Annotated in this window: 50 protein-coding genes and 1 pseudogene (1 of these 51 running past the window's edge); 25 read left to right on the top strand and 26 right to left on the bottom strand. The window is 70.9% G+C overall.

Translation table 11 applies throughout. The features are described from left to right. Positions 1-193, bottom strand: the 5' end (the start) of a protein-coding gene (locus VHD82_RS36360; protein WP_325714104.1) for a pyridoxamine 5'-phosphate oxidase family protein. It extends 206 nt beyond the left edge of the window; only the first 193 of its 399 coding nucleotides appear in the window; it begins with the start codon at positions 191-193; its stop codon lies beyond the left edge, outside the window. Positions 194-406: 213 nt separating this feature from the next. Between VHD82_RS36360 and VHD82_RS36355 the strand changes: the two genes are divergently transcribed. The 4 genes from VHD82_RS36355 (at position 407) to VHD82_RS36340 (ending at position 4236) form a co-directional block, all read left to right on the top strand. Beyond that, positions 407-1081, top strand: a complete 675-nt coding sequence (locus VHD82_RS36355; protein WP_325714102.1) for a hypothetical protein — start codon at positions 407-409, stop codon at positions 1079-1081. A gap of 208 nt (positions 1082-1289) precedes the next feature. Continuing rightward, positions 1290-1907 (top strand): DUF47 domain-containing protein, encoded by a 618-nt coding sequence (locus VHD82_RS36350; RefSeq protein ID WP_325714100.1) that lies wholly within the window; start codon positions 1290-1292, stop codon positions 1905-1907. Beyond that, positions 1907-2905: an inorganic phosphate transporter gene (locus tag VHD82_RS36345; RefSeq protein ID WP_325714098.1), complete on the top strand. Its 999-nt coding sequence runs from the start codon at positions 1907-1909 to the stop codon at positions 2903-2905. Before VHD82_RS36350 ends, VHD82_RS36345 begins: the two co-directional genes overlap by 1 nt. A gap of 17 nt (positions 2906-2922) precedes the next feature. Then, the gene (locus VHD82_RS36340; RefSeq protein WP_325714096.1) at positions 2923-4236 is read left to right on the top strand and encodes a M20/M25/M40 family metallo-hydrolase; all 1314 of its coding nucleotides are present in this window, start codon (positions 2923-2925) and stop codon (positions 4234-4236) included. 215 nt (positions 4237-4451) lie between these two features. Here VHD82_RS36340 and VHD82_RS36335 read toward each other — a convergent pair whose 3' ends face one another. The 3 genes from VHD82_RS36335 to VHD82_RS36325 form a co-directional block, all read right to left on the bottom strand. Further along, positions 4452-4670 (bottom strand): DUF5703 family protein, encoded by a 219-nt coding sequence (locus tag VHD82_RS36335; protein ID WP_325714094.1) that lies wholly within the window; start codon positions 4668-4670, stop codon positions 4452-4454. Beyond that, positions 4667-5671, bottom strand: coding sequence for a hypothetical protein (locus tag VHD82_RS36330; protein WP_325714092.1), 1005 nt, complete (start codon positions 5669-5671; stop codon positions 4667-4669). The genes VHD82_RS36335 and VHD82_RS36330 overlap by 4 nt, the downstream gene beginning before the upstream one ends. Positions 5672-5749: 78 nt before the next feature. Further along, positions 5750-6706 carry an aldo/keto reductase gene (locus tag VHD82_RS36325; RefSeq protein WP_325714090.1) on the bottom strand — a complete coding sequence of 319 codons (957 nt, stop codon included), beginning with the start codon at positions 6704-6706 and terminating at the stop codon, positions 5750-5752. A 124-nt stretch (positions 6707-6830) separates the two neighbouring features. Between VHD82_RS36325 and VHD82_RS36320 the strand changes: the two genes are divergently transcribed. From VHD82_RS36320 to VHD82_RS36310, 3 genes are read left to right on the top strand one after another with little or no spacing between them, the layout of a single operon-like run. Next, positions 6831-7667, top strand: a complete 837-nt coding sequence (locus VHD82_RS36320; RefSeq protein WP_325714088.1) for an undecaprenyl-diphosphate phosphatase — start codon at positions 6831-6833, stop codon at positions 7665-7667. A 22-nt stretch (positions 7668-7689) separates the two neighbouring features. Beyond that, the gene (locus tag VHD82_RS36315) at positions 7690-8400 is read left to right on the top strand and encodes a histidine phosphatase family protein (RefSeq protein ID WP_325714086.1); all 711 of its coding nucleotides are present in this window, start codon (positions 7690-7692) and stop codon (positions 8398-8400) included. After that, complete coding sequence (locus tag VHD82_RS36310) at positions 8397-10457, top strand: M3 family metallopeptidase (protein ID WP_325714083.1); 2061 nt, start codon at positions 8397-8399, stop codon at positions 10455-10457. The genes VHD82_RS36315 and VHD82_RS36310 overlap by 4 nt, the downstream gene beginning before the upstream one ends. A gap of 548 nt (positions 10458-11005) precedes the next feature. Here VHD82_RS36310 and VHD82_RS36305 read toward each other — a convergent pair. The 4 genes and pseudogenes from VHD82_RS36305 to VHD82_RS36290 all read right to left on the bottom strand — a co-directional run bounded on the left by VHD82_RS36305 (position 11006) and on the right by VHD82_RS36290 (position 20928). Then, entirely contained in the window at positions 11006-11995 is a 990-nt protein-coding gene (locus VHD82_RS36305; RefSeq protein ID WP_325714081.1) for a malate dehydrogenase, read from the bottom strand. Beyond that, positions 11992-14151: an FUSC family protein gene (locus VHD82_RS36300; protein ID WP_325714079.1), complete on the bottom strand. Its 2160-nt coding sequence runs from the start codon at positions 14149-14151 to the stop codon at positions 11992-11994. Before VHD82_RS36300 ends, VHD82_RS36305 begins: the two co-directional genes overlap by 4 nt. Further along, positions 14151-17117: a GH92 family glycosyl hydrolase gene (locus VHD82_RS36295; RefSeq protein WP_414637641.1), complete on the bottom strand. Its 2967-nt coding sequence runs from the start codon at positions 17115-17117 to the stop codon at positions 14151-14153. Before VHD82_RS36295 ends, VHD82_RS36300 begins: the two co-directional genes overlap by 1 nt. A 38-nt stretch (positions 17118-17155) precedes the next feature. Then, positions 17156-20928: pseudogene (locus VHD82_RS36290) on the bottom strand (GH92 family glycosyl hydrolase). Between the two features lie 106 nt (positions 20929-21034). On the opposite strand from VHD82_RS36290, the gene VHD82_RS36285 reads away from it, so the two are divergent. Beyond that, positions 21035-21301, top strand: a complete 267-nt coding sequence (locus VHD82_RS36285) for a hypothetical protein (RefSeq protein ID WP_325714077.1) — start codon at positions 21035-21037, stop codon at positions 21299-21301. Positions 21302-21343: 42 nt separating this feature from the next. Beyond that, a complete protein-coding gene (locus tag VHD82_RS36280; protein ID WP_325714075.1) occupies positions 21344-22087 on the top strand; it encodes an SDR family oxidoreductase in 744 nt (247 codons plus the stop codon). Here VHD82_RS36280 and VHD82_RS36275 read toward each other — a convergent pair. From VHD82_RS36275 to VHD82_RS36260, 4 genes are read right to left on the bottom strand one after another with little or no spacing between them, the layout of a single operon-like run. Continuing rightward, complete coding sequence (locus VHD82_RS36275) at positions 22084-23373, bottom strand: M20/M25/M40 family metallo-hydrolase (protein WP_325714074.1); 1290 nt, start codon at positions 23371-23373, stop codon at positions 22084-22086. The two genes, VHD82_RS36280 and VHD82_RS36275, sit on opposite strands and share 4 nt — an antisense overlap. Further along, a complete protein-coding gene (locus VHD82_RS36270; protein WP_325714073.1) occupies positions 23366-24193 on the bottom strand; it encodes a M55 family metallopeptidase in 828 nt (275 codons plus the stop codon). Before VHD82_RS36270 ends, VHD82_RS36275 begins: the two co-directional genes overlap by 8 nt. An 11-nt stretch (positions 24194-24204) precedes the next feature. After that, positions 24205-25725, bottom strand: coding sequence for an FAD-dependent monooxygenase (locus tag VHD82_RS36265; RefSeq protein ID WP_325714071.1), 1521 nt, complete (start codon positions 25723-25725; stop codon positions 24205-24207). Continuing rightward, the gene (locus VHD82_RS36260; protein WP_325714069.1) at positions 25722-26549 is read right to left on the bottom strand and encodes a dioxygenase; all 828 of its coding nucleotides are present in this window, start codon (positions 26547-26549) and stop codon (positions 25722-25724) included. Before VHD82_RS36260 ends, VHD82_RS36265 begins: the two co-directional genes overlap by 4 nt. A 74-nt stretch (positions 26550-26623) precedes the next feature. Between VHD82_RS36260 and VHD82_RS36255 the strand changes: the two genes are divergently transcribed. The 8 genes from VHD82_RS36255 to VHD82_RS36220 all read left to right on the top strand — a co-directional run bounded on the left by VHD82_RS36255 (position 26624) and on the right by VHD82_RS36220 (position 36206). Next, entirely contained in the window at positions 26624-27370 is a 747-nt protein-coding gene (locus VHD82_RS36255) for an IclR family transcriptional regulator (protein ID WP_325714067.1), read from the top strand. Between the two features lie 210 nt (positions 27371-27580). Beyond that, positions 27581-29317, top strand: a complete 1737-nt coding sequence (locus tag VHD82_RS36250) for a BTAD domain-containing putative transcriptional regulator (protein ID WP_325714065.1) — start codon at positions 27581-27583, stop codon at positions 29315-29317. Positions 29318-29538: 221 nt separating this feature from the next. Next, positions 29539-30090, top strand: coding sequence for a hypothetical protein (locus tag VHD82_RS36245; RefSeq protein ID WP_325714064.1), 552 nt, complete (start codon positions 29539-29541; stop codon positions 30088-30090). A gap of 10 nt (positions 30091-30100) precedes the next feature. Next, positions 30101-30391, top strand: a complete 291-nt coding sequence (locus VHD82_RS36240) for a hypothetical protein (protein WP_325714063.1) — start codon at positions 30101-30103, stop codon at positions 30389-30391. Positions 30392-30413: 22 nt separating this feature from the next. Then, the gene (locus VHD82_RS36235) at positions 30414-31421 is read left to right on the top strand and encodes a winged helix-turn-helix domain-containing protein (RefSeq protein ID WP_325714061.1); all 1008 of its coding nucleotides are present in this window, start codon (positions 30414-30416) and stop codon (positions 31419-31421) included. An 81-nt stretch (positions 31422-31502) separates the two neighbouring features. Further along, complete coding sequence (locus VHD82_RS36230; protein WP_325714059.1) at positions 31503-34598, top strand: AfsR/SARP family transcriptional regulator; 3096 nt, start codon at positions 31503-31505, stop codon at positions 34596-34598. Positions 34599-34663: 65 nt separating this feature from the next. After that, positions 34664-35635, top strand: coding sequence for a magnesium/cobalt transporter CorA (gene corA / locus VHD82_RS36225; protein ID WP_325714057.1), 972 nt, complete (start codon positions 34664-34666; stop codon positions 35633-35635). A gap of 100 nt (positions 35636-35735) precedes the next feature. Next, positions 35736-36206 (top strand): hypothetical protein, encoded by a 471-nt coding sequence (locus VHD82_RS36220; RefSeq protein ID WP_325714055.1) that lies wholly within the window; start codon positions 35736-35738, stop codon positions 36204-36206. Here VHD82_RS36220 and VHD82_RS36215 read toward each other — a convergent pair. Beyond that, the gene (locus VHD82_RS36215) at positions 36106-36861 is read right to left on the bottom strand and encodes an enoyl-CoA hydratase-related protein (RefSeq protein ID WP_325714053.1); all 756 of its coding nucleotides are present in this window, start codon (positions 36859-36861) and stop codon (positions 36106-36108) included. The two genes, VHD82_RS36220 and VHD82_RS36215, sit on opposite strands and share 101 nt — an antisense overlap. Before the next feature lie 35 nt (positions 36862-36896). On the opposite strand from VHD82_RS36215, the gene VHD82_RS36210 reads away from it, so the two are divergent. Both VHD82_RS36210 and VHD82_RS36205 read left to right on the top strand, forming a co-directional pair. Next, a complete protein-coding gene (locus tag VHD82_RS36210) occupies positions 36897-37607 on the top strand; it encodes a 3'(2'),5'-bisphosphate nucleotidase CysQ (RefSeq protein WP_325714051.1) in 711 nt (236 codons plus the stop codon). A 99-nt stretch (positions 37608-37706) separates the two neighbouring features. Further along, positions 37707-38573: an aldo/keto reductase family oxidoreductase gene (locus VHD82_RS36205; protein WP_325714049.1), complete on the top strand. Its 867-nt coding sequence runs from the start codon at positions 37707-37709 to the stop codon at positions 38571-38573. Between the two features lie 6 nt (positions 38574-38579). On the opposite strand, the gene VHD82_RS36200 is transcribed toward VHD82_RS36205, so the two are convergent. The 4 genes from VHD82_RS36200 to VHD82_RS36185 all read right to left on the bottom strand — a co-directional run bounded on the left by VHD82_RS36200 (position 38580) and on the right by VHD82_RS36185 (position 41671). Next, positions 38580-39377: a hypothetical protein gene (locus VHD82_RS36200; protein WP_325714047.1), complete on the bottom strand. Its 798-nt coding sequence runs from the start codon at positions 39375-39377 to the stop codon at positions 38580-38582. A 54-nt stretch (positions 39378-39431) separates the two neighbouring features. Next, complete coding sequence (locus VHD82_RS36195; protein WP_325714045.1) at positions 39432-40352, bottom strand: acetamidase/formamidase family protein; 921 nt, start codon at positions 40350-40352, stop codon at positions 39432-39434. Between the two features lie 69 nt (positions 40353-40421). Beyond that, positions 40422-40796 (bottom strand): hypothetical protein, encoded by a 375-nt coding sequence (locus VHD82_RS36190; protein ID WP_325714043.1) that lies wholly within the window; start codon positions 40794-40796, stop codon positions 40422-40424. A 161-nt stretch (positions 40797-40957) separates the two neighbouring features. Continuing rightward, entirely contained in the window at positions 40958-41671 is a 714-nt protein-coding gene (locus tag VHD82_RS36185) for a FadR/GntR family transcriptional regulator (protein ID WP_325714041.1), read from the bottom strand. Between the two features lie 90 nt (positions 41672-41761). On the opposite strand from VHD82_RS36185, the gene VHD82_RS36180 reads away from it, so the two are divergent. From VHD82_RS36180 to VHD82_RS36170, 3 genes are all read left to right on the top strand, one after another. Next, positions 41762-43078, top strand: a complete 1317-nt coding sequence (locus tag VHD82_RS36180; protein WP_325714039.1) for an MFS transporter — start codon at positions 41762-41764, stop codon at positions 43076-43078. A 181-nt stretch (positions 43079-43259) separates the two neighbouring features. Then, the gene (locus VHD82_RS36175) at positions 43260-44237 is read left to right on the top strand and encodes a low temperature requirement protein A (RefSeq protein ID WP_414637638.1); all 978 of its coding nucleotides are present in this window, start codon (positions 43260-43262) and stop codon (positions 44235-44237) included. Positions 44238-44247: 10 nt separating this feature from the next. Next, complete coding sequence (locus VHD82_RS36170) at positions 44248-45012, top strand: adenylate/guanylate cyclase domain-containing protein (RefSeq protein WP_325714035.1); 765 nt, start codon at positions 44248-44250, stop codon at positions 45010-45012. Here the strand turns inward: VHD82_RS36170 and VHD82_RS36165 are convergent. From VHD82_RS36165 to VHD82_RS36140, 6 genes are read right to left on the bottom strand one after another with little or no spacing between them, the layout of a single operon-like run. Further along, positions 45000-46184, bottom strand: coding sequence for an RNA polymerase sigma factor (locus VHD82_RS36165; RefSeq protein WP_325714033.1), 1185 nt, complete (start codon positions 46182-46184; stop codon positions 45000-45002). The two genes, VHD82_RS36170 and VHD82_RS36165, sit on opposite strands and share 13 nt — an antisense overlap. Beyond that, positions 46181-46522 (bottom strand): YciI family protein, encoded by a 342-nt coding sequence (locus VHD82_RS36160; RefSeq protein ID WP_325714031.1) that lies wholly within the window; start codon positions 46520-46522, stop codon positions 46181-46183. The genes VHD82_RS36165 and VHD82_RS36160 overlap by 4 nt, the downstream gene beginning before the upstream one ends. Positions 46523-46546: 24 nt before the next feature. Further along, on the bottom strand, positions 46547-47473 hold the full coding sequence (locus VHD82_RS36155; RefSeq protein ID WP_325714029.1) for a sugar kinase: 927 nt from the start codon (positions 47471-47473) through the stop codon (positions 46547-46549). After that, positions 47470-48186: an SDR family NAD(P)-dependent oxidoreductase gene (locus VHD82_RS36150; RefSeq protein ID WP_325714027.1), complete on the bottom strand. Its 717-nt coding sequence runs from the start codon at positions 48184-48186 to the stop codon at positions 47470-47472. The genes VHD82_RS36155 and VHD82_RS36150 overlap by 4 nt, the downstream gene beginning before the upstream one ends. Next, a complete protein-coding gene (locus tag VHD82_RS36145; RefSeq protein ID WP_325714025.1) occupies positions 48183-49073 on the bottom strand; it encodes a dihydrodipicolinate synthase family protein in 891 nt (296 codons plus the stop codon). Before VHD82_RS36145 ends, VHD82_RS36150 begins: the two co-directional genes overlap by 4 nt. A 4-nt stretch (positions 49074-49077) precedes the next feature. Beyond that, complete coding sequence (locus tag VHD82_RS36140; RefSeq protein WP_325714023.1) at positions 49078-50244, bottom strand: mandelate racemase/muconate lactonizing enzyme family protein; 1167 nt, start codon at positions 50242-50244, stop codon at positions 49078-49080. 58 nt (positions 50245-50302) lie between these two features. Between VHD82_RS36140 and VHD82_RS36135 the strand changes: the two genes are divergently transcribed. The 3 genes from VHD82_RS36135 to VHD82_RS36125 are packed head-to-tail and all read left to right on the top strand — an operon-like array spanning position 50303 to position 53416. Next, positions 50303-51106, top strand: a complete 804-nt coding sequence (locus tag VHD82_RS36135; protein WP_325714021.1) for an IclR family transcriptional regulator — start codon at positions 50303-50305, stop codon at positions 51104-51106. Further along, positions 51103-52047 carry an NAD(P)-dependent oxidoreductase gene (locus VHD82_RS36130; protein WP_325714019.1) on the top strand — a complete coding sequence of 315 codons (945 nt, stop codon included), beginning with the start codon at positions 51103-51105 and terminating at the stop codon, positions 52045-52047. The genes VHD82_RS36135 and VHD82_RS36130 overlap by 4 nt, the downstream gene beginning before the upstream one ends. 40 nt (positions 52048-52087) lie before the next feature. Continuing rightward, positions 52088-53416 (top strand): MFS transporter, encoded by a 1329-nt coding sequence (locus tag VHD82_RS36125; protein ID WP_325714018.1) that lies wholly within the window; start codon positions 52088-52090, stop codon positions 53414-53416. Here VHD82_RS36125 and glcF read toward each other — a convergent pair. The 3 genes from glcF to VHD82_RS36110 form a co-directional block, all read right to left on the bottom strand. Further along, positions 53340-54680: a glycolate oxidase subunit GlcF gene (gene glcF / locus VHD82_RS36120; RefSeq protein WP_325714016.1), complete on the bottom strand. Its 1341-nt coding sequence runs from the start codon at positions 54678-54680 to the stop codon at positions 53340-53342. The two genes, VHD82_RS36125 and glcF, sit on opposite strands and share 77 nt — an antisense overlap. After that, the gene (locus tag VHD82_RS36115; protein ID WP_325714014.1) at positions 54677-55765 is read right to left on the bottom strand and encodes an FAD-binding oxidoreductase; all 1089 of its coding nucleotides are present in this window, start codon (positions 55763-55765) and stop codon (positions 54677-54679) included. Before VHD82_RS36115 ends, glcF begins: the two co-directional genes overlap by 4 nt. Further along, a partial coding sequence (locus tag VHD82_RS36110) for an FAD-linked oxidase C-terminal domain-containing protein (RefSeq protein WP_325714012.1) occupies positions 55762-56708 on the bottom strand: 947 nt, incomplete at its 5' end. The genes VHD82_RS36115 and VHD82_RS36110, both read right to left, overlap by 4 nt.

Below are 56708 nucleotides of genomic sequence, written 5' to 3'. Positions count from 1 at the left end.
CGTCCTGCGCGGGGCCGAACAGGTCACTGCCCGCGTGCACCAGAAACCACACCGACTCCTGCCACAGCGCGAACCGCACCGGCTGCACCGCGGGCAGCCCCCGGATGGTGAACACCACGCGGCCCACGTCCACCCCGGCCAGCAGCCGCAGGCACTCCGTACGGCCGAGCGCCTCGAGGCCGGACAGATCCATCTTGCCTCCTCGCGCGCGGCAACCCCCGCGTCACGATGGCCTTCGCCACAGGCCGCCGGTAGGGCCGTTGGACCCGGTGCATTTCCCACCGGTTGTCCGGCTCGTCCCACCGGTGTTGATCGTTTTTCCTTGCCCGGCGGCGGAATCGGCAACACCTCACACACTCCGGCGGGCGCATGATGGAGGGACAGACCGGTGTTTGAGGAGGCGCACATGCCGCCGCTTGCGGATCTCGGGCCACTGCTGTGGCCGTTCATCGTGCTGATCTGGGTCATCACGTCCATGTACTCGCGCACGGTGGTCCGCCGGCGCTGGCGGGCACACGCGCAACCCGGGCACCGGCGCGTCCCGCCGGCCACGCGGAAGGTGCCGCCCGGGAAATCCTTGCGTGCGCGCTGGGACGAAGCGCGCACCCGCTACGGCCGGGTCGCGGGGGAGTACGGCGAATACGAGTCCGATCCGCTTCGGGTGCTGCGGCTGCCGGCCCTCGCGGACCCGGCCGTGCCCTCGACGGGCCGCTTCATCGACGCCTTCCACGAGGCGATGGCGCTGGACACCGAGGAGTTCCCGCCCGAGGCCATGGCGAAGCAGTTCATCACCGCCACGGACAACGCCGCCAAGGCCTGGGACGCGGCCAAGGAAGCCGCCGAAAAGCTGCGCGCGTCGCGGTTCACGGCCGAGGAACGGACGCTGATCGCCCAGGGCATCAAACTGCTCGAACTCGCCCAAGGCGGCGCGACCCCGGCCGAACAGGAGGCGGCGTTCGCGGCCGCCCGTCAGGTGCTGGCGAAACTTGAGCGCAGCGCCGGGACGCGGCTGGACTGGCGGGTGCCGCGGATGGCGCGCCAGTGGATCGAGCGCAGCGGAAAGCCCCGCCTGGAGTCGTGAAAGGACGGCCCGGAACCGGGTGGCCGGGCGAGGTGAGAGCCCCGCTCTGAAGTGGACTGGACCCAAGTTGCCGGTCCGACCGAAAGCAGGCGGATGTCGTCCGCAGCCGATCTGCTTATAGGCAACCGTTTCCGCCGTGGCTGCCGTCGGACCGGCAACTGATGGCACAGTAGGGTGGCGTCGGAAGGCTGTCGACGAAGGGACCTCCGTGCGCCTGACGCCCCGGGACAACCGGTTCTTCGAACTGCTCACCCAGGCCGCGGCCAACCTCGTCACGGGCGCCCGGCTGCTCAGCGAGCTCGTCGCCGCGCCGCCGGGGGAGCGGGCTGCGATCTCCGCGCGGATGCGTGAGATCGAGCACCAGGGCGACGACGTGACGCACGAGATCATGCTGGCGCTCAACACCTCCTTCATCACCCCGTTCGACCGCCAGGACATCCAGTTCCTCGCCGCCCGGATCGACGACGTGCTCGACGACATGGACGAAGCGGCCGACCTGGCCGTGCTGTACCGGATCGAGGATTTCCCGCCGGGCGTGGAAAAACTCGTCGAACTGCTGGGCCGGGCCGCGGAGCTGACCGCGGAGGCGATGCCGGGCCTGCGCAAGGTCACCGAGCTGGCGCCGTTCTGGAAGGAGGTCAACACCATCGAGGACGACGCCGACGGGGTGTACCGGCGGCTGCTGGCGCACCTGTTCAACGGCGGCGGCGCGGATCCGCTGACGGTGCTCAAGACGAAGGAGGTCATCGACCGGCTGGAGTCGGCCGCGGACTCGTTCGAACATGTCGCGGATGTGGTCCAGACCATCGCGGTCAAGGAATCCTGATGGCCGGTACGGTCGCGCTGGTGGTGGTCATCCTGCTGACCGTCTTCTTCGACTACACCAACGGTTTCCACGACGCGTCGAACGCGATCGCCAGCGCCGTGTCCACCCGCGCGCTCTCGCTGCGGGCGGCGCTGATCCTGGCCGGGGTGATGAACCTGCTCGGCGCGCTGCTGAGCACCGGGGTCGCGGTGACCGTCGCGAAAGGACTGATCGAACCGCCGTCGGGTTCGGCCGCGCTGAGTGTGGTCTTCGCCGCGCTCATCGGCGCCATCGCGTGGAACCTGATCACCTGGTACTTCGGGCTGCCCTCGTCCTCGTCGCACGCGCTGGTCGGCGGGCTCGTCGGGGCGGCGCTGGCCTCGGCGGGATCGGTGCACTGGGGCGGGGTGATCGAGAAGGTGCTCATCCCGATGGTGCTGTCGCCGCTTGTCGGGCTGGTGCTGGGATATCTGGCGATGGTGGCCGTGCTGTGGCTGTTCCGCAACCGCAACCAGCACCGCGTCGGGCATGCGTTCCGGCGGCTGCAGATCGTGTCCGCCGGCAGCCTCGCGCTCGGGCACGGGCTGCAGGACGCGCAGAAGGGCATGGGGATCATCGTGCTGGCGCTGGTCGCCAGCGGGCATCAGCAGCTGTACACCGTCCCGCTGTGGGTCACGTTGCTGTGCGCGGTTTCGCTCGGCCTCGGCACGTATTCCGGCGGGCTGCGGATCATGCGGACACTGGGGCGCCGCGTGTTCCCGCTCGACCCGCCGCACGGGTTCGTCGCCGAAGCGGTCGGCTCTTCGGTGCTGTATCTCACCGCTTTCGCCTTCAAGGCGCCGGTGTCCACCACGCACGTGATCACGTCGGCGGTGATGGGCGTCGGCGCGACGCGGCGCCTGTCGGCCGTGCGCTGGGGCGTGGCCAGGGACATCGTGCTGGGCTGGGTGCTGACGTTCCCGGCCGCCGCCGCGGTGGCCGCGCTGGCCTATGGGATCACGCGGCTGTTCACCGGCTGAGGTGATAGGAATGCGGGGTGAGCGAGATCGAGACCGCGGCCGCCGAGGCCGTCACCCTGACCAGCGAACTGCTGCGCATCGACACCACCAACACCGGCGATCCCGAGACGCTGGTGGGCGAGCGGGCGGCGGCGGAGTACGTCGCGGAGAAGCTCACCGAAGCCGGGTACGAGATCGAGTACGTGGAGTCCGGCGGCAAGAACCGGCACAACGTGATCACCCGGCTCCCCGGCGCCGACCCGTCCCGGGGCGCGCTGCTGGTGCACGGGCACCTCGACGTGGTGCCCGCCGACCCGTCGGAATGGTCGGTGCACCCGTTCTCCGGCGCCATCCAGGACGGCTACGTGTGGGGCCGGGGCGCGGTCGACATGAAGGACATGGTCGGCATGACGCTGGCGCTGGCGCGGCACTACAAGCGCGAGGGCATCGTCCCGCCGCGTGACCTCGTCTTCGCCTTCCTCGCCGACGAGGAGGCGGGCGGGAAGTTCGGCGCGCAGTGGCTCGTGGAGCATCGCCCGGATCTCTTCGAGGGCGTCACCGAGGCGATCAGCGAGGTCGGCGGATTTTCCGTGACCTTCAAGGACAATGTGCGCACGTACCTCATCGAGACGGCCGAGAAGGGCATCCGCTGGATGAAGCTGCGCGTGCGCGGCACCGCGGGGCACGGCTCGATGATCCACCGCGACAACGCGGTCACGAAACTGTCCGAAGCCGTGGCGAAACTGGGCAACCACCGGTTCCCGCTCGTGCTCACCGATTCGGTGCGCGAGTTCCTCGCCGGGGTCACCGAGATCACCGGCTGGGACTTCCCCGAGAACGACATCGACGGCGCGGTCGCCAAGCTGGGCAACATCTCCCGGATGATCGGGGCGACCCTGCGCGACACCGCGAACCCGACGATGCTGACCGCGGGCTACAAGTCCAACGTCATCCCGTCCGTCGCCGAGGCGGCCGTGGACTGCCGCATCCTGCCCGGCAGGCTGGAGGCCTTCGACCGCGAGCTGGACGAGCTGCTCGGGCCGGACATCGAGAAGGAGTGGATGGAGCTCCCGCCGGTGGAGACCACCTTCGACGGCGCGCTCGTGGACGCCATGACCGCCGCCGTGATCGCCGAGGACCCGGGCGCGAAGACCCTGCCGTACATGCTCTCCGGCGGCACCGACGCGAAGTCCTTCCAGTCGCTGGGCATCCGCAACTTCGGCTTCGCGCCGTTGCAACTGCCCGCGGAACTGGATTTCTCGGCGCTGTTCCACGGGGTCGACGAGCGCGTGCCGGTGGACGCGCTCAAGTTCGGGACCCGCGTGCTGGACCGGTTCTTCCGGAACAGCTAGGGGATTCGGGCTTGCTTGGGCGGGGGCCCGTCGCCGCAGCAACGGACGCGCGTGGCCGCGCTTTGTGGCCCCGGCGTGTGGTGCCGTCGCGCTGCCCGCCGGCGTGCCGGTGGACGCGCTCAAGTTCGGGACCCGCGTGCTGGACCGCTTCTTCCGGAACAGCCAGGCGGGGCACGACGCCCGCCCGTGCCTACGGGTGGGTGCCGCGGGCGGCTTTACGAGGCCAGGTACCCGACGTCGGCGGGGCGGCGTTTGCGGCGGAGCCATACGCGCCGGGTGCCGTCGGAGTACAGGCGGACGGTCGAGAGCTCCCAGCCGGCGAACTCGGCGTGGATGGACAACTGGGTCGCGGCCGCACGCCGGGACACGCCCGGTGGTAGCTGCAGCCGGCGGTACTCCCAGTCTTCGTCGACCACCGCCTCCTGCTGTTTCATGGCTGGATCACCTGGATCCCTTCTCCCGTTGCGGAGCCGACGACGACCCTGGAGGTCTTCTCGTCGACGCTCACCGAGTTCGGCTGGCGCACGGTGGCGAAGCGGTACTTCTCGACCGGCTCGCCGCCCTTCACGTCGAAGCCCACCACCTCGTTGCGTTCGGTCAGCGTGACCCACGCGAGGTTCCGCCCGCTGTCGTAGGCGATCGCGTAGGCGCCGCCCGGCACCGGGTACATCTGCCGCAGTAGCAAGGGACCCGTGGAGAACGCCAGGAGCGCCCCCGCGCGGGTGTCGGTGACCAGGACCCGGCCGAAGGAGTCCGCCACCGCGTTGGTCGCTCCCTGGCCCGCGCGCAGGCCCTCGCCGATCGAGCCGCCGGCGGGGTCGACGGAGAACACGGCCGTGCGCAGCCTGTCCAGCACCACCGTCTGGTCACCGGCCCGCACGATCTCGTCGGCGCTGTACAGGCTGCCGGAGATGGTCTTGGCGACCGTGCCGTTCTGGTAGACCTCCACGGCCTTGCGGTCCCGCACCGCGACGAGCGTCTGATCGCCCGAGGCGACCGCGTCCGCCGGCTGCCCGGCCACCGCCAGCTCGCTCACCTGACCGCCCGGCAGCGCGATGCGGGCGACGGTGCCGCGGGTCGGGATGCTCGCCAGCGCCTGCCCGTTCGCCGCGCTGAGCCGCTCGACCCCGCCGCTCACCGGGACCCGCGTCGGTGCCGCGGCGAGGTCGTCCAGCCGGTACAGCAGGACCGCGCCGTCCACGGCCACGGCCAGCGTTCGGGTGCTCGCGTCGGTGGCCACGGCGCTCACGGCGGGGGCGCCGAGCACCGTGCCGGCCGGGGACGCCGAGGGCTGGGGAGAGGCGGGGGCCGTCGCGGCCACCGGGTTCGCCACGATCTGGAGCGCGTCGTCACCCTGGCCGGCGTCGCTGGAGCAGCCCGAGGCGAGCAGCGCACACGTCAGCGGTAGCGCAACCACCACGGCGGACCTCCGCACGCGACCTCCGGGACTCCCGACACTCGACCTCAGCATCCTCCACAATGCCCGCCACGTCACGTCTGTGTCACCTGCTTGTCACTTGGGCCACCGCTCCGGGTAACCGAACTGGATCGCGCTCACGTCGTCGAGCGCGGCCTTGATGGCACGCGGCAGGGTGATCTCCTCCGCCGCGAGAGAACCGGTGAGCTGGCCGGTGTCGCGCGCCCCGACCACCGGCGCCACCACGCCCGGCCGGTCCCGTACCCAGGCCAGGGCGACCGCCAGCGGCGACGTGCCCAGCCCGTCCGCCGCCGTGGACACCGCCTCGACGATGCGCGCGGCACGTTCCGTGCGGTGCTGCTCGACATACCCGGCGTAGGAGGCCGACGCGCCGCGCGAGTCGGCCGGGGTGCCGGTGCGGTACTTGCCGGTCAGCACACCCCGGCCCAGCGGCGCCCACGGCAGCAGCCCGATCCCGTGGTGCACGGCCGCCGGCACCACCTCGCGCTCGACCCCTCGTTCGACGAGCGAGTATTCGACCTGGGTGGAAACCAGCGAAGTCCCGCACGCGGCGGTGGCCAGCTGCCAGCCCGCGTAGTTCGACACGCCCACGTAGCGCGCTTTCCCGGTGGCGACGGCGAACTCCAGCGCCGACAGCGTCTCCGCCAGCGGCACGTTCTCGTCCCATGCGTGCAGCTGCCACAGGTCGATGTGATCCACACCGAGGCGGCGCAGCGAGCCGTCGAGCGCGCTCAGCAAAGCGCCGCGCGACGCCCCGCCGCCGAAGGGGCCGTCGGTGCGGCGTGCGACCGCTTTCGTGGCGAGCACGATGTCGTCCCGCGGCACCAGATCGCCCAGCAGCGACCCCAGGATCCGCTCGCCCTCGCCCTCGGCGTAGATGTCCGCGGTGTCGACCAGGGTGCCCCCCGCGTCGACGAAGGCGACGAGCTGGCTCGCCGCCTCCTCCGCGTCGGTCTCGCCGCCCCAGCTCATGGTGCCCAGCGCCATCCTGGAGACGCGAAGTCCCGATCGGCCGAGCTGTCGCTTCTCCATGAATCATGAGAATAACGTTCGGTGATCGGGAGCTTGACCAAGGCGGCCGGTCGGCGCGGCGCGACCGGCCGATACCCTTCGGCATCGTGCAAATCAGACACAATGCGGCAAAGGCAGGGTGACCATGGGCTGGCTCGAAGCCATCGTGCTGGGCCTGGTGCAGGGCCTGACCGAGTTCCTGCCGATCTCCTCCAGCGCGCACCTGCGGATCACCGCCGCGCTGGCGGGCTGGGCGGATCCCGGCGCGGCGTTCACCGCCGTCACCCAGATCGGCACCGAACTGGCGGTGATCCTGTACTTCGCGCCGAAGATCGGCCGGATACTGGTCGCCTGGTTCTTCTCGCTGTACAAACGGGACTGGCGCGGGCATCCCGACGCCCGGCTCGGCTGGCTGATCATCGTCGGGTCGATCCCGATCGTCGTGCTGGGGCTGTTCTTCCAGGACGCGATCGACCACGCCTTCCGTGATCTGCGGGTCACCGCGACCATGCTCATCGTGTTCGGCATGATCCTGCTCGTCGCCGACCGGGTCGGGCGCCAGTACCGGGATCTGGACCACCTGACGGTGCCGCACGGCCTGGCCTACGGGCTGGCGCAGGCGCTGGCGATCGTGCCGGGGGTCTCGCGTTCCGGCGGCACGGTCAGCGCCGGGCTGCTGCTGGGGTACACGCGTTCGGAGGCGACCGAGTACGCGTTCCTGCTGGCCGTGCCCGCGGTGTTCGGTTCGGGGCTGTACAAGCTCACCGACATCGGCGGCGCGGAAAGCCCGCAGTGGGGGCCGACGATCCTGGCCACCCTGGTCGCCTTCGGCGTGGGCTACCTGGTGATCGCGTGGCTGATGAAGTTCATCAAGACCAGGAGTTACGTGCCGTTCGTGATCTACCGGGTGCTGCTCGGGGTGGCGCTGTTCGCGCTCGTCTACACCGGGGTGCTCGAACCGAACGCCGGTCCCGCGATGTGAGCGACCACGTATTGTGGCGGCCGTGGCCACAGTCATCCTGCTCAGACACGGCCGGTCCACGGCCAACGGTTCCGGCGTGCTGGCCGGGCGCACCCCCAAGGTGGGGCTGGACGAAACCGGCAGGCTGCAGGCGAAAGCGCTGATCGACCGATTGAGCGGGGTGCCACTGGCCGAGGCGGTCGTCTCGCCGTTGCTGCGCTGCAAGCAGACCGTCGCGCCGCTGCTGGACGAGCGCGGGCTGGCCCGCACGGTCGAACCGCGGCTGTCCGAAGTGGACTATGGCGAGTGGACCGGGCGCGAACTCAAGACGCTGGTGAAGGAACCGCTGTGGCGAGTGGTGCAGGCGCACCCGTCCGCGGCGGTGTTCCCCGGCGGGGAAGGGCTCGCGGCGATGCAGGCCAGGGCGGTGACGGCGGTGCGCGAGCACGACGCGCGGATCACCGCCGAGCACGGCGAGCACGCGGTGTGGCTGCTGTGCAGCCACGGGGACGTGCTCAAGTCGATCCTGGCCGACGCGCTCGGCCAGCACCTGGATTCGTTCCAGCGGATCGTGGTGGACCCGGCGGCGGTGTCGGTGGTCCGCTACACCGAGACCCGGCCGTTCGTGTTGCGGGTCAACGATCACAGCTCGGATTTCGCCGGGGTGGTGCCTGCCAGGCCGAAGCGCGGTAGGAAGAAAGTGTCCTCCGATGCCGAGGTCGGGGGTTCTACGGGACGAAAGGGCAGCCTGTGAGCGAATCGCTGAGTCCGGACAACCCCTTCGCGGCCGCGAGCGAACTGCCCTACGGGCTGCCGCCGTTCGACCGGATCGCGGACGAGGACTTCGCGCCCGCCTTCGAAGCCGGCCTCGCCGGGCACCGGGCGGAGATCGAGCGGATCGCGAACGACCCCGCACCGGCGTCGTTCGACAACACGCTCGTCGCGCTGGAGCGCTCCGGCAGGCTGCTCAACCGGGTGTCGTCGGTGTTCTTCAACCTGACTTCGTCGGACACCAATCCCGAGCTGCAGCGGCTGCAGGCCGAGATCGCCCCGAAACTGGCGGCGCACCACGACGCCATCCACCTCGACCCGCGGCTCTCCGCGCGGGTCCGCGAACTCTACGAGCGGCGGGATTCACTGGGCCTGGACGAGGAATCGGCGTGGCTGCTGGAGCGCACGCACACCGACTTCCAGCGCGCCGGCGCAGGGCTGCCCGCCCACGACCAGCAGCGGTTGCGTGCACTCAACGAGGAACTGTCGACGCTGAGCACCACGTTCCAGGAGAACCTGCTGCGGGACACCAACGATCTCGCGGTCGTGGTGGACGACGAAGCCGAACTGGCCGGGCTTTCGGCGGAGACGATCGCGTCCGCGCGGGAAGCCGCCGCGTCACGGGGCGTCGAGGGCGGGTACCTGCTCAGCTTGAGCCTGCCGACTTCGCAGCCGCTGCTGGCGTCGCTGGAGAACAGGGCGCTTCGCGAGCGGCTGTTCCGGGCCTCGGCGTCGCGCGGCAATCGTGGCAACGAGAACGACAACAAGGGCGTGCTGACCAGGATCGCCGCGCTGCGTGCGGAGCGCGCGCGGCTGCTGGGTTACCCGCACCACGCCGGGTACGTGATCTCCGACCAGACGGCGCACACCGCGGACGCCGCGATCGGCTTGCTGGAGCGCCTCGCCCCGGCCGCGGTGGCCAACGCGAAGCGCGATGCCGAAGAGCTGCAACGGTTTCTGGACGAGGACCTGCCCGGCGAGAAGCTCGAAGCGTGGGACTGGGCGTTCTACGGCGAGCGCGTCCGCAAGGCGCGGTACGACATCGACGAAGCCACCCTGCGCCCGTATTTCGAGCTCGATCACGTGCTGCGGGACGGCGTCTTCTTCGCGGCGAGCAAGCTTTACGGGCTCACCTTCACCGAGCGGCACGACCTGCCCGCGTATCACCCCGAGGTGCGGGTGTTCGAGGTCGCCGATGCGGACGGCACTCCGCGCGGGCTGTTCCTTGGCGACTACTACACGCGCGATTCCAAGCGCGGTGGCGCGTGGATGAACACCTTCGTCGACCAGTCCCGGCTGCTGGGCGACAAGACGGTGGTGGTGAACAACCTCAACATCTCGCGCCCGCCCGACGGCGAGCCGACCCTGCTCACCTTCGACGAGGTGGTCACCGCTTTTCACGAGTTCGGGCACGCGCTGCACGCCCTGCTGTCGGACGTGCGGTTCCCGTCCTTCTCCGGCACCAGCGTGCCGCGTGACTTCGTCGAGTACCCGTCGCAGGTCAACGAGATGTGGATGCTGTGGCCGGAGGTGCTGGCCAACTACGCCAAGCACCACCGGACCGGGGAGCCCTTGCCACAGCGGCTCGTGGACAGGCTGCAGGAGTCCGCGCAGTACGGGCAGGGCTACGCGACGACGGAGTACCTGGCGGCGTCGCTGCTGGACCAGGCCTGGCACACGATCAGCCCGGACGACGACCTTTCCGATGCGATCGCCTTCGAAACGGCCGCACTGGAAAAGGCCGGTGTCGCGCTCGCGGTCGTGCCGCCCCGGTACCGCAGCACCTACTTCGCGCACGTGTTCAGCGGCGGCTATTCGGCCGGGTACTACTCGTACATCTGGAGCGAGGTACTCGATGCCGACACCGTGGAGTGGTTCAAGGAGAACGGCGGGTTGAAGCGGGAGAACGGTGATCACTTCCGGGCCACGCTGCTGAGCCGTGGGGGAAGCCTGGACTCGATGGTGGCGTTCCGGGATTTCCGTGGCAGGGACCCGGAAATCGCACCCCTGCTGGCACGACGGGGCCTGACCGGCGCTTAGGTCTTGGGCCGCAGGCAAGGCCCTTGGACCTCCCCGGCCCTTCGTCCCAAGCCCGCTTTGCGTGCGGTCGGGGCCGGGTCAAGGGTGGGCTTGCCCATCGCGAAGCGACGCCGAAGGCGCCCTTGACGCGACCCCCTCCGCTCGTAAGACACTGAAAAGCGAAGGGCCCCAATGCAACCACGTCGGCCTCCGGTGGTGCGGGTTGCGGCGCGACGGGCGCGCGTAGCGCGCTGAGCGGGCCCACCCCGCCCCGATCTTCGAGTGTGCGCGGTCACGGGCCCGCGTCAAGGCGGGAAAGATGCCTTGACCCGAACCCGTGACCGCGAGGGCGGCTTGGGATCGGGGCGGGGGTGGGCTTGGGCGTGGGCCGCGTCGGTTTCGTTGCCGGGCGGCGGTTTCGGGGTTGCCGGAAAAAGCGAAGAACCCAGCGCAACCACGTCATCCTCGCGCGTGGGGCCACCCCGATTCCGTTGCCGGGCGGCGGTTTGTGGTGTGAGCAAGCAGAAGGCCCGGCCCCCAAGGGGGAACCGGGCCTTCGCCGGGAAAACTCAGACCAGGCCGAGCTTGCGCACGGCGTCGCGCTCCTCGACCAGTTCGGCCACGGAGGCGTCGATCTTGCCGCGGGAGAACTCGTCGATCTCCAGGCCCTGCACGATCTCGTACTTGCCGTCCTTGGTGGTGACCGGGAAGGACGAGATGATGCCCTCGGGCACACCGTAGGAACCGTCCGACGGGATGGCCATCGAGGTCCAGTCGCCCGCGGCGGTGCCGTTGACCCAGGTGTGGACGTGGTCGATCGCGGCCGAAGCGGCGGAGGCGGCCGACGACGCGCCCCGGGCCTCGATGATCGCGGCACCACGCTTGGCGACCGTCGGGATGAACTCGTCCTCGAGCCACTTCTGGTCGTTGACGGCCTCGGCCGCGTTCTTGCCGGCGACCTCGGCGTGGAACAGGTCCGGGTACTGGGTCGCGGAGTGGTTGCCCCAGATGGTCAGCTTCTTGATGTCGCCGACGGACACGCCGAGCTTCTTGGCCAGCTGCGCGGCGGCGCGGTTGTGGTCGAGGCGGGTCATCGCGGTGAAGCGCTCGGCCGGCACGTCGGGCGCGTTGGACTGGGCGATCAGCGCGTTGGTGTTGGCCGGGTTGCCGACCACGAGCACCTTGATGTCCTCGGCGGCACCGGCGTTGATGGCCTCGCCCTGCGGCTTGAAGATGCCGCCGTTGGCCTCGAGCAGGTCACCGCGCTCCATGCCCTTGGTGCGCGGGCGGGCGCCGACCAGCAGCGCGACGTTCGCCCCGGCGAACGCCTGCTTCGGGTCGTCGAAGATGTCGGTGCCGGCCAGCAGCGGGAAAGCCCCGTCTTCGAGTTCCATCGCGGTGCCCTCGGCCGCCTTGACCGCCTGCGGGATCTCCAGCAACCGCAGCTTCACCGGGGTGTCCGCGCCGAGCAGCTGACCGGACGCGATGCGGAACAGCAGCGCGTAGCCGATCTGGCCGGCGGCGCCGGTGACGGTGACGTTGACGGGGGCTTGGGTCATTGCGTACTCCTGCGGACGGGTTTTTCGCTGATGTTCGTGACTCTATCGGCCGCTGCCTGCGACGACTCGGTGCGTCGCCTCACGTTCGACTGAACCGATTCGGTGGTCGGCACCTCGAACACCCGGCCCAGTGCGATAATCCCCTCGTCAAGACGGCCCAGGCTGGTCAGCACGGAGCGTTGCCGGGCGTCGTCGGAGTCGCGGGTGAGCGGAGTCTCAGTGTCGCGGTCCAGTTTGTGCTGCGTCCCGCCGTCGGTGATCGCCTCCCGCAGCACCTCCACGTTGTGGATGACGCGGTCGGTGAGCGACTCCAGCCGCTCGTCCCCGGCGAACAAGCCGGGCTCGGCGCGTGCGGCGACATGCCTGGCGCGGAAGGAGATCCGGTCCAGCGCGGTGAGCACGTAGGAGCCGTAGTCGCGGCGGCTGGACAGGCTGATCGGGTGCGTGAGCGGTTCGATCGTGGCGCGCGCCTTCTCCACCGAGCGGTCCAGCTCCCGCGAGAGTTCGATCACGCTGACGTTCTCCCGCCCGGACAGCAGCACCTCCGCCTGCTCCAGGAACTCGGTCACGTCGTCGAGCACTGCCGCCAGGTCCGAGCGCAGCACGGTGCGGGTGCGCACGGGCAGCACCGCGACGGCGGCGAGGATGCCCGCGGTCGCGCCCACCGCTGTCTCGGCCACGCGCAGCCACAGCACCTCGAAGGTGAAGGTGCCGAGCAGGCTGTAGAGCAGGCCGAGCATGCAGGTGATGAAGAACGACATCACCACCTGCGAAACCCGCGCGGTGTAGACGAGGCAGAACACGCACAGCAGCAACAGGACCAGCGTGGCGGTGGTGTCGCCGGTGACCAGCAGTGCCAGCAGCATCCCGCCGAAGATCCCGACCATGGTGCCGGTGACGCGCCGGAAGCCCTTGACGAACGTGGCGCCCGCGGTATTGGTGTTCAGGAAGACCACGAACACCGTCAGCACCGCCCAGTACCACCGCTGGTGCGAGACGAGTTCGCCGCCGAGCACCGCGAGTCCGCCGGCGATGGTGGCCTGGATCGCGCTGCGGGTGCGGTTGTCGAAGGCGAAGACCTTCTTGTGTTCCGGTTCCGCGGGTTCGGGCAGTTCCGTCTCGGCGGAGTAGTCGTGTTCCGCGATCCGCTGCGCGTTCACGTCCGCGAGCGCGAGTTCGGCGATGGCGCGGCGCAGATCGTCGCCGGGGGACTGCTTGTCGAGGCGGCTGCCGGCCACCAGCATCCGGCTGAACTCTTCGGTGTCGTTGATCACCGGCAGCGCGCGCGGGTCGTTCTCGATCAGCGACTCGAACCGCAGCAGGCTGCCGACCAGCTCGTCGCGGGTTTCCTCGGGCAGCTTCTCGGTGTTGGTGCGCCGCGCGGTGAGGGAGAGCCACTGCGCGGCCAGTTCGACCTCGATCGCCCGGCGCCGCAACAGTTCCGACGACGGCGGTTCGAGCACGTCCTCGATGGCGTCCTCGATCATCAGCACCGCTTCATGGAGACGGGAGTCCGCGCGCAGCAGCTGAGCACGACGGCGGTCCGAGCCCGCACTGGCCAGGTACGCCGCCGCGCTGCGGGCGACAGCGGCCAGCCGCGCCCGGAAGGCCCGGCGGATCCGGACCAGCTCGCGTTCGGGCCTGCGGCGCAGGACGACGAACCGCATCAGCGCGTTGGCCGCGAGCCCGAGCGCCAGTGATTCGATGAAGGTGGGCAGCTGCGCCGGCTTGAGCTGCAGGAACATCGCGAAGAAGAACATGAAGAACGCCAGCGCGCCCAGGGCGTTGCCGCGGGGCGCGAAGCGCTGCCCGTACACCACGAAGAAGATCAGCGCCACGAACAGGATGCTGTCCAGCGGCGGGACGGTGGCGCCGAACGCGGCGACGGTCATGGCGAGCGCACCCGAGCAGAACGCCAGCACCAGGGTGACCCCCTGGGCGCGCGGGGTGCGGTCGTTGACGTTGAACGCCGCCTGCATGGCCGCGATCCCGGCGACCATGATCGTCGGGATCGGGCGCCCCACCGCTGCCAGCACGGCGATCGAGATGGCGATGCCGCCGACGGCGAGCCCGGCCAGCCGCAGCCGGATCAGCCCCGGGTCGGCCGCCACCAGCCGGTCGCGGATCCGGTCCCACGTCGTCGTGAGCCTGTCCATCACCGCTCCCGCGCCAGCAGTTCCCACTGCGCCAAGGAAAGTCTCCTTCCGTCCGTGCGCCGGACCCGCAGCCGCCAGTGCCGCCGGGCGGCAGGCTCGGCGAGTGCGAACGGGCGGGTCTGCCGCCGCCACGAGAAGGTCTCGTCCGCGCGCTCGTCGAGCACCTGCCAGGTCGTGGCGTCGTCAGAGCCTTCCAGGGTCCACGCGGCCGGGGCACCCCGGGTGCCACAGGTGAGGGTGTAGATCTCCACCGGCCGCACCGGACCGTCCACTGTGTACTCGATGGTGGCGGCCTGGCCGGTGTAGGTGAGCTGGGTGCGGCTGGTGTCGTCGAAGAGCACGCCGCGGCCGGGTTCGGTGAGGTCGGTGAGCGGGCTGGGGCGTGCACTGCCGGTGGTCAGCGACGGCGGCACCTCGCCCCATTGGGCGGGTGTTTCGGACAACGTGAAGTCGAGCCGGGCGCCCGTGGCCAGTTCGTCGTGGGTGATCCACAACCTCGTGCTGGGCTCGCCGTTGACCCGCAGCCCCGCCACATACGGTCCGCTGCCGGACGCGGTGATCCGCACGGTGCCGCCGTTCTCCAGCGCGATCTTCGCCCCGCTGAACAGGGGCGCACCAAGCACGTAGACCGGGCTGCCGACCGCCAGCGGGTACAGGCCCAGCGACGCGAAGACGTACCACGCGGACATCTCGCCGTTGTCCTCGTCGCCGGGATAGCCCTGGCCGATTTCGCTGCCGAGGTAACAGCGGTCCAGCACCTCGCGCACCACCTTCTGCGCCTTCGCCGGGGCGCCCGCGTAGTGGTACATGAACGGGATGTGGTGCGAGGGCTGGTTGGAATGCCCGTACTGGCCCAGCCGCAGATCGGCCGCCTCGGTCATCTCGTGGATGATCCCGCCGTAGGAACCAGGCCGCCGCCCCGTTTCCGGGGTGGCGAAGAACGTGTCCAGTTTGGACTCCAGCGCGGCACGGCCGCCGAGCAGGTTCGCCAGCCCGGTGCCGTCGTGCGGGACCGTGAAGGCCATGTTCCAGCCGTCGGTCTCGGTGTAGTCGAAGCCCCAGACCGTGGGGTCGTACTCCGCGGGCGACCACCGCCACCGGCCGTCACGGTGGCGGCCCTGGAAGAACCCGGTGCGCTCGTCGAAGTGGTGCACGTAGTGCAGCGCGCGCTGGTGGAAGTAGCGGGCGTCGTCGGTCTTGCCCAGCGCCCCGGCGAGGTTGGCGATGCCGAAGTCGTTGACGCACGCCTCCAGTGCCCACGACATGCCTTCCGGCGTGGTCGAGGGGGTGTAGCCGAGGAAGATCGACTCCCGCAGGCCCTTGCGCCCGACGGCCTTGTGCGCGGGCGGGACGGTGGCGTTGCGCAGCGCGGCCTGATACGCGGCCTCGACGTCGAAACCGCGCACGCCCTTCAGGTACGCGTCGGCGAAGGCGACGTCGGAACTGGTGCCGGTCATCAGGTTCGCGTAGCCGGGGGAGGACCAGCGGGAGATCCACCCGCCTTCGCGGAACTGCTGCACGAAGCCCTCGATCAGCTCACCGCAGCGGCGCGGGGCGAGCAGCGCGTAGGCGGGCCAGCAGGTGCGGTAGGTGTCCCAGAACCCGTTGTTCACCGACATCGGGCCGTCGACGATCTTCGCGCCGGAGCGGCGGCGGGTGCTCGGCCACCAGCGGCGGCGCACCGGGCTGGCGTGGCGGCGGCCCTTCGGCGTTTCCTCGTGCCCGGAGTTCGGGTACAGGAACAGCCGGTACAGCCCGGAGTAGAAGGTGGTGCGCTGGTCCTCGGTGGCGCCGTCCAGTTCGATCCGGCCGAGCAGTTCCTGCCAGGCTTTCCGTGCCTCGTCGCGGACTCGCTCGAACGACGTGCCGGCCGGGATCTCGCGCTCCAGGTTGCGCCGGGCCTGTGCGAGGCTGATCAGCGAGGTGGCGATCCGCAGCCGGACGGTGGGGGTGTCGAACGTCAGTGTCCTGCCCGCGCGGTGGCCTGGCTGGTCGAAAGTGCCGTAGACGAACATCCGCCGCGCGCCCGCGGACAGGCGGCTGCGCACGCGCGTGTGCCCGGTGACAGTCCCTTTCGGACTGACGCGGACGCTGCCCTTGGCGCAGTGGAAGCGCACCGTGGCTTCGCCGGAGAACGCGAAGTGGAACATCGCCGCGTGGTCGGTGGGCGCGAGGTTGACGGTGGTCCCGTTGTCGAAGGCCACGCCGTAGTGGTGCGGGTGGCCGGCTTCGTTCTCGTGCCCGAACGCGAGCGGCCCGCCGGGGATGACGTGGAAGGTGTGCCGGTCGCCCATCCACGGACTGGGCTGGTGGCTGAGCGCGAACCCGGCCAGCACCGGCCGGTTCGCCGCGTTGTTGCGCCGGTGGTATTCGTACAGCCACGTGGTCGAATGGCTGTCGGTGACCGGGGTCCAGAAGTTGAACCCGTGCGGCACGGCGACCGCCGGAAAGGTGTTGCCGCGGGAGAACTCCGAGCTGGAATGCGTACCCCGGGTCGTGCGCACCCAGTCGACGGGGTCCGCGCCGCGGGGCGGCCGGTTCGCGATGCGCACGTCGTCGATCCAGCCGGTGCCGTGCGCGGTGAGGGTGATCGCGCGGATCCGCCGTCCTGGTGGCAGCGGCCGCCGGACGAGGTTCCACTGGTCGGGATAGAGCGCTTTCCCGTCCAGCGGCTCGGTGAGCGTGCCGCCGTCGGCGAACTCGACGTCGAGGAAGGTGCGTGTGCTCGTGTACTCGGCGTCGCGATCCGGGAAGACCACATAGGACAACTCGTCGTACTCGGCCGTTTCCAGGTCCACTTCGAACAGCGTGCCGCCGTCCCGGCCGGTGAACCGCAGCGCCCGCGGTCCGGTGAAACCCGCGCCACGTTTCGCCGCGGGTGACCGTTCCGGCCCGCCGCCGGGGGTGCCGGTCCGGGGGACCGGATCACCCTCTTCGAAGGACGAGCGGAACCGGTCGGTGATCACGTGCCCTACCGTAACCGGCCGGCCGGCTTTCCTCCTGTTCAGCGCGCGAGCAGCTCGACCTCCGCGAGGGTGGCCTGCCCGCTGAGGGTGAGCCGGTAATGGCTGTAGTTCCCGGGATGGGCGATCCGGAACGGCCGGGTCTGTGAACGCCAGGGGAACGTCTGGTTCCGCCGCGTGTCCAGCGTCGTCCAGTGCTCGCCGTCGGGGGAGCCCTCCAGCGTCCAGCCCGGGGGATCGGCGACCTCCTTCGCCGACGTGAGCGTGTAGTACGTCGCGTTCGCGGGGGCGTTCAGGTCGTAGCTGATGGTGGAAGCCGGCGCCTCGGTGGCCGAGGTGTTGTCGAACAGCGCGGCGTCCGAGCCGGTGCCTTTGCCCGGACCGGTCACGTCGGTGAGCGGGCTCGGCGGCGTGTCGCCCTGGGTGATCGAGGCGGGTGCGTCGTCCGGGCCGGTGCCCCAGCGGGACGGGTTCGGCCCCAGGTCGAAGTCCAGCGTGCCGCCGCGGGCGAGCAGGTCGTGCGGCAGCGACGTGGACGACCACGGCTTGCCGTTGACCCGTAGGCCCTGCACGTACACGTTCTTCGCGTTGTTCTTCGGCGCGTTGATCACCAGGTCCCGGCCGCCCAGGTGGATAGTGGCCTTCGTGAACAGCGGCGAGCCCACGGCATAGTCCGGGCTGCCCATCTGCAGCGGGTAGAAGCCCAGTGCGCTGAAGACGTACCAGGCGGACATCTCGCCGTTGTCCTCGTCGCCGGGGTAACCCTGGCCGAGCTCGCTGCCCACGTAAAGCCGGGAAAGCGCTTCCCGGACCTTCGCCTGCGTCTTCGACGGCTGCCCGGCGTAGTCGTACATGTAGAGGATGTGGTGCGAGGGCTGGTTGGACTGGCCGTACTGGCCCATCCGCACGTCCCGCGCCTCGCGCATCTCGTGGATCGCGCCGCCGTAGGAGCCGGGGAAGCCCGCCGTCTCCGGGGTGGCGAAGAACTGGTCGAGCTTGTTCGCCAGCCCCTGCTTGCCGCCGTAGAGATCGGCCAGGCCCTGCCCGTCCTGCGGCACGGTGAAGGCCATGTTCCAGCCGTCGGTCTCGGTGTAGTCCCCGCCCCAGACGCGCGGGTCGTACCGGCTCGCGGGCAGCCGGAAGCTGCCGTCGGGGTTGCGGCCCTGGAAGAACCCGACCCCCGGGTCGAACATCTTCACGTAGTTCTGCGCCCGGCTCAGGAAGTACGTGTAGTTGTCCAGGTACTCCTGTTTCCGCGGGTCGCCAGGGTTCGCCTCGTCCGCGAGCTTTTTCGACAGGTTCGCGATGCCGAAGTCGTTGACATAGCCCTCCATCGCCCACGACATTCCCTCGCCGGTGGTGGTGGGGGTGTAGCCGAGGAAGATCGAGGTGTCCAGGCCCTTGCGGCCGACGCCGGAGTTCGGTGGTGCGACGGTGGCGTTCTTGACCGCGGCGTCGTAGGCCGACTGGACGTCGAAGTTGCGCACGCCCTTGAGGTACGCGTCGGCGAAGGCGACGTCGGAGCTGGTGCCGGTCATCAGGTCGGCGTAGCCGGGGGAGGACCAGCGCGCGATCCAGCCGCCGTCGCGGTATTGCTGCACGAACCCGTCGATCATCTTCCCGGCCATGTCCGGGGAGAGCAGGTCGTAGGCGGGCCAGGTGGTGCGGTAGGTGTCCCAGAACCCGTTGTTGACATACAGCCGGCCGTCCACGACCTGCTGGGTGAACGGGCTGGCGTAGGCGTAGTGCGGGCGCTGCGTGGTGCCGGTGTTCTCGAAACCGGAGTTCGGGTAGAGGAACAGCCGGTAAAGGTTGGAGTACAGGGTGGTCAGCTGGTCCTGGCTCGCGCCGTCGACCTCGATCACGCCGAGTTGCCGGTCCCAGGCGGCCTGCGCACCGACTCGAAGCTCGCGCGCGGGGCGATCTCCTGTGCCAGGTTCTGTTTCGCCTGGTCCACGCTGATCAGCGAGGTCGCGATCCGCATGGTCACGGTCTTCGCGCCGAACTTGAGATAGCCGCGCACGTTGTCCCGGCCTTCGCCGGGCAGCATCGAACCAGCGGTGACGGGCTGGTCGAAGGTCGCGTACACGTACAGCCGCCCGGCGCCCGCGGACAGGCCGCTCTTGACATCGGAGTAGCCGGTCAGGGAATTCGTCGCCGGGTCGAGCGTGAGCCCGCCCGCGTTGCTCACGTTGTCGAAAATGAGACTCGAATCGTTGCCGGGGAAGGAAAAGCGCATCATCGCGGCATGGTCGGCCGGGGTGAGCTCACCGGTGACGCCGTTCTCGAACTTCACGCCGTAGTAGTAGGGCTTGGCGGTCTCGTTCTGGTGCTGGAAGGGCAGCGCCCGCGCGGTGCGGTCCGCGTCGGGCACCCCGGCGGCCGCCGAGGGCATGATCTGGAAGGTCTGCCGGTCGCCCATCCACGGGCTCGGTTCGTGGCTGAGCCCGAAGGCCTGCAGCGCCGGCAGGTTCTGCGCGTTGTTGGCTTCCTGGTAGCGGTAGAGCCAGCTGTCGGAGCCCGCGTCGGTGACCGGGGTCCAGAAGTTGAACCCGTGCGGCAGCGCGGTGGCGGGGAAGTTGTTGCCGCGCGAGAAGGTGCCGTTGGCGTTGGTGCCGCGCGTGGTCAGCACCTGGTCGGACAGGTGCGACACGTGGCTGGTCGTCGCGGCGCCGAGCTGGACGTCGTCCACCCAGCCGTTGAAGATCGCCGGGCCGGCGGGGTTGTCGTAGTCGAGCAGGATCCGGGCGATCGTCTTGCCGCGCGCGACCTTGCCGAGGTCGGCGTGGATGAGGTTCCACTGGTTGCTGTACAAGGCTTTTCCGGTGCCCTGGCCCTGCGGCGAAAGCGCGAAGCCGTACTGGTCGGTGGCGCCGAGTTCCGACAGGTAGGTGCCGTCGGTGAACGCAAGATCGAGCGACACGTCGGTGCTCGGGTAGCTCAGATCGTTGTTCACCAGCTCGGGGAAGATCTTGTAGGACAGCTCGGTGTTCGCGGTGACGGGCACGTGCACGTCGAAGATCTTGTTGTACGAGTAGCCGTGGCCCTGCGCGGTCTGGGTGCCGCCGTAGTGCAGCGCGCGCAGGCCCGTGTAACCCGCCCGTGGCTTGTTCGTGTAGCCGCCGACGGGTCCGTTGTCGGGGTACGTCCGCATGTTGGGCGACGGGGGCGGCGCGGGTTCGTCGTTGGCCAGCAACAGTTCCGCGAGTTGCAACAGGGGGCCGCCATTGTCGGCGGTGATCTCCAGCCGGTAGTGCGCGTAGGTCGCGGGCCGCGCGAGCTGGAACTCCTTGTCCTGGAAGCGATCCGTGAAGCTCTGGCCGGTCTGCTCGTCGAGCGTGGTCCAGGTCTGCCCGTCGGCGGAGCCTTCGAGTTTCCAGTCCTTCGGGTCGCGCTCCGGTGCGTCGTTGGCGGAGGTGAGCGCGTAGTGCGTGACCTCGGTCGGCTCGGCGAGCGCGTACTGGACCCAGCCGGTGGGCTGATGGGCCAGCCATTTCGTCTCGGGTTTGGCGTCGGTCAGGTTGATCGCGATCTCGCCGGCGCCGGTGTTCTCGTCGCTGGCGGTCACGTCGGTGAGCTTGCCGCGGATGTCGCCGGGGATGGCCGAACCGTTGGCACCGTTGACTCCCGAGGCGAGCGGCTGCCCGTCCGGCCCGGTCTCGACCGTGTCGACCCAGGTGGGTTGCGGGTCGGTGGTTTCGAAGGAGGAGGCGAAACCCGGGACGGCTGGCGCGGCCGAGACTGGGGCGCTCACCAGCCCGGCGGTGAGCAGGACGGCGGAGAGCAGCACCGGCACACCTTTGGTTCGGACCATGGCTCGAACTTCACAGGTTCTTCACGGTCCGCGTCAAGATTCGCCGGAAAACCTGACCGAAACCGGACAACCGGCTTTCCCGCTGCCCGCTGGCCAGGCTGACCCGATGACTCGTGACGCCAAGAGCCGCGCGCGGATAGCCGAGCACTGGCGGGCCTCGGAACTCGGGGACACCGGCACCGAGCAGGCGATCTACGCGGTGGGCGCGGTGCTGGACTATCCGCGGTGCGGCGAGCGCTTCCGGGGCCGGGCGAAGATCCAGGCGCAGCGCGGCGGGCACCCGGGCGGCGCTGGCCGAGCGGATCCCGGAGTAGAGGGGTCCTCGCACTCCCAGGATGGACAGGGACCTCCCGGCCGCGGCCGTTCGAGCTGATCATCGCCGGTGTACCCGTCACCGGAAGAAAGCAGTACGGACATGGACATCAGCGGACGCACCGTCCTGATCGCCGGCGGCACCTCCGGCATCGGCCTCGGGCTGGCACGGCGGTTCGCCGACGCGGGCAGCACGGTCGTCGTCGGAGGGCGCGGCACCGGCAGGATCGATGATCTCGAGACCGTCAAGATCGACGTTACCGATCCCGGTTCGGTTCTCCTTGCCCGCGACGAGGTTCTGGCGCACCACCCCGGCCTCGACGTGGTGGTCACGATGTCGGGCGTCATGCTCGTGGAAGACCTGCGCGACCCCGCCCACATCGCCCAGGCGGAAACGACCGTCGCGACCAACCTGCTCGGGACCATCCGGGTGATCGACGCCTTCACCCCGCACCTGATCGAGCGCGGTGGCGGCACCATCGTCACGGTCACGTCCGGGATCGCCTTCCTCCCGTTCCCGCTCATGCCGACCTACGGCGCGTCGAAAGCGGGAGTGCACGCCTACACCGAATCGCTGCGGGCGCAGCTGGCCGGGACGGGCGTCGAGGTCACCGAGCTCGTTCCGCCCGCCGTCGCGACAGCAGGCCAGGAAAAGGTCAATCCCGCCGCGCTGCCGCTGGAGGGCTTCCTCGACGAGGTCGTCGAACTCATCTCCGAAAACCCGACACCGGACGAGATCCTGGTCAAGGGCGTGCACCAGCATCGGTGGGCCGAACGCGACGGCACCTACGCCGGGCTCGTCGAGCGCCGATCCCGGTCGCTGGAAACCCTTCCGGGGCGCTCCTAGCAGCTCGTCAGGAAGTTCCGCAGCACCCGCGCACCGAACCGCAACCCTTCGAGCGGGACCCGTTCGTCCACCCCGTGAGCGAGCGCGCGGTACGGGAAACCGGCCGGCAGCCACAGCGGGGCGAAGCCGTAGCAGTCGATGCCGAGCGGGCTGAACGCCTTCGCGTCGGTGCCGCCGCCCATGCAGTACGGCACCACCACTGCCTCCGGGTCCTCCGCGCGCAGCGCGTCGCCCATCGCGGTGAACCACGGCGAATCCACCGGCGCCTGCACGGCCGGCTGGTGTGCGACGAACTCGCGCCGCACGTCCGGGCCGAGCAGTTCGTCGAAGGTGGCGAGCAGGTCGTCCTCCGTGCCGGGCAGCACCCGGGTGTCGACCTGCGCCCGCGCGACGCTCGGGATCACGTTCACCTTGTACCCGGCGTCGAGCATCGTCGGGGTGGCCGAGTTGCGGACCGTGTTCTCGGCCAGCGACGCGGCCGGGCCGAGCCGGGCCAGCGTACCGCTCACATCGGACAGGTCGACCTCAATGCCGAGCGCTTCTCCCGTGCGCACAAGGAAAGCCTCGACGGTCGGGGTCAGGTGCACCGGCCAGCGGTGCGCGGCGATCCGCTGCAGCGCGCCGACGAGCCGGACCACCGCGTTCTCGTCGTTGCGGCGGGAGCCGTGGCCCGCGCGCCCGCGCGCGGTCAGCCGCATGTGCGCCGTCCCGCGTTCGGCCGTGCCCACCGGATACAGCCGCACGGTGCGGCCGTCGGCGGCGGGCACGTGATAGGTGTAGCCACCGGACTCACTGATCGCTGCGGCGCAGCCGTCGAACCGGTCCCGGTGGTGCGCGGCCAGCCAGTGCGCGCCGTAGTCGCCCTTGTCCTCCTCGTCGGCGACGAACGCCAGCACGAGGTCGCGTCGGGGCCGCAGCCCTTCGGACACCAGCGACAGCACCATCGCGCAGAAGTCCTTCATGTCCACCGCGCCGCGGCCCCACAGGCACTCTTCCCGGATCTCCGCGGCGAACGGGGGCACCGACCAGTCGGCGGCGTCGGCGGGCACCACGTCCAGATGGCCCTGCACCAGCAGCGCGGGCAGCGACGGGTCCGTGCCCGGCACGCGCGCGAGCACGTTGGCGCGGCGGGGCGCGGACTCCAGGATCTCCGGCTCGATGCCCGCGTCGGAGAGCACGCCCGCCACGAACTCCGCCGCCTCGCGCTCGCCCTCGGAGTCGCCGCCGCCGCGGTTGCTGGTGTCGAAGCGCAGCAGCGCAGCGCACAGATCGATTACGTCAGCCATATTTCCCTTGTACCGCACCGGCCGCGATGGCGGTGACGATCTTGAAGGCCTTCATCGCCTCGGTCATGTCCTGCGCGTCGAACCCGACACGTCGGACGTCGGTCTGCTCGACCGTTGGCACCACGGCGGCGGCTTGGGCGAGGTGCGTGGCGTCGAACTCCACCTCGATCCGGTGCGGGCCGGGCGCGGGCTCGCCGCGCCCGGCCAAGGTCATCGCCGCCTCGGCGGCCCTCACGATCGCCATCGCGGTCCGCGACGGCGGGGTGCAGATCGCCGCGTAGCGGCTCACGCATTCCTTCACCGCCACCGTTTTCGCGCCCGGGGCGTAGCCGCGCGCGTCGTCGCAGGTCTTGTCGTCCCCGGTGACCAGCAGCACCGGCACGCCGTATTCGGCGGCCAGCGCGGCGTTCAGCCTCCCCTCGCTGGCGTGCACGCCGTCCAGCCACACGCCGGTGATCTGGTTCTCCAGGTACGTGTGCGCGAGCACCCCGTCGGCCCCCGCGCCGGCGTGGTAGCCCAGGAACACGACACCGTCCACACCGGACTCGACGCCCTGCATCATGGACAGCGGCTTGTGCCTGCCGGTGAGCATTCTGGCGCGGTCGTCGAGATCCTCCAGCAGCAGGTTGCGCTGCGAAGAGTGCGCCTCGTTGACCAGCACGTCACTCGCGCCGCCTGCATACAGGCCGCTGATCACCGCGTTCACATCGCCGGTGAACAGCCGGCGGAAGCGCTGCCACTGCTCTGTTCCGGGCACGACGTCGTCGGTCCACGTGACGCCGGTGGCCCCTTCCATGTCTGCGGAGATCAGGATGCGCATGACGGCCGACTCTACGCGAGATGGCCGGCCGCACGCCGTAAGGCGGCCGGATCCGGGACCGTGCCGCGCCAGGCGATGTGCTGGTCAGGGCGCACGAGCACGGTGTCGCCCCCGGTAGCGGGCACGGCGAGCGGCACGCCGAGCCGGGCAGCCTCGCGAGCCATCGGCGCAGGATCGGCGTTCTCGTTGCACAGCAAGGTGAACCCGGGGCCGAGGTGGTCGTACAGCGACGAGCCGTCGGGTAGCCACCGGTGTGGCAGCCGCGTCCCGGGACGCCCGGATCCGTGGTAGTGCAGGGAATCATGCTCGGGTACGAGCGTCCCGTCGTCGGTCACGGCCGGCGAGTCCGCGTAGTGGTAGCCGAGCACGAGGCCCAGGCTGTGGAACTCGCCTCGCTTGGCCTGCAAGGCTTTCGCGGCCTCTGCGCGCAGCGTGGGATCGGTGTCGAGCCCGGCGTGGGCATAGGCGCGGGCCAGCCGCGACTCCTGCGCCGAGGCGGCGTCGATCGTCAGCCGCGCGACCGGGCGCCGCTCCGGTTCGTAGCTGTCCAGCAGCGCCGGGCCGCCCCACCCGCGCAGGACCGCGACGAGTTTCCAGGCCAGGTTCACGGCATCGCCGATGGCGGTGTTGTAGCCGTGCCCGCCCCACGGCGGGTTCAGGTGCGCCGCGTCGCCGACCAGGAAGGTCCGCTCGCCGCGGTAGGTGTCGGCGAGCATCATCCGGGCCGACCACGGATCGGTGGCCTGCACCTCGACGTCGATGTCCGCGCCGACGAGGGCGCGCACCAGAGCCACCGGATCGCCCTCGCGCACGCCCTGCGCGATGGCCCACCACGTGCCGTGCAGGTCCATCGGCCCGACGATGCCGCCGACGTCCGCGCCCAGCACCCAGTAGTGCACCGCCCGCGCGCACAGCAGGTCTTCGGTCAGCCCGCGCGAGGTGAACGTGATGTTGAGATTCGGCCGCTCCCCGCTGCCGCCAAGGTATCTCGCGCCGATGGCATCGCGGGTGACACCGCCCGCGCCGTCGCAGCCGACCAGATACCGCGCCTCCACGACCTCGTCGATGAGTTCGGCGCGAACCCCGTCCGGCCCGTCCTTCGCCGCGAGAAGCCGTTGTCCGGTAAGGAAAGTGACCGACGGCAGCTCGGCTACTGCCTCGCGCAGCACGGATTCCACGACGGGCTGCGGGATCTGCTGCCCGCATTCCGCGAACTCGTCCCGGCGCTCGTCGAACATCCCGAAGGCGTTGCGGAACCGGGTGATCTCGTGCCCGGTCACCCGCGAGCAGAACACGACGTCCTGCGAGTAGGACACCGGCAGCGGCGCGGCGGCCCGCACACGGTCGGCCAAACCCCAGCGCCGCAACAACTCCATCGTGCGCGCGCTCGTGGTCTTGGCGCGCGGCCTGCCGGCGGTGACGGTGGCGCGGGGTTCGACGAGGACGCAGTCGATCCCGGCCCTGCCCAGTTCGATCGCGACGGCGAGACCGCTCGGCCCGGCCCCCACGATGAGCACCGGCGTGCGGATCATGCCGGTACGAGCCGGATGTCGAACTCGAAGTCCAGCACCCCGTCCCGGGTCCTCCGGGGCTCGACCACGAGCGCGTCCTTGACCGCGAAGGCGGCGTCCGAGCCGAGATATTCGTCCCCCGCCACGAAAACGTGCGTGGTCAGGGGGCGGAACCCGGTGGCCTCGACGTGGTAGTGGATGTGCGCCGGGCGCATCGGGTGCCTGCCCAGCGCGGTCAGCAGCTCGCCGACCGGGCCGTCGGTGGGCACCGGGTAGCTGCTCGGCAGCACGCTGGAGAACCAGTACCGCCCGTCGTCACCGACGGTGAACAACGCGCGCAGATTGCCCGGCGGCTGCTCGTCGTCCTGGGTGTCGTAGTAGCCGGCGTCGTCGGCCTGCCAGACGTCCACGGTCGCCCCGGGCACCGGTTTCCCCGTGCAGTCGGTGACTCGGCCGTGCACGAACGTCGGTTCCGCGCGCCCGAGTTCCGGGCCCTCGGCGATCATGGCGCCGAGCGGGCGGGGTGGCGCGGGGGAGTGGAACGGGCCTTCGACCGACGAGGGCGTGGCCTCCGGCGGGCCGGGATGGGCCACCTCGTCCACCGCCGACGTGAGCCCGAGCATGTCGGAAAGCAGGATGAACTCGTTGCGGGTGGCACTGCACTTCTGGCCGGTCCGGACCAGGAAGTCGAGTCCGCGCAGCCATTCCGCCTCGGTCGGGGAGACCTCGCGGACGAACGCGTGCAGATGGGTCACCGCGGCGCGGATGATCTCCGCCAGCCGGGGGTCGTCGGTGTCGATCTTGGCGAGGACCCGGGCCAGCAGGCGGTCGAGTTCGGCGTTCACGACGCCTCAGCATGGGCAGCCGGGCCCCGCGAGTCAGCAGTCGTTCCATTGAGCGGACCTGCCACACTCGGCTGATGGAGCCCGCGGTGCCCCGGCGAGGGAAGCGGCCGGAACAAGGCGATCCGGTGGTGGATCGCGCATTGTCGCTGCTCGCGGCGTTCAGTGCCGAACATCGGGCGCTCGGGCTCGTCGACCTGAGCCGCCGCGCCGGCCTGCCGCGCAGCACCGCGTCGCGGCTTGCCGCGCGCCTGCAGGCGTGGGGCGCGCTCGAACGCGACGAACAGGGCCGGTTCGTGATCGGGCCGCGGTTGTTCGAGATCGCCTCCCTCGCACCGCGCAGCCACGGCCTGCGCGAAGTCGCCCTGCCGTACCTGGAAGACCTGCACGAGGTGACCCGCCAACACGTCCTGCTGGCGGTGCGCGACGGCGCGGAGGCGCTGCTCGTCGAACGGTTGTCGGCGCGCGACGCGGTGGAGATCGACTACCGGGTCGGTGGCCGGATGCCGTTGCACGACACGGGAGTGGGGCTCGTCCTGCTCGCCGCGGCCGGGCCGGAGGTGCGCGACGAAGTGTTCGCGCGGCTCGGCGACACGGCCGGATTGCGGCGCAGGCTGGCCGAAGTGCGCAGGTCCGGGATCGCCTTGTTCGCCCGGCAGCGGCCCGCGGCGGTGTCCTCGGTGGCCGTTCCGGTCCGTGATCAGGCCGACCGGGTGGTCGCCGCGGTTTCGGTGGTGGTGCCCGCCGGCTCGGGCGCTCCCCAGGGTTACGAGCAGGTCGTCCGCGCCGCCGCGCTGGCGATTGCCCGCGGTCTCGCCGATTGACTGGTGTGAATGATGATCGATCGTCGTTCACTATGGTTGACACGTGTGGTTACCTGGAGTAGCACGCGAAACACGTTGTCCTTCCTCGAACGGCAACGGTTTCCGCTGCGCCGTCGTCAATAGGGGAGGGGACCCGCCCCCGAAGTCACAGAAAGGCTGACGGTGGGGCAAACAGGGAGTAACCGGACAGAGGTCCTGCTACTGGGCCCGGTGAGGATCCGGCACGGCGGTACGGAGCACCGGCCCGCGCAGGCGCAGGCCCGGGTACTGCTGGCGCTGCTGGCCGGCGCCGGCGAACAGGGCATGAGTGTGGACCGGCTCGCCGAGACCGGCTGGGGCGCCCCGGTTTCGGATTCGACGATCTCGGTCGCGATGCACCGGCTCCGCCGCTGGCTGGCTTCGGCGGTCGGCGAGGCCGTCGGTGTCGCGCGCACGGCGAGCGGCTACCGGCTGGAGCCCGGCGCGGTCGACCTGTTCCGGTTCCGCGAACTCGTTGCGGCGACGCCGGAACTGCCCGCCCGGGAACGAGCGAACGCGCTCGCGGAGGCACTCGCGTTGTGGCGCGGCCCGGCATTGGCGGACGTGCCGCCGGAGCGAGTGGATCCCGCGGTGGCCGAGCGGATCGCAATGGAGTACCGCGCGGCCCGGCTCTCCCATGGACGAGCGCTGCTCGCATCGGGAGACGCCGGGCGCGCCGCCGGGGAGCTGGCGTCGCTGGCTGCCGGGCATCCGCTCGATGAGCCCGTGCACGCGGCCTGGATCGAGGCGCTGACGGCCGCCGGGCGGCAGGCCGAGGCACACATCGCGTACGAAGGCATCCGGCGGCGCCTGTGCGAGGAATTCGGGATCGACCCGGGACCAGAACTGCGGCGTGCGCTCGCCCGCCCGGCCCGCGATCCGGTGCGGAAACCGGCTCAGCTGCCGCCCGACGTCGTCGGGTTCACCGGCCGCAAGGTCGAGTCCGGCGTCCTCACCGCGATCCTGCGGACCCACCGGGCGGCGGTGATCGTCGGCATGGGCGGGGTCGGGAAGACGAGCCTCGCGGTGCACTGGGCACATCGCGCGGCGAGCAGGTTCCCCGACGGGCAGTTGTATGTGGACCTTCGCGGCTATGCCTCGGAGCCCGCGGCGCGCCCGGTCGACGTGCTGGCTCGGTTCCTGCGCGCGCTCGGCGTGCCCCGCGAGGAGATCCCGGCCGGGCTCGACGCGTCGGCCGCGCTCTACCGGTCGACGATCGCCCGCCGGCGGGTGCTCGTGGTGCTGGACAACGCGGCCGACGCCGCGCAGATCCGCCCTCTGCTGCCGGGAGCGCCGGGCTGCCGCGCCGTGGTGACGGGCCGGGACGCACTGCTTTCGGCGGACGGTGCGGCGCAGCTGAGCCTGGACGTGCTGGGCGAGCTCGAGTCAGCCGAACTCCTGACGGCGGCGCTGGGCCGCGACGCGGAGCCTGCCGCAGTGCGAACTCTCGCGCGCGCATGTGCGGGCCTGCCGCTGGCGCTGCGCATCACGGTCGCGCACCTGACCGGGCGGCCGGTCGCGGAATACGCGGCGCGGTTGCAAACCGGGGACAGGCTCGCGGAACTGACGGTGGAGGGTGACCCGCGCAGCAGCGTGCGCGCGGTCTTCGACCACTCCTACCGGTTGCTGCCGGAACGGACGAGGTGGACGTTCCGGTCGCTGAGTGCCTTGCCCGCCACCGATTTCACGGTCGAAGCCGCCGCCGGCTTCCTCGGTCTCCCGGCCTGCGACGCGCGGCGGGAACTGGACAGGCTGCGCGCCGCGCACCTGCTGGTGGCCCGGCCCGGCGGGCGGTTCGGCTTCCACGATCTGGTGCGGGAACACGCGATGTGGCTTGCGGCGCTTGCGGAACCGGCCCGGCACGAGGCCGCCGCGGGCCTGCCGGGACTGCTCGGAAAACCGGTGACACGTGAGCCGGTCCTGCGCTGAGCCGGCGCCCCGGGCACCCGCCGGCGACCCCCAGCGACGCCGGCGAGTGAACCCGGTTTGTCCACAGTGGATGGTGCAACCGCACGCATCCGCGCCGGGTGATTCTCGCCGGACCCGGTTACCCCGCGATTACCCGGTGGCCGGAAGCGGCCAATGTAGGCCGCTTGTAATCGCCTGCCGCGAAAGTGCTCCGGGAGCACCGAGCGGATCGGAGGAAAGCGATGACGAATGCGCAGCCGGTGGCCGCGCCGGGCGAGGTCGGCACGTTCGCGGCGCACCGGGGCCTCGGGCAGTACCTGGATGTGCGGCACGAGGTGCCGATGACGATGGCGCTGGTGAAAGGCCTGGCGATCGCGATCGTGTGCGGGGCGGGGGCGGCACTGGTGATCTGGTGGGTCTCGACCATGGACGAGTTCTCGCCGTTGCGTGCGGTGCACTGGGTCGGGCTGGCGCTCTTTTTCGGGTGTGTCTACGGGATCGCGCAAGCGGTGCGCGGCCTGATCGTCGGTTCCCGTGCGCATTACCTGTACTCCGGCGGGCTGGTGCGCAAACGCCGCACCGGGCTGTTCGCCGTCTCCTGGACCGAGATCAGTGGGCTGTCGGCGGTCTACAACAAACGCGAGCAAGGGCAGGAGGGAAAAATCCTCGGCTACCGCGTCAACCTGGCGGGCGGGGAGTCCTACACCATTCCACTCCTGCTGACCAGCGGGCGCGACCGGTTCATCGACCAGGTCATCGCGTTCCTGCGCCAGTACGGAAAACCGGTCGGCTGAGGGAAAAACCATGACTGAGCCCGAGAGTTCCGGACCGGCCCCGTACCAGGAGCCGGCGCACTACCAGCAGCCGCCGCCGTATCAGGTGGTGAGCGACGATCAGCGGCGAATCCGGGAGACGAAGGGACGGCGCGGCATCGGATTCGGTGCCGTATGGCTCGTCGCCGGCATCCTGATCACCGCCGTCACCTATTCCGACGCGGCCCGCGGCGGTGTGTACTTCGTCGCGTGGGGGCCCGTGGTGTACGGGATCTACCGGATCGTGGCCGGCTACCGGTTGCTGGCCAAAAGCAGGCGATGAGTCCGGAGTGGAGGGGAAGCGCGTGCTGCGGATACGGTTCGACACCCAGGACCTGGGACGCGTCCGGCTCGTGCGCGAGCCGGATCCGTTGTGGGAAGTGGTGTTGAGCCTGCCCCAGTTCGCCGACGCGCGGCCCCGCTCGGCCGCGCATCACGCGTGGCAGGCCGCAGCGTGGCGCGCGACCGCCGGCGGGCTGGCCCGCCGCGCGCGCGAACTGTTGTCCGTTCTCGTTCCGCCCAAAGGGGATTTCCCGGATTTCCTGAACCCGCCGGAAGCGCGCGACGGCCTGGAATCCGGGCTGGCGGCGATCCGGTCGCTGCCGAGGGCCACGCTGCACGCCGACCTCGCCGCCGCGATGCGCCGGCGGGCGTCGGTCCCGGGGTGGACCAAGGCGCTCGCTTCGGCGGACCGGGAAGCGCGATCCCTGCTGGAGCTGGCGATCCGCGAGTACTTCCGCGCGGCGATCGAACCGCACTGGCCGGTGGTGCGACGGCACGTGATGGCCGATCGTGCCGCCCGCACGAGACACGCCGCGGAGTTCGGGGTGGACGGGCTGTTGTCCGGGATTTCGCCGCGCATCCGGTGGGACTGGCCGGTGCTGGAGGCCGAGTACCCGTGTGAGCAGTCGGTGGATCTGCGCGGACGCGGGCTGGTCCTGATCCCTTCGTTCTTCTGTGCCGGCAGCCCGGTCAGTTTCATCGACCCGGAACTGCCGCCGGTCCTGGTGTATCCGGCGGCGGCCGAGGGCGCGACAATGCTGCCCGAACGGGACGTTTCGGCGCTGGCGAACGTGCTGGGCCGTACCAGGGCGAGCATCCTGCTGGCACTGGAACGGCCGTGCTCGACCACCGAGCTCGCCGAGTCCATCGACATGTCACTGGCCTCGGCCAGCCATCACGTCGGCCTGCTGCGCGCCGCCGGGCTCGCGCACACCGCCAGGACCGGCACCAGCGTGCGGCACCAGCTGACCGCGCTCGGCTACGCCCTGCTCGACGCGCCCTGCGGGCGATCGCCTTTCGAACTGGGTTGAAAGGCTTTCCCGGCAAGGAACATTTCCCCGCCGGGATTACTCGATACCGTGCATACCTGTTCTCCGGCGGGGGGAGGCACGATGATCGAGCTGGAACGTGAAACGCCCGTGGCGGACGTCGCCGTGCTGGGCCCGGTGGGGCTCATGGCCGGCACGGTGTTCGTCGCGCCGTCGGCCCAGGCGATGCGGACGATGCTGGGGGTGCTCGCCGTCGCACCGGGACGGGAACTGAGCGCGGAAGCGCTCTTCGCGCGGCTTTGGGGCGACTCCTCCCGCGCGTCCAGCCGCAGCGCGCTCACCGTCGCGGTGTACCGGCTGCGCCGGTGGCTGGAGGAAACGGCCGGGAACGCCGTCCGGGTGGACCGGACCCCGACGGGTTACCGGCTGGTGCTCACCACCGGCGAAACCGACTACGCCCGCTTTTCGGCGCTCGTGGCCGAGGCCGCGGCCACAGGTCCTTCCGCCAGGGCGGCGGTCCTCGAACGCGCGCTGGCGATGTGGCGGGGCAGGCCGCTGGCGGATCTGCCGGACGAAGCGGTCGACGAGGCGGCGGTGGCCGAGCTGGACCACCTGCATCGCCGCGCGCAGAACGAACTCGGCCGCACGCACCTCGTCAACGGGGAGCCCGAAAAGGCGGTGCGGCTGCTCCGGCCGGTGGTCCGGGACAGGCCGCTGGACGAGGACTCGCACGGCGTGCTCATCGAGGCGCTGGCCGCCGCGGGCTACCAGGTGGAGGCACTCAACACCTACGAAGCCCTGCGCGCCAGGCTGGCCGGCGAACTCGGCGTCGACCCGTCCGCCCCGTTGCAGCGGACCTACCTGAAGATCCTTCACCAGCAGATTCCGGTGGAGCCCGTCGCGCCGGCCGTGCTCGCGCAGCTGCCCGCCGAGCCCACGGGGTTCACTGGTCGCGAAGACGCGTTGCGGAGCCTGGACAAGCTGCTGCGCGAGGCGAAGGCCGACGGGCTGCCGATGGTCGCGGCGGTCGTCGGGATGGCCGGGGTCGGCAAGACCGCGCTGGCCGTGCGGTGGGCCCACCAGGTGGCCGAGGAATTCCCCGACGGGCAGTTGTATGTGAGCCTGCGCGGGTATTCCCGGGCGCGCCCGCTGTCCGCCCGCGAGGCACTGGGCCAGTTGCTGCGCTCGCTCGGTATGCCGGGCACGGAGATCCCGGTCGACGACGACGAGGCCGCCGCCGAGTTCCGGTCGAGGGTTTCCGGGCGGCGCCTGCTGATTCTGCTCGACAACGCCCGCTCGGTCGAACAGGTGCGCCCGCTGCTGGCCGGGGCGCCGTCCTGCTGCACGCTGGTCACCAGCCGGGAGCAGCTGAACGGGCTGACCGCGCGCGACGGTGCCCGGCGGGTGAGCCTGGACATCCTCGCGCGCGGGGATGCCGTGCGGCTGCTCGAGTTCCTGCTCGGTGACCGCGCCCGCCGGGAACCGGCGGCGGTGGCCGAACTGGCGAGCCTGTGCGGCGGGCTGCCGCTCGCGTTGCGGATCGCTGCGGCGATACTGGACAACCGGCCGGAAGCGTCCATTGTGGACCAGGTGGCGGAGCTCCGGGCGGGGAATGTCCTGAGTGGACTGGAGATCGCCGGGGACGCCGAAGGCAGGATGCGGGCCGCGTTCGACCTTTCCTGCCAAGCCCTTTCCCCGCCGGCGCGCCGGTTGTTCGGGCTGCTCGGTCTCGTCCCGGGCGCGGATTTCAGCACCCCCGCGGTGGCCGCGCTGGCCGGTGTACCGGTTCGCCGGGAGCTGGCCGAACTGGTGTCCGCGCACGTGGTCGAACGGCACGAGGGGGACCGGTTCGGTTTCCACGACCTGCTGGCGCAGTTCGCGCGCGAGAAGGCCGATGAGCTGTCGATGGCCGCGGCGATCCGGCGCCTGACGGGGTGGTACCTGGGCCGGACGGAGGCGGCGATGCGGATCGTGGACCCGCACGGGGTCCGCCTGCCCGCCGAGCCGGGCGCGGAGTTCGGCGACAGGCGGGAAGCATTGGCCTGGCTGGACAGCGAGCGCGCGAACGTGGTGGCCGTGGTGGAGAACGGTCCGGCCGATCTCGTGTGGCGGCTGGGCAACGCCGTCGCGGGCTACCTGCAACTCCGCACGCACACCCTCGACGCCTACACGGTGGCGCAGGCCGGCCTGGCCACGGTCGGCCCGGAACCGAGAGCCGGTGCGGCGCTGCGGCTGGACATGGCGCGGGCCTGCCAGCGGTTGTCCCGCTACGAGGAGGCGATCGGGCACGGCAGGTCCGCGGCGGCGTTGAGCGCCGAGGCGTGCTGGCCTGCCGGGGAGTCCAGCGCGCTCGCGGTCCTCGGCTCCGTACTCGGGGAACTGGGCCGGATCGACGAGGCGATCGAAAACGCCACCCGCGGCTGGGAAATCAGCCGCGGCCACGGGTTGTCTTCGCTGGAAGGCCACCAGCTCAACGACCTGGGCATCGCGCACCTGTGGCTCGGCGGGCTGGCGCAGGCGGAGGCGCATTTCGCCAAGGCGCGGCAGATCCACCGGGAGACCGGCTCGCCGGCGGGGGAGAACATCAGCACGATCAGCCTCGCGCAGCTTTCCCTGGAGGCCGGGCGCCTCGACGTGGCCATCGGCTATCTCGCGTCGGCCTCGGAACTCGTCCGGCGGGAGGGCAGGATCATCGGCTGGCCACGGATCTTCAACACACTCGCGGCCGTACACAACGAAGCGGGCAGGTTCGACGACGGTCTCACCGCGTGCCGGACCGCGCTGCCGGTGGCGGAGCACATCGGCGACCGCGCGGTGCGTTGCTCGCTGCTGAACAACCTCGGCGACGCCTACCTGGGGCTGGCGCGGTACGACGAATGTGCCGCGGCCCACCTGCAGGCGGCCGAGCTGGCGAAGCAGGCGGGACTCGTCCGGCACCAGGGCGGGGCGTTGCTGGGGCTGGCCCGCTGCTCCCGGCTGACAGGTGACGTGGCGAGGGCGAAATCCTTGGTGCAGAAGGCTTTGCTGTTCGAGCGCGCGTCGCGGCGGGTCTGGCGTGAAGGGCAGGCGCTGACCGAACTCGCCGCCTGTGAGCTGGCCGGTGGCGAGGCGGGGTCAGCGGCCGAGCACGCGCGGGCGGCGGCGGAACTGCACCACCGCGCCGGCCACGAACTCGCGGAGGCACGTGCACTGGAGGTGCTGGCCGCGGCCGGTGGCTGACCGGTCCGAAGTGGACAATCCGCCCGGATGCCGACCGGGGTCCGCGCGCACTAGCCTTCACAGGCATGTCCCGCACCCGGCTCTACCGTGACGGCGTTCTCGCTGCCGAGAACTTCCCCGTTGCCGATATCTCCGACTATCTGCCCGAAACGGATACCGCCGTCTGGCTCGACATGTGCGCCCCCGACGAGGAAGACCTCGCCGCGATCAGCGAGGAGCTCGGGCTGCACCGGCTGGCCGTCGAGGACGCGGTGCACGAGCATCAGCGCCCGAAGCTCGACCGCTATGACACTCATTCCTTCCTCACCGCCTACGCGGTGCGCCTGGACGAGCGGACCGCGGTGCTGACCGATTCGGAACTGGCCGTGTTCATCACCCCCAAGGCGCTCGTCACGGTGCGGAAATCGGACGACTTCGCGATCGAGGAGGTGGTCGCGCGCTGGGACTCCGCGGCCGAACTGGCCAAGGGCGGGGTCGGGTTCCTCCTGCACGGCCTGCTCGACTACATCGTCGACGGCTATTTCGAGGCGGTGCAGTCGCTGGACGAGCAGATCGAGGAACTGGAGGACATGGTCTTCGCCGACCGCGTGAACCACAAGGACATGCAGCGCCGGTCGTTGGCGCTGCGCAAGAGCCTGGTGCGGCTGCGCCGGGTGGTGCTGCCGATGCGGGAGGTCGTCAACGCGCTGATGCGGCCGAGCCTGCGGCTGGCCAGCGAGGAGATGCGGCCGTACTACCAGGACGTCTACGACCACGTGCTGCGTGCCTCGGAGTGGACCGAATCGCTGCGGGACCTCGTCACGACCATCCGCGAGACCCAGCTGACCATCCAGAGCAACCGGCTCAACACGATCATGAAGAAGGTGACCAGCTGGGCCGCCATCATCGCGGTGCCCACGGCGGTCACCGGGTTCTACGGGCAGAACGTCCCGTATCCCGGATTCGACCAGAACTGGGGATTCTGGGTCTCGACCGTGGCGATCGTGATCATCTCGGCGTCGCTGTACGCGCTCTTCCGGCGCAAGGACTGGCTGTAGCGCGAGGCCCGCGTCAACAACGCGTCAAAAGGCGGCGCTGGCGCGCACGGCCGGCGACAAGAACGCGGCCGCGCGCCCGTGGCGGCGCTGGAATGGGGGCATGCGCGACAAGCCATTGCCGACCGGGTTCGGTTTTCCGCTAGGGTTCGCCGCCGCCATCGCCGTCACGATCGGTGCCGTCGCGGCGGGAGCGACGCGGCAGCCCGGGTGGTCGGTGGCGGCGCTGGTCCTCGTCGTCGCCGCGGCCGCGGTACTGAGCACGCCCCTCGCCGTGCTGGGCACCGCGCTGGTTTCCTGGGCCCTGCACGACGGCTTCGTCCTCGGCCGCGGCGGCGACCTGGTCTTCACCCGCGACTCCGCGCTCGCGGCGGCGGTCCTCGCCGGAACAGCGTTGCTGGGTGCCGCGCTGGCCCGCCTTTCCTTGCTGGACAACGCGAACGTGCCCGCGCAGCGGACCGGTCCGCCCGTGCTCAGCGGCCGCTCCAGCGGGGCGGGCGCTTATCGAGGAACGCCTGCACCCCCTCGCGGTGGTCCTCCGACGCGGCGACCGTGGCGAGGGCCTGTTCGGTGACCTGCCAGCCGAGCTCGTCCCCGGAGCCGAGCCACTCGTCCATCGCGGTCAGGCTCGCGCGCACCGCGGACGGCGCGTTCTCGCAGATCCGTTCCGCCAGTTCGAGCGCTCCGCCGGCGGCGCCGCCCGGTTCGGTCTTCACGTTCACGAAACCGGCTTGGTAGGCGCGTTCCACGCTGATGGGGCGGCCGGTCAGCACCAGCTCGCGGGCCAGGTTCACCGGCAGGGCGCGCGGTCCGCGGAACAGCCCGGCGCACGTCGGTATGACCCCGCGCGCCACCTCGGGCAGGCCGAGCCGCGCGTCCTCGGCGGCGACCACCAGGTCGCAGGCCAGCGCCAGCTCCAGGCCACCGCCCAGCGCCATCCCCTCGATCGCCGCGATCAGCGGTTTCGTCCGGCGCCTGCGGATCAGCCCGTACTCGCCGCCGCGCTCGGTCACGTAGTCGCCGATCGCGGTGAGGTCGCTGCCCGCGGAGAACACCTTGCGGGTGCCGGTGAGCACCCCGGCCCACAGCTCCGGATCGTCCTCGAGCCGGTTGAACTCGGCATCCAGCTCGTCGGCGAGCTGCCGGTTCACGGCGTTGCGCTTGTTCTCGCGGCACATCCGGATCAGCAGGATGTGCCCGTGCAGTTCGGTTTCGACCAGTTCAGCCACGACCGTCAGTCTGACATCCGTGGCAAAGTGTCCGCGTGGACGATCACGCGGTGGCCGCGCGGCTCGCGGCCGAGGCCGGCGAACTGTTGCTGAAGATCCGGGCACAGGGCGGCGCGGCGGGGGACAGGCAGTCCGACGACCTGTTGCTCCGGCGGCTGGCCGAGGAGCGCCCCGGCGACGCGGTGCTGTCGGAAGAGAGCGCGGACGACGGTGTCCGGCTGCAGCGCGAGCGCGTGTGGATCGTCGACCCGCTCGACGGCACCCGCGAGTACGGCGAACCACCACGCGAAGACTGGGCCGTGCATGTCGCGCTCGCCGTCGACGGGGTGCCTGCCGTGGGCGCGGTGGCCCTTCCGGCGGCCGGGCTCGTCCTGCACACCGGTGAGCCACCCGTGGTCCCGCCCCGGGCCCCCGGCCCGATCCGGCTCGCGGTGTCGCGCACCCGTCCTCCGGCGGCCGTCGCCCGCCTCGTCGAGCGCCTGGATGCGATGCTGGTGCCCATGGGTTCGGCGGGCGCCAAGGCCATGGCCGTCGTCCGTGGCGAGGTGGATGTCTACGCACACTCCGGCGGTCAGTACGAATGGGACTCCTGCGCCCCCGTCGCCGTGGCCGCGTCCGCCGGCCTGCACGTCTCCCGCCTCGACGGCTCCCCGTTGCGCTACAACCAGGCGGATCCGTACCTGCCGGATCTGCTGATCTGCCGGCCGGAGTTCGCGGCGGCAGTGCTGGACGCGCTGGCGCGCTGAGGTTGCTGCCTGTTCCCGCGAGTCCCAGGATCGACGGAGCCTGGCGGGTGCCCACCCCGACGCGCATCGTGGAGTCAGGCAACGAGGAAAGGGAGCTCGATGACAGGCACACTTCCCGGCGGCACCTTCACCATGGCCGAGGGCCTCACGGTCACCCGGATGGGATATGGCGCCATGCAGCTGGCAGGCCCGCACGTCTTCGGCCCGCCGGCCGATCGCGCGGCCGCCGTCGCCGTGTTGCGTGAGGCCGTGAAGCTGGGCATCAACCACATCGACACGGCCGACTTCTACGGCCCGCACGTCACCAACGAGATCATCAAGGAGGCGCTGCACCCGTACCCGGCGGACTTGCACATCGTCACCAAAGTCGGGGCGCTGCGCGACGAGGAGGGCAACTGGCCCACTGCACTGGCGCCCGGCCAGCTCCGCCAGGCGGTGCGCGACAACATCGAGCGCCTCGGGGTGGACGCGATCGACGTGGTGAACCTGCGCGTCGGCGGGTTCCAGGACCCGGAGCCCGGCTCGATCGCCGAGGAGTTCGGCGTGCTCGCCGAACTGCGTGAGCAGGGCCTGATCAAGCATCTCGGGCTGAGCACGGTCAACGCCGAGCAGGTCGCCGAAGCGCAGCGGATCGCGCCCGTCGTGTGCGTGCAGAACTTCTACAACGTGGCGCACCGCGCGGACGACAAGCTCGTCGATTCCCTTGCCGAGCAAGGGATCGCGTACGTCCCGTACTTCCCGCTCGGCGGGTTCTCCCCGCTGCAGTCCGAGGAGCTGAACGGGGTCGCCTCGCGGCTGGGCAGCACGCCGATGGCCGTCGCGCTGGCGTGGCTGCTGCAGCGCTCGCCGAACATCCTGCTCATCCCCGGCACCTCCTCGGTCGAGCACCTGCGGGACAACGTCGCGGCCGCGGGCCTGGTACTGCCGGCCGAGGAACTGTCCATTCTGGACGGTATCGCCGGCTGACCGAGGTCACGAGGCCGCGGGCACCTGGTGTAGCGACAGCATCCCGTCGGCAGTGCCGGGCTGCGACCAGTTCCCATCGGCCGCGGTCCAGGTACGGCCGTCGAAGGTGACCTTGTCGAGTCCGAATCGGACGGCGTTCGCGACCAGCCACGACGACAGCGCCCACCCGCGTGCGGCGTCGTGCCGGCCGCTGAGCACGGCGGTGCCCAGTTCGTCGTTGGCGACGTCGACGATGTTGGCGGTGGCCGGGGCGACGGTGAGGTGCTGGCAGGTGAAGGTGGCCGACGTCTCACCGGTCAGCGCGCCGGCGACCACCCGCGCCTCGGGCTCCCACTGGGCATACGCGTCGGGCGCGCCGGAGCGCTGGACCTGCTGCGCCGCCTCGGTGACGGTCAGCTGCGCCCAGTTCTTCTGCTGCCGCAACCGGTTGTAGAAGGCGCCGGCGGCGTACACCGGATCGGTCACGTCCTCCAGCGTGCCCCAGCCCTGGCTCGGCCGCTGCTGGAACAGTCCCGCGGAATCACGGTCGCCGCCGGTCAGGTTGTAGAGCTTGGATTCCTGCAGCGCGGTGGCCAGCGCGACGGTGACGGCGTGGCTGGGCATCCCGAGCCGCAGCCCGACCCCGGCGATCGTGCCCGCGTTCTGCGCCTGCGCCGGGGTGAGCCGATAGGACGAGGCGCCGTCCGCGGTGGTCGCGACACACGCCGGCTGCGACGGTTTCCTGGTGCTCAGCACGAACCACACCACGCCGCCCGCGACCAGCACGAGAACGGCGAACAGCACCCCGAACCGCAGCGCGCGCACGGCCCCCTCCTTCTTTCCACCCCACTTCTAGCATTCCGCCCCCTTTCGTCAGCGTTAACCTCCGGACCCGATCGCGTCGTGGGGGAGCAGCGCGTGCACGCCCCACGTTCCGTTGGCGACCTGGGTGACCCGCAGATGCACGACGGGACTGGCCAGCGCGAGGGCGGCGCGGCGGTCGAGGTCGTACAGGATCTGCAGCCACGAGACCATCGCGCCGAGCGCGTCCGCGGTGGCCTCGTTCAGCTCTGGGCTGAAACCGAAGGTGACGCGCCCGGCCGGGGTTTCGGCGTGGATGCCAGGGATCGCGGCGGTCTTCTGCACGTCGAGGGTCACTTCGGTGGTCATCGGGCATTCGATGGCAGTGCCGGCGACCTCGCCGTCGCCTTGGGCCGCGTGCCCGTCGCCGAGGGAAAGCCACGCGCCGGGCACCGTCACCGGAAGGTACAAAGTGGACCCCGCGACCAGTTCCCGGCAGTCGAGGTTGCCGCCGCCCGCGGCGCGCGGCGGGATCGTGGCGTGGGCACCGGTTTCGGTGGGCGGCATGCCCACCACCCCGAGGAACGGCGCGGTCCGCACGGTGTGCCCGAGGTTGCTGGTCGCCTGCCCTGCGCCGAGTTCCCACAACAGCCAGGTGGGTGGCCCGTCGGCGACGCCGAGCCGCCGGTTGAGCCAGGTGTCACGGGCCGCCGCGACCGTCCACCCCCATTCGCCGGGGACCAGCGACCGGAACCGCACGGCGAGCACGTCGCCCGGCCCGGCGCCACGGATCCCGACCGGGCCGGTGAGGCAGTGCCCGCGCCCCTCGGCGAACATCCGGGGCGGTTGCTCGCCGGGTTCCCGCTGCCGCCGCAGAAACCCGTGCGCGTCCAGTGAACTCACGACGATCGTCGCGCCAGGGTCGACCGTCAGCGCGGCGGGGGTTTCGCGGCTGAACACGTCGACGGTGCTGTCCGGGGCCGGATCGAGACGGATCATGGCTCCATGACACGGCAAAAGCCCCGCGGGAGGAAGTCCCGCGAGGCTTTTGCCAGGGGCGAGGAGAGCTCAGGCGACCGGCTCGGTGGTCCGCACCTCGAGCTGGTGCACGACCCGCTCGGTGCTCAGCTCGTGCACGGTCAGGTCCGCCAGCGCCACCAGCACCACGGCCAGCGCGTCGGCGAACAGGAGCGCCGGGCTGGTGAACACCAGTGCCGCGATCAGCGACCACAGCCCGACCAGGCCCAGCACCCCATGCCCGATCCGGGCCGAAAGCCGGGTGGCGAGTACCGCGCCGAGCGCGCCGACGAGCGCGAGCCCGGTGAACACCCCGAAACCGACCCAGCCCGCCGCGTGCACCGGCAGGGCGACCGCGGTGACGGCGAGGAAACCGCCGGCCACCACACCGAGTACGTCGACGCCGAAACGTGTGTTCAAAGCCATCGGGAAACACCTCCATGCCGCCACGAACGGCGGCTTCCACCAATTCGCGAACGAGTCGGGCAGGACGCGCAGCTGGTGCCTGGGCGGCTCATGGACCCCGGATTTCCGGTGTTCATCATGGTCAACACCCGGGGTGTGGAAAGGTTTCCCGGCGCGGCTGTCTACTGCGCCACAGATTCGTCGGGGTTCCAGTCCAGCAGCCGGACCCGCCGCACGGACGCCAGGTGCGCGCGCATCGCGGCCACCGCCGCGCCGACGTCTCGCTCCCGGATCGCGTCGGCGATCGCCTGATGCTGCGCGAGCGACTGGCGCGGGCGGTCGGGCTGGCTGAGTGACTCGTGCCGGGTTTCCGCGATCTGGTCGGCGATCTTGTGCATGAAGTCACCGAGCAGTTCGCTGTGCGCGGCCGCTGTCACGGCGGCGTGGAACCGGCGATCCCCGTCCTCGCCGAACTCGCCGTGCTCGACCTGCGCGCGCATCTCGTCGAGCGACGCGTCGATCTCGGCGAGATCGGCTTCGCTGCGGCGTTCCGCGGCCAGTTCGGCCAGCTTCGTCTCCATCGCCTCGCGCGCGTCGAGCACGTCGGGCAGCCGGCGGCGGCGCTCGACGAGCCGCGCGACGGGCTCGGGGTGCAGGCTGTCCGTGCGCAGATACATCCCGCCGCCGTGCCGGATCTCGACCAGGCCCTGTACTTCGAGCACGACGATCGCCTGCTTCAGCGAGGCGCGGCTGATCCGCAGCCGCTCGGCCAGGTCACGCTCGGACGGCAGCCGGTCGCCGGTCCTGAGCCCGGCACTGTCGGCGTACTCGCGCAGCTGGGCCATCACCTGCTCGTACAGCCGCGGCCGGGTGACCGGGCGCAGCGAATCGGACATCGCCCACCCCCTTGACAAGTTCACCGTCAGCCTAGCAGTGTCGTGGATCACTGACCCAGTGGATGAGTGGATGAGCCAATGGAGGCCACCATGCCGCGAGCCGACGGTTCCGCCCGCACCCAGCGCCGCCGCGCGGTCGTCGCCAGCACCATCGGGACGACCATCGAGTGGTACGACTTCTTCCTCTACGGCACGATCGCCGCGCTGGTGTTCCCGAAGCTGTTCTTCCCGGGCAGCTCGGCCGCGGTCGGGGTGCTCGAATCGTTCGGCACGCTGTTCGTCGGCTTCGCCGCGCGGCCGGTGGGCGCGGCGATCTTCGGGCATTACGGCGACCGGGTCGGCCGCAAGGCCACCCTGGTGACCACGTTGCTGCTGATGGGTTCCGCCACGGTGCTGATCGGCGTCCTGCCGGGCTACGCGCTGCTCGGCCCGGCCGCGCCGTTGTTGCTCACGCTGCTGCGCGTGGTGCAGGGGATCGGCGTCGGCGGCGAGTGGGGCGGCTCGGTGCTGATGTCGATGGAATGGGGCAGCGCCAAGCACCGGGGATTCCTGGCCAGCCTGCCGCAGCTCGGGGTTCCACTGGGGCTGCTGCTGTCCACCGCGGCGGTGAGCGCGTGCGAGTCGATCAGCGGCGATGGGTTCGAGAGCTGGGGCTGGCGGGTGCCGTTCCTGCTCAGCCTCGTGCTGATCGGCATCGGGTTGTGGGTGCGGTTGAAGGTCACCGAAAGCCCGGAGTTCGGCGAGATCAAGCGCGCCCGGGCGGTGGAGCGTCATCCGGTGTGGACCGCGATCCGCAAGCACCCCAGGGAAATCCTCACCTCGGCGTTCGTGCGGCTCGCCGAACAGGCGCCGTTCTACCTGTTCATCACCTTCGTGCTGACCTACGGCACGAAGGAGCTCAAGCTGCCGCGCGCCGAACTGCTCAACGACACGCTCATCGCCGCGGCGGTCGGGCTGATCAGCGTGCCGGTGTTCGGGCACCTGTCCGACCGGTTCGGCCGTCGGCTGGTCTACGGTCTCGGCATCATCGCCACCGGCGCGTTCGCGTTCCCCTACTTCGGGTTGCTGGACACCCGCTCGTCCGGGCTGGTGCTGCTGGCGATCGTCGTGTCGCTGATCGTGCACGACCTGCAGTACGGCCCGCAGGCCGCGCTGATCGCGGAGAACTTCGGCGCGGGCGTCCGCTATTCCGGCGCCGGGCTGGGGTACCAGCTCGCGTCGGTGATCGCCGGCGGGCCCGCGCCGCTGATCGCCGCCGCGATCCTGCAGGGCACCGGCTCCAGTACCGGCATCAGCTGGTACATCGTCGGCTGCGCGGTGGTCTCCCTGATCGCGCTGGTGCTGATGCCACGCCGGGTCGCGGCCGACGCGCGCACCGAAGTGGAAGCGGAGTCAGCGAAGGCCTGACCGGCATACTTCGCTGCGTGGCGGAACAGGGCGAGCGGCACGCGTCGTGGCTGGAGTGGTTCTTCGACCCTCGTGGCCGTCGCCGGGGTGTCGCAGTTGTCCCATTCTGCTGCACGGCAGCGGCGGCTGGCGCGGTGCGGGGCTGTATGTGTTGTGTTTCCTGGCTTTCTGGACCACGTGGATGTGCTTCACCGGGTACGGCAACATCGCGGCGGGCGCCGCGCGGGCGTTGCCGGTGCTCACCGCGATGCTCGGCCTGGCGGTGATGGCCGCGGCGGTGGGGGAGATCGACAGTGACCGCGCGAAGGTGTTCGCGATCGCCTACGTCGGGGTCCGCGTGCTCTCGGACCGGGCGTGGCGCGGCCGGTCGGCCATCGTGGTCGACTGGCCGGTCGCGCAGCTGGGCGCGGGCGTGGTGCCGTGGATCGTCTCGCTGTGGATCGACGGCCCGTGGCGGTACGACCTGCGGGCCATCGGTCTCGGCATCGACTTGTTCGTCAGCTTCACCTTCGACCGGGAGCGGATGACCCGGAGCATCGCCGAACGGCAGGCCCGCGCCGCCGGGCGTCGCCCCGGACCGCACGCCATCTCGATCGCGCGGCTGGACGAGGCTCATTTCGGCGAGCGGCTCGGGTTGTTCATGATCATCGTGCTCGGCGAGGGCGTGCTCATGGTGACCCAGGCGATGAGCGACCTCGAAGTGTGGAACCGCACCGGGTACGGGACGGTGATCGGTTCGCTGGTGCTGCTGGCCGGGCTGTGGGCGCTGATGCTGCGGCGTGGCTACGGCGGTGTCCCGATGCTGGGCGAATCCGCTCCGCCGCGCGTCATGCTGTTCCTGCACTGTGTGGTCGCGGGCGTGCTGGCGGCGCTGGCGAGCGGGATGGGTGAACTGGTCGAGAGCGTTCCGCACGCGCACCCGGAAACGTCGACGCGGTGGCTGGTGTGCGCCGCGGTGGCCGCGATCGGGCTGGTCGGTGCTGGGGCGGCGATCGCCGGGAACGGCTGGTTGTGGGGGCTCCGCCCGCTCGCCCCTGCCCTGCTGATCCCGGCGCTCGCGGTGTTGCTCGATCCGGGCGTGGCGGGGCTGGTGTGGCTGCTGGTGCTGGCCGTTGCGCTGCAGCTGGTGGCGACGCGCGCCAAGGCGACTCGCCAGTAGGGTTTGGTTCGTGAACGAGGAACGACCGCGGCTGCGGCGGTTTCTGCGCGACGCCGACCGCAATGGCGCGATGGTCCGTACCGCGCGCACGGTGCGGCGGCTGGCCCCGGGATCGGAGCAGCTCATGGGCGGCGCCCGCGCGTCGGACCGGGTCGCGCGGCTGATCGCCGAGGCCGGCACCGACCAGCCCAGTGCCACCAGGGAACTGGGCCTGGCCGCGGTGCAGGTGTGGCAGTCGCTGAGCCGCTCCCGCGCGGTGGCCGCGAACGGGGCCGAGGTGACCATCCTGTTCACCGACCTGGTCGGATTCTCCAGCTGGGCGCTGCATGCCGGGGACGACCACGTGCTGCGGCTGCTGCGCGAGGTCGGCGACGTGAGCCGGGCCGCGGTCCAGCGGCACGGCGGCACCGTGGTGAAATTCCTCGGCGACGGGATGATGGCTGTCTTCGCCGACACCCCCGAGGCGATCAGCGCCGCGTACGAGGCGTGCACGGCGGTCAGCGCGATCACCCTCGACGGCTACCGTCCGCAGCTGCGGACGGGGATGCACGCAGGCAGGCCGAAACGGGTCGGCCGGGATTACCTCGGGGTGGACGTCAATGTCGCGGCGCGGGTGGCGGATGCCGCGTCCGGCGGGGAGATCCTGGTGTCCGGGCCCGCGCTGTCCACAGTGGACTCGGACCGGTATGTGGTGCGGCGGCGGAGGTTCCGGGCGAAGGGCGCGCCGCGTGATCTCGAGGTGTACTCGGTGGTGCCGCGCGGTCACAGCTCCTGACGGGAGCGGGTGAGGAACTCCCGTTCGGCGGTGTTCGTGGCGCGGGCGATCGCCTCGTCGTAGGCCAGTGCCGCCTCGTCGCGACGCCCGAGACGGCGCAGGAGATCGGCCCGGATGGCGTGGAACAGGTGGTAGCCCCGCAGGTCCAGCCTGTCCACCAGGGCGAGCCCGGCGGCCGGTCCGTCCACTTCGGCCACCGCGACGGCGCGGTTGAGCGCCACCACCGGCGTCGGCGTGCACTGCCAGAGCTGGTCGTACAGCGCCAGGATCTGGCGCCAGTCCCCGTTGTCGCTGTGCACGGCGTTGATCGCGGCCTGGATCTGGTACTGTCCCGGCCGGTCGCGGCGCAGGCACCGGCGGACCAGTGCCTGTCCCTCGGCCACGAGCCCGGCGTCCCAGCGTGTTCTGTCCTGATCGGACAGTCGCACGAGTTCACCGGCCGGCCCGGTGCGGGCGGCGCGGCGGGATTCCACCAGCAGCATCAGCGCGAGCAGGCCCAGCACCTCCGGCTCGTCCGGCATCAGCTCGGCGAGCAACCGGCCCAGCCGGATCGCCTCGTGGCACAGGTCTTCGCGGATCAGCTCGTCCCCGGCGCTGGCGGTGTGGCCCTCGGTGAAGATCAGGTACACCACGGCGAGCACGGCATCGAGCCGTGCGGGCAGGTCCGCTTCGGCCGGGACGCGGTACGGGATGCGGGCGGCCCGGATCTTGGCCTTGGCGCGCACGATCCGTTGCGCCATCGTGGTTTCCGGGACGAGGAACGCCCGCGCGATCTCGGCGGTGGTGAGCCCGCCGAGCAGGCGCAGGGTCAGCGCCACCTGGGACGGCGTGGCCAGCGCGGGATGACAGCAGGTGAAGATGAGGCGGAGCCGGTCGTCACGCACGGCACCCTCCTCCGGCGGTTCGTCCTGGACGCGCAGCAGCGCCGATTCCGCCTCGCGGCCGTCGCGGACGGCCTCGCGGCGCAGGCGGTCGATGGTGCGGTTGCGGGCGGTGGTGATGATCCAGCCCGCCGGGCTGGGCGGTGTCCCGTCGACGGGCCAGCGCCGCACAGCCTCGGCGAAAGCTTCCTGCACCGCGTCCTCGGCGAGGTCGAGATCGCCGAAGACGCGGGTGAGCACGGCGACCGCGCGGCCGTGTTCTTCGCGGAACACGCGGGCGACCTCGCTCATACGAACGGCCGGACCTCGATCGGCAGCGTGGTGGCCAGGCTGCCCTTGCGCGCCCATTCCAGCGCGGCGTCCAGATCCGGCACGTCGATGATGCTCAGGCCGCCGACGTACTCCTTGCCCTCGGTGAACGGGCCGTCGGTGACGAGCACTTCACCGTCCTTCGGGCGGAGCACGGTGGCGGTCTCCGGGCCGTGCAGCCCGCCGGAGAACACCCACGAACCGGCGTCGGCGAGCTCCTGTCGCCAGGCCTCGACGTCGGCCATGATCTTTTCCAGGGCTTCGGGCGAGGGCCGCTCGGCGTTCGCGGGCTGGACGACGGTCAGCAGGTACTTGGTCATCGGGTCCTCCTCGGGAGTGTCGGTTCACCCCCTATACGAACGGCCCGCGGCCGGATCGACAGGAGAAGCAGAATCTACCGCCATCGGCACGAAATCGCTGGTGGAGCCAAGCGCCCGGCCGGCCAGCGCATGCCCCAGCGCGAGGCTCTCGGCAGGCTCCCGGCCTCGGAGGACGCCGGAGAGGTAGCCCGCGGCGAAGGCGTCACCGGCGCCCACCGGTTCGACGACGTCCACCACGGGCGCGGGCACGAACGTCACCTTCGCGCCGTCGAACTCCGTCGCCCCGACCGCGCCGTCCTTGACAACGAGCCGTCGCGGGCCGGACAGGATCTCCCGCACCAGCTCGGGAGTGCTTGCGCCCCACAGGGTTTCCGCCTCGTCCTGGCCGACGAGCACGATGTCCGCCCGCCGCGCCAGCTCCGCCAGCACGGGCGCGGCCACGCCGGCCGGCCACAGTCCCGGCCGGTAGTTCACGTCGAACGAGACCGGGCCCGGCCGCTCCAGCGCCGCCTCGACCAGCGCCCGGCAGGACTCCGACAGCGCCGGCGTGATCCCGGTCAGGTGCAGCAGCCCCGCGTCCATCGGCAGGGCCGCCAGGTCGTCGGGGGAGAGCCGCGACGCGGCCGAACCCGCGCGGTAGTAGTGCACCCGGGTGCCTTCGGGCGCCGGGTCCTTGAAGTACACGCCGGTGGGTGCGGCCTCGTCGACCCGCACCCAGCTGGTGTCCACGCCGTGTGCGCGGATCTTGTCGAGGATCCGGCCGCCGAGCGGATCGTCGCCGACCCGGCTGGCCCAGGCGGCGTGGTGCCCGCGTTCGGCGAGATACAGCGCGACGGTGGATTCGGCGCCGCCGACTTCGAGCCGGAACAGCCCGGCCTCGGCCAGCGGTTCGCTGGCCACGGGCGTCACCAGCACCATCGTTTCGCCGACGCACAGCACTTCCGGCGTCATCGGGCCTCCTCCGGCAGGAACCGCGCGCGCAGGTCCGGACGCAGGAACGCGGCGGGGGAGGAGATGGACAGCCCGCCGTCCACCGGCAGCACCACCCCGGTCACGAACGAGGCTTTCGGCGAGGCGAGGAAAGCCACCGCGTCGGCGACCTCCCCGGGCCGTCCGGTCCGCCCGAGGGGATAGCCTTCGGCGACCTTGGGCAGGTCGGCGGAGCCGATCATCCCGGGGGCGACCGCGTTGACCCGGATGCCCTTCGGCCCGTACTCCAGCGCGAGCTGGCGCACCAGACCGTCCACTCCGGACTTCGCCGCCGCGTACCCCGGAAGTCCCGGCGCGGCAAGGAATCCGTTGACCGACGTGACCGCCACGATCGCCCCGCCGCGCGGCAGCACCCGCAAGGCGGCGCGGGCCGGGTAGAACGCGGCGTCGAGGGTGTTCGCGATCGCCGACCGCCACTGCTCGTCGGTGGCCTCGGCCGCCGCCGCGACCGGTTGTGCGGCCGCGGCGAGGACCAGCACGTCGAGCGGACCCGCCCGGCGGACGGCCTCGTCGGCGCCTTCGGGCGTGGCGGCGTCCACCGTCAGGTACTCGGCGAACGCGGGATGGTCGAGCGGATCGAGGCCCACGCCGACGACCCGGTCACCGGCGAAGGCTTCGGCGATGGCGATCCCGATCGCCGAACCGCCGCCGATGATCAGCACCCCACGGCTCACCGCGGGCCTCCGCGCCAGGCCGGCAGGCTCAGCTCGTCCAGGATTTCGCTGAGAGCCTTCTCGGTGACCGGCTCCAGCGGACGCGCGGGCAGCCGCACCTTCGCCGACGCGATGATTCCCCGGCGCAGCAGCACTTCCTTGTGCACCGCCCACGCCTGGCCGGGCCGCACGCCGAGGTGGATCAACGGCAGCAGCCGCGTGGACGCCGCCCGCGCCTCGGCCCGGCGCCCGGCGGCCAGGTCGTCGAGGACCGGCCGCAGCAGATCGGAGAACTCGCATGCGGGCATTGTGCCCACCGCGCCGTTGTCGTACTCCTCGATCAGCGCCTGCGCGTTCTGCCCGCCCAGCACCGTGAGGTGTTCGCGCACCGCGGCCACCTTCACCGGCGTCGGCGGCGCCTCCACCTTGATCGAGGTGATGCCCTCGACCCCGGCCAGCGAGGCGACCGCGGCGACGTCGACCGGCACGCCGGTGACGCCCGGCGCGTCCTGGATCATCACCTGGGTCCCGGCCCCGGCGGCCACCTCGGTGAAGAACTCCACCACCTGCGCCGGGGAGGGTTTGGCGAGGAACGGCGGCAGCACCATCACCTGGTCGGCCCCGCCGTCGGCGGCCGCCCTGGCCTGTTCGAGCGCGGTCACGGTGCTGGTGCCGTTCACCCCGGCGACGACCGGCAGCGAACCGGCGACCGCGCGCACCTCGCGCAGGATCACCTCGCGTTCGGCGGCGGTCAGCGCGAAACCCTCGCTCGCCATGCCGAACACCGCGACGCCGTCCACCCCGCAGGAGAGCTGGAACTCGGTCAGCGAGCGCAGCGACGCCACGTCGACCGCGCCGTCGGAGGTGAACGGGGTGGCCAGGATCGGGATCAGACCGGTGGGGGGCACTGTCTCAGTTCTCCTTCGCGAGGTTGGCGACCAGGCCGGCGTCGACGTCGACGCCGAGTCCCGGCCCGCTGGGCAGGTCGAATCCGGTCGGCCCGGCGGCCAGCGGGGTGCGCAGGATGCGTTGCGCCACCGGCACGGTGTCGGGCTGGTATTCGAAGAACGGGGTGTCGGTGCTCGCCGCGGACACGTGGATCCCGGCGGCCAGCGAGATGCCGAGCCCGACGGAGTGATGGCAGGCGACCGGCACGTGGTACGCCGCGGACACCTCCACAATGGACAGTGCCTCGGTGATCCCGGTGCGCGCCACGTCGGGCTGCGCGAGCCGCAGCGCCCGGCGGCCCAGCCATTCGGCGAACTCGTAGCGGTTGCGCATCGCTTCGCCGACCGCGACCGGTGTGGTCACCCGGGCGGCCAGTTCGGCGTGGCCCGCGATGTCCTCGGGCACCAGTGGCGCCTCGAAGAACAGGGCGCCACGGCGGTCGAGCTCCTGGCCTAGCTCGACGGCCTCGCCGATGCGGTAGGCCCAGTGCGCGTCCACGGCGATCTTCATCGACGGGGCGGCCGCCGCGACCGCGTCGAAGGTCGCGAGATCGGACGCGATGCCCTTGCCGGCGGCGAGTTTCACCATCGTCGCGCCCTTGCGCGCCCAGTCCGCGGCGAGTTCCGCACGTTCGGGATCGGTCGGCCGCGCCAGCCCGGAGATGTAGGCGGGCACGTGCTCGCGGACCGCGCCGCCGAGCAGCCGCGCGATCGGCAGGCCGGTCAGTTTGCCGTAGAGATCCCACAGCGCGATGTCCGCGGCGGCCAGCGCGTCGGCCTGGTGGCCGACCAGATGACCGCGCTCGCGCATGAGATCGCGCAGGCCGTTCCACAGTGGACGGACGCCGGTCAGCTCGCGGCCGGTGAGCCACGGGCCCAGCATCCGGTCGATGATCGCGGCCGGCACCTCCGGGCCGACCGGTGCCAGGGCCTCGCCCCAGCCGACGGTGCCGTCGTCGGCGGTGATGCGCACCAGCATCGTCTCGAAGCGGCCCGAGTAGAGGCTGCGCCAGGGCTCACGGACCACGTAGCCGCTGTCCTCGCCCAGTTCGCGGCCGTCGTCCAGCTTGCCGAGGTAGGCCTGCTGCCCGGACAGCTTCAACACGTAGGTGGTGACGTCTGCGATGTGCATGACGCCAATCTTTGCACGGCGCTTGCGCATTGTGCAAAGAGTGCGCATACTTCGTGCCATGGTTTCCGAAACCGGTGGCAATCAGAGCGTCGAGCGGGCGTCCGCCGTGCTCAACGCGTTCACCCTCGGCCGGCCCGCCCTGCGCGTCTCCGACGTCGCGGCCCAGGTCGGGCTCGGCATCTCCACGACCTCGCGGCTGCTGGCCACGCTGGAATCGGTGGACCTGGTGCGCCGGGATCCGGTCAGCCAGCTCTACGAACTCGGCCCCGCGGTGCTGACCATGGCCGGGATCGCGTTGAACAACGACCCGATCTACCGCCAGTCCCGGCCGGTCGCCCAGCGCCTGGCCTGGGAGCTGGGCCTCGGTGCGAACGTGTCGGTGCGCCGCGGCGCGGAGTTGTTCTACCTCCTCAACGTCGAAGGGCAGCTGGCGCAGAAGTCGTTTTCCCTGATGGGACAACGGAATCCGCTGCATGCCACCGGGATGGGCAAATGCCTCCTGCTGGGGCTGACCGGCCCGCAGCGAGCGGAGCTGTTGGGCCCGGAACCCCTGCACGGCTTCACTTCGCACACCATCACGACTCTCGAAGCACTCGAAACCGACCTCGCCGAGTCCGCCGGACGCGGCTACGCCAAGGAGGTCGAGGAGCTGGCGCTGGGCCGGGCGTGCGTGGCGGCGCCCGTCCGCGACCAGACGGGTGAGGTCGTGGCGGCGATTTCGGTCTCCGGCGCCCTTTCCGCGATCGCGCTGCACGAGCGCGAGGAGGAACTGGGCCGGATGATCGTCGAGGCCGCGGACACCGTCAGCATCGGGCTCGGCTACCTCGGCCCCGTGCACACCCCCGTACAGGAGGCGAAATGAGGATCGTCGTCACCGGCGCGGCCGGGCGGCTGGGCCGGACCCTGCTGGCGCGGCTGGACGAGCGAGGGCACGACACGGTCGGCCTCGACCAGGTCCCGCCCGCGAACCTGCCGCTGTCCGACCGGGACGGCCTGATCGCCGCCTGCGCGGGCAGCGACGTGGTCATCCACCTCGCGGCCAGGATGTCGTGGCGGCGCGAGGACGACGCCGGGCTGTTCGAGACGAACGTGCTCGGCAGCGCGAACGTCGCCGAGGCCGCGGCGCTCGCCGGGGCCAGGCTGGTGCTCGCCAGCACCGGCGAGGTCTACCCCGAAGGCCGCCCGGTGTACCAGCCGCTCGACGAGGCCCATCCGCGTTCGCCGACGAGCGCCTACGGGCTGACCAAGAAGCTCGCCGAGGACACGGTGGACTTCTACCGCCGGACCCGCGGGCTGGAAGCCGTCGTGTTGCGGTTCTCGCACTTCCAGGACGCGGCCGAACTGCTCGACGAGCGCAGCTTCTTCTCCGGGCCCCGGTTCTTCCTGCGGCAGAAGATCGAGCAGCAGCGCGGTTTCGGCAACACCGCCGCCCTCGCGGCGCTCGAACCGCACGACGACGGCACGACCAAGCTCGTGCTCTCGCGCGGCGAGGACGGCACCGTGTTCCGGATGGGCATCCTGGACACCCGAGACCTCGCCACCGGCGTGCTCGCCGCGGCCGAACTGCCCGGGCTGGACGGCGAGGTCATCGGTCTCGGCGCCGACGACTCGGTGGACTTCGACCGGCTGGTCCCGGAACTGGCGCGGCACAGTGGACTGTCCTATGTGGACGTCACGCTGCCCGGGCCCGCCGTGCACTACACCACTTCCAACGAGCGGGCCCGCAAACTGCTCGGGTTCACCGTCGAACACCCCATCGAGCGCATGATCGAAGAAGCCGCGCTGGCCCGCCGCGCCCGCTGAGCCGTTTCCCCGTATTTCCCTGAATGACAATGAGGTCGTCATGTCAGAACAAGTCGCCATGCCCGGAATAACCGAGCCGGCACAGGCCCCGCCCCGCGGCCGCGTGCTGTTCGCGGCCGGGGCCGGGCACTTCGTCGAGTGGTTCGACATGGGCATCTACGGCACCCTGTCCACGGTCATCGCGGCGAACTTCTTCGCCTCGGGCGACCCGACAGCCGCCCTGCTGTCCACCTTCGCCATCTTCGCGGCCGGGTTCGTGATCCGCCCGCTGGGCGGATTCTTCTTCGGCCCGCTGGCCGACCGGATCGGCAGGCAGCGCGTGCTGGCGATCGTCGTGCTCACCACGTCGCTGTCCACCTTCGCGATCGGGGTGCTCCCGACACACGCGGCCGTCGGCGCGCTTGCACCGCTGTTGCTCGTGGTCGCGCGGCTGGTACAGGGTTTCGGCGCCGGCGGCGAGACTTCCAGCGCTGTCACCCTGTTGTACGAGTACGCACCGAGGAACCGGCGCGGCTTCTTCTCCAGCTTCGCCGACACCTTCGGCTTCGCGGCGTTCGTCTTCGGCTCGGGCCTGGCGCTGCTGCTGACCGCGACGATGGGCGATGCCACGATGACCTCGTGGGGCTGGCGGCTGCCGTTCCTGCTCGCGCTGCCGCTCGGGCTCAGCGGGCTGTACCTGCGGCTGAAGCTCGACGACACCCCGGAATTCCGGCAGCTGGAAAGCGCGGGGGAGGTCACCGAGGCGCCGATGCGCGAGAGTTTCCGCAGCGGGCGCAAGGCGATGCTGGTGCTGGCCGGGCTGGTGGTGATCAAGGGCGTGGCGCACTGGACACTGCAGACCTTCATGCCCAGCTACCTGCAGACCACGCTGCATTTCACCAAGGTGCAGTCGTTCATCGCGGCCACCGTGTGTCTCGCCGTGGTGGCGGCCGCGGTACCGGCGGCGGGCGCGCTGTCCGACCGGATCGGGCGAAAGCCGCTGCTGATCGCGGGCACCGCCGGGTTCGTGGTGTTCACCTGGCCGGCGTTGCTGCTGATGTCCCTGGGCAGCACCGTGCTGGCCGTGGTCGGGATGGTCATCCTGGGGTTGCTGATCGCCGCCTACGACGGGGCGATCAGCGCCACGATGGCCGAGCTGTTCCCGCCGCGGATCCGCTCCGGCGCGATCGCGATCCCGTACAACCTCGCGGTGTCCCTGTTCGGCGGTACCGCGCCGTACCTCGCGACGTGGCTCGTTTCGGCGACCGGATACAAGCTCTCACCCGCGTTCTACATCATGCTGGCCGCGGTGATCACCCTCGTGACGATCCTGCGGTCGGTCCGCGAAACCGCCGGGCCGCGCGCGGTTCCCGAGGTGGCGGTGTCCTGAAGTCCGTGCCGCGGATCGCGGCGTCGAGCAGCTGGACGGGGTGCATCATCGGTAGTTCCCCGTCCAGCTGCCGTGCGATCTGCAGCAGGCAGCCGGGGTTGGCGGTGACCAGCAGGTCGGGCGCGACCGAGCGGATGTTCTCCGCCTTCCGGCGGCCGAGTTCGGCCGCCGGTTCCGGCTGCACGAGGTTGTAGATCCCCGCCGAGCCGCAGCAGATCTCGGCGTCGGGCAGGTCGACGAGGTCCAGCCCGGGAATGGTGCGGAGCAGGTTTCGTGGCTCCTGCCGGATGCCCTGCGCGTGCCCGAGGTGGCAGGCGTCGTGGTAGGCGGCCTTGGCGTTGACCGGGTGCCGCCGCGCGACCGGCTCCAGCCCGGCCAGGAACTCGGTGATGTCCTTGACCTTCGCGCTGAACCTGCTCGCCCGCTCGGCATACTCGGGATCGTCGGCCAGCAGGTGCGCGTACTCCTTCATCGACGAGCCGCAGCCCGCGACGTTCACCACGATGGCGTCCACGTCGAGTTCACCGAAGGTCTCGATGATGCGTTTCGCCCGTGCTGTCGCGTGTTCCGCGCGTCCCGCGTGTAAACCCAGTGCGCCGCAACAACCTTGGTCACGGGGCACCAGTACTTCGGAGCCCTCGGCGACGAGCACACGCAGGGTCGCGAGGTTGGCCTGGTGGAAGAAGACGTCCTGGACGCAGCCGGACAACATCGCCACCCGCCGCCGTTTCGTGCCCGCGGCCGGGACGACACGGGGGAGCGGGGCGAACGCGTCACGCAGCCGCACGGGCGGCAGGAGTGCTTGCGCGGCAGCGAGCCTTGCCGGCAACAGGCGTTCGAGCAGCTTCGGAAGGCCGGATTTCCGGTATGCCACACCGAAAACCGCCGCCGCGCGGAGCCGCCGCCGGTACGGGAACAGGCTGAAGATCGCATTCCGGAACAACCGGTCGGCCCGCCCCCGCGGCACGTTGCGCTCGATCTGCGGGCGTGCCGCCTCCAGCAACTGGTCGTAGCGCACGCCCGACGGGCAGGCCGTCACGCAGGCCATGCAGCCGAGGCAGGCGTCGAGATGCTCGGTGAACGGCCCTTCGAGGCCGATCTCCCCGCGTTCGGCCAGGTCCATCAGGTAGATCCGGCCGCGTGGCGAGTCCATCTCCTCGCCCCACAGCTGGTAAGTCGGGCAGGTGGGCAGGCAGAATCCACAGTGGACACAGTCGTCGAGCAGCTCGCGGGCGGGCGGGTGGACGGGGTCGAAACCGGTCATCGGCGCTCCTCCCAGCCGGCGAACCGGCCCGGCGACAGTCGGTTCTCGGGATCCAGTTCCTGTTTCAGGGCAAGCAGAACTCCGGCCGCGGACGGGCGCTGACCCCATGCCGTCAGCCCGGCCGGATGCCGTCGCAGCACCGACGTGCCGCCCGCTTCGGCGACCGCCGCGTGTGCGGCGTCCACATCCTGCGGGGAGACGGTGACGGTCGCGATCCCGGTGGCGAGCCCGGCGGTGACGGTGTGGCAATCGATCCCGGCCAGCAGCGCGGGCAGCTTGCTGGGACGGCAGCCGATCCGCAGCACCACACTTTGCCCGGGGTCGGCGAGCCGGGCATGTCTTTCCCACGCCTCTTCGCCGGTGATCTCGCCACCGAGCAGTTCGATCACCTTGCCGGCCCTGGCTGCCACGCCGTGCTCGCTGCCTTCCAACCGGATCAACAGCTCGCCACACCATTCCACCGCGACCGGCTCCAGCGGCAGGCGCATCAGCTCGACAGTGTGCGCGGCGGCTTCGGCCAGGGTGCACGGAACGCGCACCGTCGCTGTGCCCGCCGGGATGGGATGCAGGCGCAGCACCACTTCCGCCAGCAGCGCGAGGCTGCCGTAGCTGCCGTGCATCAGCTTCGCGAGGTCGTACCCGGCGACGTTCTTGATCACGTGCCCGCCCGTGCGCGCGACCGTCCCGTCGGCCAGTACGAGAGTCGCGCCGATCACCAGATCGCGCAGCGAACCGTGCGCCAGTGCGAGCGGCCCCGAGTCCGCGGTCGCCACGAGCCCGCCGATCGTCGCGCCGCGGCGCACCCTCGCGGCGTCGAAGGAGACCCGCTGCCTGTTGGCACGCAGTTCTTCCTGCAGTTCGGACTGGGGAGTACCGGCGCGCACCTCGACCGTCATGTCGCCCGGGTTGTAGTGCAGCACACCGGAAAGCCGTGAAGTGTCCACTGTGGTCGGCGCCGGTGCGACCGGATCCGCCCAGCCGTCAGCAGTACCCGCGCCACGGATCGCGACCGGGCCCGCGGTGTCCGCCAGCGCCTCGGCGGCCTCGCGGAGGTCGGCAGGCCGCGTGCTCTGTTGTGTGGTCACAGCCGCTCGATCACCCCGGCCTCCTCCAGTGGATGCGGCCGGTAGGGGCCCGGCCGTTCCCCGCACAACCGCGGGGTGGGCAGCAGTTTCCCGGGATTGCACAACCGGTCCGGGTCGAACGCGCCGCGCACCCGGTCCATCACGGCCAGGTCGGTCTCGCCGAACATGCGCGGCATCGAACACGCCTTGTCGGTGCCGATGCCGTGCTCGCCCGAGAGCGATCCGCCGAGTTCCACGCACAGTTCGGTGATGTTCTTCGACAACCGCTCGGCGCGCTCCAGCTCGCCCGCGTCCTCGTTGTAGAGCACCAGTGGATGCAGGTTCCCGTCCCCGGCATGGAAGACGTTCGCGACCCGCAGCCCGGCGTCCTCGCCCATCCGCCCGATGCGGTCCAGCACCTCGGCGAGCCGGGTTCGCGGCACCACGCCGTCCTGCACGATGTAGTCCGGGCTGATCCAGCCGACCGCGGCGAACGCGGCCTTGCGGCCCTTCCAGATCATCGCGCGCTCGGCCGCGTCCTTCGCGATGTGCAACCGGGTGCAGCCGTGCCTCTCGCAGATTTCCTTGACCCGCTCGAACTGCGTGTCGCATTCCGCCGCCGGGCCGTCGAGCTCGACGACCAGCGCGGCGGCGGTGGTGAGCGTGTACCCGGCGTGCACGGCCTTTTCGGCGGCCTCGATCGCCAGCGCGTCCATCATCTCGACCGCCGCCGGGATCACCCCGGCCGCCACGAGGTTGCTCACCACCTCGCCCGCGGCGCGGACCGAAGGGAAATCGGCCAGCAGGGTGCGCACGGTTTCCGGAGTGCGCAACAGTTTCACGGTGATCTCGCACGCGATGCCGAGCGTGCCCTCCGAGCCGAGGAACACGCCGCGCAGATCCGGCCCGAGCTGCTCGCCGGTGTCCGAGCCGAGTGTGACGATGCTGCCGTCGGGCAGCACGA

This window comes from Amycolatopsis sp. (genome assembly GCF_035546795.1).
In the GTDB taxonomy this organism is placed as follows: Bacteria; Actinomycetota; Actinomycetes; order Mycobacteriales; family Pseudonocardiaceae; genus Amycolatopsis_E.
Note: the sequence above shows the minus strand (reverse complement) of the source record. Positions and strands in the feature narration are given on the sequence as shown.

Excerpts from the sequence above, each read along its gene's own strand:
- VHD82_RS36355 (WP_325714102.1), top strand. The coding sequence starts at position 407 with ATGCCGCCGCTTGCGGATCTCGGGCCACTGCTGTGGCCGTTCATCGTG.
- VHD82_RS36345 (WP_325714098.1), top strand. The coding sequence starts at position 1,907 with ATGGCCGGTACGGTCGCGCTGGTGGTGGTCATCCTGCTGACCGTCTTC.
- VHD82_RS36335 (WP_325714094.1), bottom strand. The coding sequence starts at position 4,670 with ATGAAACAGCAGGAGGCGGTGGTCGACGAAGACTGGGAGTACCGCCGG.
- VHD82_RS36325 (WP_325714090.1), bottom strand. The coding sequence starts at position 6,706 with ATGGAGAAGCGACAGCTCGGCCGATCGGGACTTCGCGTCTCCAGGATG.
- VHD82_RS36320 (WP_325714088.1), top strand. The coding sequence starts at position 6,831 with ATGGGCTGGCTCGAAGCCATCGTGCTGGGCCTGGTGCAGGGCCTGACC.
- VHD82_RS36305 (WP_325714081.1), bottom strand. The coding sequence starts at position 11,995 with ATGACCCAAGCCCCCGTCAACGTCACCGTCACCGGCGCCGCCGGCCAG.
- VHD82_RS36300 (WP_325714079.1), bottom strand. The coding sequence starts at position 14,151 with ATGGACAGGCTCACGACGACGTGGGACCGGATCCGCGACCGGCTGGTG.
- VHD82_RS36285 (WP_325714077.1), top strand. The coding sequence starts at position 21,035 with ATGACTCGTGACGCCAAGAGCCGCGCGCGGATAGCCGAGCACTGGCGG.
- VHD82_RS36280 (WP_325714075.1), top strand. The coding sequence starts at position 21,344 with ATGGACATCAGCGGACGCACCGTCCTGATCGCCGGCGGCACCTCCGGC.
- VHD82_RS36275 (WP_325714074.1), bottom strand. The coding sequence starts at position 23,373 with ATGGCTGACGTAATCGATCTGTGCGCTGCGCTGCTGCGCTTCGACACC.
- VHD82_RS36270 (WP_325714073.1), bottom strand. The coding sequence starts at position 24,193 with ATGCGCATCCTGATCTCCGCAGACATGGAAGGGGCCACCGGCGTCACG.
- VHD82_RS36265 (WP_325714071.1), bottom strand. The coding sequence starts at position 25,725 with ATGATCCGCACGCCGGTGCTCATCGTGGGGGCCGGGCCGAGCGGTCTC.
- VHD82_RS36255 (WP_325714067.1), top strand. The coding sequence starts at position 26,624 with ATGGAGCCCGCGGTGCCCCGGCGAGGGAAGCGGCCGGAACAAGGCGAT.
- VHD82_RS36245 (WP_325714064.1), top strand. The coding sequence starts at position 29,539 with ATGACGAATGCGCAGCCGGTGGCCGCGCCGGGCGAGGTCGGCACGTTC.
- VHD82_RS36240 (WP_325714063.1), top strand. The coding sequence starts at position 30,101 with ATGACTGAGCCCGAGAGTTCCGGACCGGCCCCGTACCAGGAGCCGGCG.
- VHD82_RS36230 (WP_325714059.1), top strand. The coding sequence starts at position 31,503 with ATGATCGAGCTGGAACGTGAAACGCCCGTGGCGGACGTCGCCGTGCTG.
- corA (WP_325714057.1), top strand. The coding sequence starts at position 34,664 with ATGTCCCGCACCCGGCTCTACCGTGACGGCGTTCTCGCTGCCGAGAAC.
- VHD82_RS36220 (WP_325714055.1), top strand. The coding sequence starts at position 35,736 with ATGCGCGACAAGCCATTGCCGACCGGGTTCGGTTTTCCGCTAGGGTTC.
- VHD82_RS36205 (WP_325714049.1), top strand. The coding sequence starts at position 37,707 with ATGACAGGCACACTTCCCGGCGGCACCTTCACCATGGCCGAGGGCCTC.
- VHD82_RS36195 (WP_325714045.1), bottom strand. The coding sequence starts at position 40,352 with ATGATCCGTCTCGATCCGGCCCCGGACAGCACCGTCGACGTGTTCAGC.
- VHD82_RS36190 (WP_325714043.1), bottom strand. The coding sequence starts at position 40,796 with ATGGCTTTGAACACACGTTTCGGCGTCGACGTACTCGGTGTGGTGGCC.
- VHD82_RS36185 (WP_325714041.1), bottom strand. The coding sequence starts at position 41,671 with ATGTCCGATTCGCTGCGCCCGGTCACCCGGCCGCGGCTGTACGAGCAG.
- VHD82_RS36180 (WP_325714039.1), top strand. The coding sequence starts at position 41,762 with ATGCCGCGAGCCGACGGTTCCGCCCGCACCCAGCGCCGCCGCGCGGTC.
- VHD82_RS36175 (WP_414637638.1), top strand. The coding sequence starts at position 43,260 with ATGTGCTTCACCGGGTACGGCAACATCGCGGCGGGCGCCGCGCGGGCG.
- VHD82_RS36165 (WP_325714033.1), bottom strand. The coding sequence starts at position 46,184 with ATGAGCGAGGTCGCCCGCGTGTTCCGCGAAGAACACGGCCGCGCGGTC.
- VHD82_RS36160 (WP_325714031.1), bottom strand. The coding sequence starts at position 46,522 with ATGACCAAGTACCTGCTGACCGTCGTCCAGCCCGCGAACGCCGAGCGG.
- VHD82_RS36155 (WP_325714029.1), bottom strand. The coding sequence starts at position 47,473 with ATGACGCCGGAAGTGCTGTGCGTCGGCGAAACGATGGTGCTGGTGACG.
- VHD82_RS36140 (WP_325714023.1), bottom strand. The coding sequence starts at position 50,244 with ATGCACATCGCAGACGTCACCACCTACGTGTTGAAGCTGTCCGGGCAG.
- VHD82_RS36135 (WP_325714021.1), top strand. The coding sequence starts at position 50,303 with ATGGTTTCCGAAACCGGTGGCAATCAGAGCGTCGAGCGGGCGTCCGCC.
- VHD82_RS36130 (WP_325714019.1), top strand. The coding sequence starts at position 51,103 with ATGAGGATCGTCGTCACCGGCGCGGCCGGGCGGCTGGGCCGGACCCTG.
- VHD82_RS36125 (WP_325714018.1), top strand. The coding sequence starts at position 52,088 with ATGTCAGAACAAGTCGCCATGCCCGGAATAACCGAGCCGGCACAGGCC.
- glcF (WP_325714016.1), bottom strand. The coding sequence starts at position 54,680 with ATGACCGGTTTCGACCCCGTCCACCCGCCCGCCCGCGAGCTGCTCGAC.